Origin of the sequence: Ruegeria sp. PrR005, assembly GCF_010500245.1 — a bacterium.
GTDB lineage: Bacteria > Pseudomonadota > Alphaproteobacteria > Rhodobacterales > Rhodobacteraceae > Ruegeria_B > Ruegeria_B marisflavi.
The window spans coordinates 57,672-115,342 of record NZ_JAAGOX010000006.1 but is presented as its reverse complement, the minus strand read 5'-3'; the positions used below and the strand labels follow the sequence as shown (position 1 = coordinate 115,342).

Genomic DNA, 57,671 nt, shown 5'->3' with positions numbered 1-57,671 from the left:
TTGGCGACCCCAGAGGCCCCTTGCACCAACATCACATATGCCACTGACACGCCCAGCGCCCAATCCGGATCCAGTCCGGCCAGCGCCACGAGGGCGACCACTTGTAACCCAAGCCCTGCATAAAGGGTCGACGTCAGCCCGAAACGGGCCGCGATCCAGCCCGCTGCCAGGTTCGTGACCATGCCCGCGATCTCGTAGATCACAAAGAGATAGGCCAGTTGCACAGGCGAGAAACCAAGCGTGTGAAAATGCAGCAGCACCAGCATGCGCAACGCGCCATCTGTCAGCATGAAGGCCCAATAGGCCGCCGTGACGGCACCATAGGCGGCGAGGCCGCTCGGGCGCTGCTCTTCCGGCGTCAAAGAGAAGCCCCTACCATAAACGCCACATCGACCAGCCGGTGCGCATAGCCCATCTCGTTGTCGTACCAGGCGAACACCTTCAGCTGGGTTCCGTTGATAACCATCGTCGATGGCCCATCTATGATCGTCGACCGTGTATCATTTGTGTAATCGGCAGAGACAAGCGGTCTGGTCTCGAAACCCAGAATGCCCTTCAGCGGCCCCTCGGCGGCGGCGGCAAAGTAACCATTGACCTCCTCCACGGTTGTCGCGCGCTCCAGCTCAAAGACGCAATCCGTGAGAGAGGCGTTCAGCAGCGGAACCCGCACCGCCTGGCCGTTCAGACGACCTTTGAGCTCGGGATAGATCAAGGTGATCGCCGTGGCCGACCCCGTGGTGGTCGGAATGAGAGAATTCAAAGCCGAACGGGCTCGGCGAAGGTCTTTGGCAGGCCGGTCCACGATGGTCTGAGTATTGGTGACATCGTGGATGGTGGTGATCGAACCATGGCGAATGCCGATTGCCTCGTGGATCACCTTGACCACCGGCGCCAGACAGTTGGTTGTACAGGAAGCCGCCGTAACGATGCGGTGCTCGGCCGATTTGTACACATCCTGGTTGACGCCATAGACGATGTTTGCGGTCGGCCCATCCTTGACCGGCGCGGAAACGACAACCTTTTTGACCCCGGCATCGAAATAGGGCTGAAGCTTGGCTTCGGTCTTGAACACGCCTGTGCAGTCGATCACCACATCCACCCCGTCCAGCGGCAGTCTCGACAAGTCTCGCGTTCCGACAAAGGGTAATTTCGTGTCGTCAATCGTGACGCTGCTTTGGTCAAAGGCAAAGCGAGCGTCCCAGCGGCCATGCACGGTATCGAATTCGAGCAAATGCGCCTGCATTGCTGTGTCGCCAACGGCATCGTTGATCCAGGCAATCTCGGCGCCGCGCTCTAGAAGTGGTTTCAGAGCGAGTTTGCCCATGCGACCGAGGCCATTGAGCGCAAAAACAGTCATGAGTTTTCTCCGGTTTCCGTTCGCGCGAGGTCATCCAAAGCGCGTTGAAGCGATATCTTGTCGAGCGAAGCAATCGGCAGCGCGGCGAAGGCCAGGATCCTGTTGCGAAGCGCGCCATATGTCTGATGAAACGCGAGGTTCCTCTCCGCGACCTTGCCCTCGATTTTCACTGGATCGGGTACCCCCCAATGGGCATTGACCGGTTGACCGACCCAGGCCGGGCAATCTTCGTTCGCTGCCTGATCACAAACCGTGAAGACAAAATCGAACGTCGGCCCATCCGGCCCTTGAAACTCTGTAATGCTTTTGGCCCGCAGGCGCGAGATATCATGCCCGTTCTGTTTCAGGACCTCTAGCGCGAAAGGGTTCAATTCGGACTTCGGCTTTGTACCGGCGGAAAAAACATCGAACCGGTCGCCCGCTTCTTTCCGAAGGATTGCTTCGGCAAAGATCGAACGGGCAGAGTTTCCGGTGCATAGGAACAGAACCCTGTATCTGGATCGCGTCCCCCGCCCAGCCGGTTCGGTGCCGGGCAACGCCGACAGGCCGCACAACTCGGCCCGGCCCCTGCAACAATCAAGAAACAGATAGTCGAAGGTGTGTCGCACTTCCTGCATATCGACCGAGTATCGTAGCGAAGTGCCGTGGCGCTCCTGGGTGACAAGCCGTGCCTGCATCAACGCAGACAGATAGGCCGACAAGGTCGACCCCTTGAGATCAAGGGCCTCGGCCAGCTCGCCAGCTGGCACCTGATCCGGATAACGCCGCACCAAGAGCCGAAAAATGGCCAGGCGTTTTGGGTGGCCCAGTGTGGTCAGTTGATGAGTGATATCTATTTCCATATTTCGTGAATATCAGAAATAAATAGAGCATCAAGACAGCCAGCACGCTGTCAAAAAAATTTCATGATAGCCGATCACGCTCCGCGATGACTCTAATGTGACCGGCAGTTGGTTCGAGAGCACCGCAAGGCCGATTGACAGCGGCGGATCGAAGATCCGCTGTCAGTCTGTTGCCGGGGACAAAAGTTGGCGAGCAGGCATCGCCCAGTCGCATTTAGCCCGACTGTCACTGGCAAAAACGCAATAAGCGTCACAATCACCGCCTACAGCGCTGGCCGAAGGTTCTGGGCCTCGGCCATCTCGTCAAATGTCAGTTGCAACCGGCCCGCTGACTTAAGCGGGTTTCGATTGTCGCGCCTGCTTCAGATAGAAAAATGGCAGCGTGGCCAGATACAGGCAGTTGGCGACAACCAGTGTGGGCCAGGGATTAGTGATCAAGCCGTAAACACCGATGATCCCGACCAAGGCGACCGGAATAAGCATCGATGATCTGAGACTGACATACTTTATCGAGATCGTGGGAATCGTGCTGATCGCCAGCAGGCCAACCCCGACAATATACACTGTCCGAACAAATGGGTGCGTCGGGGTTCCTAGGGCGCTCAACTGCATGAAGATCGGCATCAGCGCCAGACAGGCCAGTGCAGGGGCCGGAATCCCGACAAAGAAATCGTCGCTCTCGCCGGTCTTTCTTGCCACGTTGAACCTTGCGAGCCGCAAGGCGCAACAGACCACGATGATCAGCGACGCGATCCACCCAATGCTGGCATACTCCGTGTCGGCGTAGAGGTTGTTATAGATGAGTATGCCCGGAACAACGCCAAAGTTGAAGAAATCAGACAGCGTATCGAGTTCCGCCCCGAAGTCACTCACCGCGTCCAGCAAACGGGCCATCTTCCCGTCCAACGCATCCAGTACCATCGCAAGCAAAAGGAACGAAAGTGCACGTTCCAGTTCGCCTTCGATATCCAATCGCAGCGCATTCATGCCAGCGCCCAAAGCGCCCATTGTCACCAGGCTGGGGATGACGCGTCGAAGCGCAAGGGGTAAGTTCAGTTTCATATGCCTATCAAATTGGTGTCCCGGGCATCATCTGCGATGGATTTGAAAGATCGGCCAGAATCGTCTCTCCTGCAATTGCTATTTGACCAACGGACACCCGGGGTTTGACGCCAGCGGGAAGAAAAACGTCCAAACGGCTGCCAAAACGGATCAGGCCAAAGCGTTCGCCCACCCCGCACCGGTCGCCTTCGCGCACGAAACATACGATCCGACGCGCAACCAGACCAGCGATCTGAACAACACCGATGCGCGTTCCATCTGCCGCTTCGATCGTCAAACCGTTGCGTTCATTGTGAATACTGGCCTTGTCCAGCGACGCGTTCAGGAATTTGCCATGATGATAAGCAATGTGACGGACCACACCTGTGATCGGCGCTCGGTTTACGTGGCAATTGAAGACATTCATAAACACCGATACCCGGATCAGAGGCGCATCGCCAAGGCCCAATTCGCTTGGGGGCACAACTTCCTCGATCAGAGAAACGATCCCGTCTGCCGGAGACATGACCAAAGACGGTTGTTTTGGAACGATTCGGACAGGATCGCGGAAAAAGTAGTAGCACCAGATCGTCACAGCCAGCCCGGGCCAGAAGAGCGGCGCCCATAGGGCCGTTAGCAGAACCGTCACAACGGCAAAGGTGGCCACGAACTTGCGGCCTTCCCTGTGCATCGGCACTGCAACGATCTTGAACATGTTCATAGGTTGTCTTTCATTATCAGGGCAAGCAACCGGGCTAAGACCGCTACGATGAACACCGCGTTTGCAGCAAGCAAACACATTGTCGCAAGCGAACCCAGGTCCTTGGCGTCGCGCGCGAATACCTGCCAGTCAGGCGCAAGGTGGTCAACGATAGATTCAATGGCCGTATTCAAAGCCTCTGTTGCAACGAGGCAGAAGAAGAGAACAAACAGCAACGCGATTTCCTGCCCGCTGGCGCCCAGAAAGGTAAACAGCATCAGACAGGCCAGAAACGCTGCGACGATATGCCGAAACGCCGTCTCCCGCCAAAGACGCCTTGCCCCGGCGACAGAGTAACCGGCGGCCTCAAAAAGATGCGGCAGTCCGGTGACCTTTGGCGGTCGTGGATGTGTGCGTCCCTGTTTCTCGGTCATCGACTGGCAACCTTGTCGTCTTTCATGCAGCGCGCGAAGATATCCAGGCCTGCATCCCGCACGTCTGTAGAAACGTCAAGCATCCCGAGAAGGCTGTGAAACAGGTTGTCATGAGACAGTTCGGTGTCCCTTTGATCAGCAAGACAGGACTTGTCTATTGAAAACCGTTGGCTGAACCTGTCAGACAGCCACACGATCATCGGTACCTTGGTTTGGTATTCCGGCGCCATGAAATAGGGCGCGCCGTGCAGGAAGAGCCCCCCTTCCCCCAGTGACTCGCCATGGTCTGATACATACATCAAGACCGTGTCGGCGCGGCTCTGGCGGTTCAGAACGCCAATGGCTTCGGCCAGAAACTCGTCGGTGTATGCAATTGTGTTGTCATAACTGTTGACGATTTCCTCGGGCGTGCAGTTCATGAATTCTGCCGTTCGGCACGATGGGGTAAACCGTTCAAAGGCTGCCGGGTAACGCAAGTAGTAAGCTGGCCCGTGGCTTCCTATCTGATGCAGCACAAGTACCGTGTCCTGAACGATCGTCTCGGCATAGTTCTGCAATGCGCCCAGAAAAACGCCGTCCGCGCACTCGCCTTGCCCGCAGAACTCGGGCACCGACATGCTGACGAAAGACTTTGATTCAATCCGGTCGGCGACCCCCTTGTGCCCGGTGTTGTTGTCCCACCATTCCAGGTGGAAACCCGCATGTTTGAAGACATCCAGAACGTTTTCGGTCGAAACGCCGCGTTCGTATGTGTACCTGCCCCGACCGAAGCTGGAAAACATGCAAGGCAGGGAAACGGCGGTTGCGGTACCGCAAGAGTGCACATTCGAGAATGACACGACCGGCAGGTCCGCAAGGCGCGGGTTGGTCTTTACATTGTATCCGTTGAGACTGAAATTCTGCGACCGCGCGGTTTCCCCGACGACCACGACGGCGAGCACCGGATTCGCGCCAGCGCCATAGGACGAACCTTTTACGGCGTCTTCACCGATTGGCGCGATTACGTCTTTTCTGACCTTGGACACCATTCGCGCATAGCGGACGATCCCCAAAAGAGGCGCGCCGGGTTGAAAGCTGCTCAGCAGGTCTTTTCGCTCGCGGACAACGGCGGCGTAGGACTTCATGTCGAGCGCAAGCACGCCCACGGCAAGGCTCATTCCCACAACAAAACCGACTAAGGGCGTCGCCAGCGTGCGAAGCATTCCTTGGGGCTTGGGCCGGATCGTCAGGATGATGGCTGCGGGAACCAGCCCAAAAACCACCAAATGCAATACGAAACCCAGGGTGATCAGGTGTTTCGACTCGGCGAATGTCGTGACCGCGACGTTCTGGATCATGTCCCGGTCGACAACAATGCCAAGTGTGTCCACGTAGTAGGATGAGACCGCACTGAGTACGACAATCACCACCAGAAAAGGCTTTAAGACCCAGGAAAAGCCGAACAGGCTGAAAATGCTCAGCATCAGCAGGAAGAGCGCGAGAACAAATCCTGAAAACGCGAGGCCGTGGCCGAAAAAAACCTCTGCCCCGATCATCCAGAATGTGTGGTTGGCTGTTGCGAAAAGGAAAACGAGTATCCACGCCGACAGAGCGATTGGAGAAAGTGTGAAACTGTCACGCAGCTTGACTGGGTAGGCCAGCAAAGTTTGGAAGGGTTGCATCGCACGCGCCGGGTTGTTTCTTCGCTGCACCTTCCATCACCACAACCTTACAATAACCTTTCGGCAGTCTTGTCAGACTGCCCGGGCGAGCATGTTATATACGACATTTCGGCACTGGCGTACCGGCAGGTCTTCAACAGTCCAACCGCGCAATCATGATTGCAGATACCCGGTCAGCCGTGACCGGGTGTGCAAATCAGCGTCTTGGCAGCAACCGGTCCACCAGCCCAAGCCAGTAGCCCACGCCAACGGGAATTGCGGCATCGTTGAAGTCGTAGTCGGGATAGTGAACCATGGCATTGTTGCGTCCTGGCTCGTCGGTTCCCATCCAGATGTAGTTGCCCGGGCGCTCGTTCAGCATGAAGGAGAAATCCTCTCCTGCCATGCATGGCTCGCTCTCTCGCAGCACCCGGTTTGCGCCCACCAGCCCCTTGGCGACTTCGGCGGCCAGATCCGTTTCGGCAGCATGGTTGACCGTCGGCGGGTAATTCTTGCGATAGTCGATGACCGCTTCGGCGCCGAAACCGCTGGCAATTCCTTCGGCCAGCGCCCTGATCCGTGCCTCGGCCATGTCACGCGTCTTGCTATCGAAATAGCGGACCGAGCCACCAATGACCGCTTCGTCCGGCATGACCACATAGGCGTCGGACCCCTTGAACATCGACACGCCAATTGTCGCCGTTTCATGCGGCGACACGTTTCGCCCAGGCACACTCTGGATCGCGGTGACAAGATGCGCGGCCGCAAGGACCGTATCCACTCCAAGATGCGGCAGCCCCGCATGGGTCCCCTGCCCTTTGATCGTGATATCGAAATAGTCGATGCCCGCCATGATCGGCCCGGAAAGCGCGCAGAATTGGCCAAGCGGCATCCCGGGCCAGTTGTGCAGTCCCCAGACGGATGTGCAGTCTGCCACATCGAACAATCCTTCGCGCACCATCACTCCGCCACCGCCGCCGCCCTCCTCGGCCGGTTGAAAGATCACCGCCACAGAGCCTGCGAAATCCCTTGTCTCGGCAAGGATTCTGGCCGTGCCAAGCAGCATCGCGGTATGCCCGTCATGGCCACAGGCGTGCATCTTCCCAGGATTGACCGATTTCCACGGAACATCGCCATGTTCCTGCATCGGCAGCGCATCCATATCGGCGCGCAATCCGATCATCGGGCCGTCCTGCTCTCCATGAATGATCCCGATGACGCCTGTGGTCGCGATGCCGGTGACGACCTGATCGGCACCAAAGGCCCGAAGCTTTTCCGCGACGATTGCCGCTGTCCGCGTTTCCTGGAAACCAATCTCCGGGTGCTGATGCAGATCGCGCCGCCAGGCCGTTATCTCTTCGTGCAGGTCGGCGATACGGTTGTGGTGGCGAGAGGAAATCAGGGGTTCGGTCACGGCAAGCCTCCTGTAAAGCATGGGAAAACTCTTAGCGAAAGAGACGCCGGCCCGCGACAAAAATGATCGCCCCGGCCCGATTACGCCCTCCAATAGGTCGCCTACGCGTGAAACTAACCAAGGGCGTCAACGGCCGGAAGAAGCACAATGAAACTTGTTCAGCCCACCCTGATACCCCTTACCAATGCTCGTGTCCGAGGCAGCGACGCGGTGCTGGGGGTTAAATGCGCGGACACCCTTTTGCCAGTGATTGTTTAACCTAATATCGCTTTCACTGCATCTGCAGTGGCTGCCACGACGGTGTCCACTTCGTCCTGCGTGATGCAGAACGGAGGGGCGTAACCGATGATGTCGCCCTGCGGCATGGCCCGGGCTATGACGCCAAGTTCGGACATCCTGGCTGCAATTGCCGGGCCTACCTTTCGCTGGGGGTCGAACATGCGCCGCGCAGCGCGATTTTCGACAAACTCGACCGCACACATCAGTCCCTCGCCGCGGATATCGCCCACGTTGGGGTGTTCGGCCAAAGCCTGCGTGAGGCCCTTCTTCAGGGCCTGCCCCATCCGGCCTGCCTTTTCGACCAATCCCAGGTCGTCGATCAGTTTCAGATTCGCCACACCGGCAGCCGCACCGATAGGATGCGCCGAATAGGTCCAGCCATGACCGATGGGGCCGTTTTCATCGGTACCCTGCTCCAGCACCTTCCAAACACGATCCGACACGATCGACCCGGACAATGGCGCGTAGGCCGAGGTGAGGCCCTTGGCGATCGTGATGAAATCTGGAGAGATGCCATAGTGCGCGGACCCGAACATGGACCCGAGACGCCCGAACCCGGTTACCACCTCGTCAGCGATCAGGAGGATATCATACTTCTCCAGCACCGCTTGAATCGCGGGCCAATAACCGGCAGGCGGTGGCACGATCCCTCCTGTTCCCAGAACGGGCTCTCCGATGAAAGCCGCGATCGTGTCTGGCCCTTCGGCAATGATCAACTCTTCGAGCCGGGCGGCGCATTGGGCGCTGAACCCCTCTTCGGACAGTTCCGCCGACGCGCGTCGGAAGAAATAGGGGGCGTCCGTGTGGATCACCTGTGCAAGCGGCAAGTCGAACTTCTTGTGAAAGAGTTCCAACCCGGTCAACGAACCCGTCATTAGGCCCGAGCCGTGATAACCCCGCCAGCGGCTGATGATCTTTTTCTTTTCAGGCCGCCCCAGAATATTGTTGTAATACCAGACCAGCTTGATGTTGGTCTCGTTGGCGTCCGACCCGGACAACCCGAAATAGACCTTGGACATTCCAGCCGGCGCACGGTCCATGACCATTTTGGCCAGCGTGATCGAGGCTTCGGTGCCATGACCGACATAGGCGTGGTAATAGGCCAGTTCGCGCGCCTGATCGGCAATCGCCTCGGTGATCTCCGGCCGCCCATATCCGACGTTCACACAGTATAGACCCGCAAACGCATCGAGCATCCTTTTGCCATCGCGATCCTCGATATTCACGCCCGAACCGGTACGGATGACGCGCGACGGGGTCTCTCCGCGCGCGTGCATGGCGAGATGCGTCGATGGATGGAAAAAACTCTCCCGATCCCAGAGTGCGATCTGGTCATTCTGCAACATGATCTTTCCTTCTTTTCAGTCTTCGACGGCCAGAACGGCCAGGCAATCGCCTGCCTGACACAGGCCGGGATGGTGGCGCGCCATCAGGATACCGTCGCGTTGCGCGGTCACAGACCGTGGGGCACTGCCGGTTTGGCCGGTCTGCCAAATTCGAGCAATGGGGTCGCCGGGTCTTACGACTTCGCCCAGCGCAACAAGGTACTCGACAAGACCACCCTCTGTAGAGAAATGAAAACAGGCATCGTCAGGCTGGCTGAGATGGCGCGTGGGTGTATGCTCTGGCTCGCCCTGCATGATCCCGGCGTGGATCAAAAGGTTCCGCACCCCCTTGCGGGCGATCCTTGTGGTATATGGGGTTGCCGATCCCTGCCCGCCCAACTCGGTTGTGACAAAGGTCTTGCCCAAGCCTTCGGCGGCATCGTCATACATTCCCAAGGCATCGATCTCGCGCATTTCGACGCTGAAGGGCGCGTTGAACGCATCCCGGGCGGCGCGACAGCGCGCCTGCTGCGCCTTGTCTTCAAGGATATGCGAGGCCGCAAAAGGCAGGAAATCCAGCGTTTTGCCGCCGGAATGGAAATCCAGAACCACATCGGCCATGGGCAGCAACGTGCGCTGGAAATAGTCGGCGATCTTCTGCGTCGGCGTCCCATCCGGGGCGCCGGGAAAGGCGCGGTTCATGTTGACCTGATCCAGCGGCGAAACCCGCGTGCCCGCCAGAAACGCCGGGAAGTTCATCGCCGGAACAATGATCACGGTCCCCGTGACCTGGTCCGGCACTAGGTTATGCGCCAAATCAAAGAGCGCAAGCGGCCCTTCATACTCGTCCCCGTGGTTCGCCCCGGTCAGAAGCGCCACCGGGCCGGTTCCGCGCCGGATCACCGAAACGGGTATCAACACAGAGCCCCACGCGCTGTCGTTCCGGCTGTAGGGCAAGCGCAGATGCCCGTGCTGTTTGCCGTCTTGTTCGAAATCCACGGTCGGGGTGATCGGATTGGCGCGCATGGCTCACCCTTTCACAAAGAGTTCGCGGGGGGTGCGGCAGAGGCACTCCACCCCGGTTTCCGTGATAACAATCGGTTCCGTGATCTCCAGCCCCCCATCATCAAGCCACAAAGCGGGCATGAAGTGGAAGGTCATACCGGGTTTCAGCACACTCTTGTCGCCCCTGCGAAACGACATGGTGCGTTCGCCCCAATCCGGCGGATAGGAGATCCCAATGGCGTAGCCGCATCGGCTGTCCTTCTGGAAGCCCAGCCGATTGAGTGTCGCGTTGAAGGCATTGGCGATGTCCTCGCACAGATTTCCGGGTCGGGCCTGTTCCAGCCCCGCCTCGACGGCCTCAAGAACAGCCTTTTCCGCGTCCAGGTATTTCTGCGGCGGCTTGCCCAGGAACAAGGTGCGCGACTGCGGGCACTGATAGCGCCGATAGGATCCGGCAATCTCGAAAAACGTGCTTTCGCCAGCTTTCAGAGGTGCATCGTCCCATGTCAGGTGCGGGGCAGTCGCATCGACACCCGACGGCGCCATCGGAACGATGGCCGGATAGTCCCCCCAATACCCATCAGCTCCCGAGACCGAGGCATGGTAGATATCGGCGATCAGTTCGTTCTTCTTCAGCCCTGGTTCGGCCTTTTCCAACACCACCTGGTGCATCCGCTCGACGATCCGGGCGCCACGACGCATGTACTCGATCTCGGTGGCGGATTTCACGGCGCGCTGCCAGTTGACCAGGCCAGTGGCATCCTGGAACCGGGCCGTGGGCAGATTTTGTTGCAGGCTCAGGAACGCGGACGCGGTGAAATAGTAGTTGTCCATCTCCAGACCGATGCGCGCAACACTCAGACCCCGTTGGGCGATCAGCGCAGAGAGGTCCTCCATCGGATGTTTGGCCGGGTTTTGGACGTAAGTGTCGTCGTAACCGTGAATGTTGTCCCTTGCGAGCCACGTGGTTAGCCCGGCCCCCACCGCATCCATCGCGCGCCCCCACCAAATCGGTTCGCCTTCGAGTGCAAGAAGCACGCCTTGATGCACGTAAAACGACCAACCATCGTAGCCTGTCAGCCAGGCCATATTGGACGGGTCAGTGACAAAAATCGCCTCCAGCCCGCGCACGGCCATTTCAGCGCGCGTCTTTGACAGGCGGTCTGTGTATTCGGCTGGTGAGAAAGGCAGATCTGGCATGAATCCTCCGGCGTTCGCGATCATCTTACGGGGAAGAGCCGCATGTTTTTCGCAATTTTTAGCAAGATCCGCTTTTTTTTCCGCGCCAGTATCCAGAAGATCGGATAATTCCCCCATCCATGGACCAGATAGATCGAAAAATCCTGCACTACGTGCAACAGAACAACCAACTTACCCATGCCGAATTGTCGGACCTGGTCGGGTTATCCGCGACCTCTGTTCAACGCCGCCTGGCGCGACTCAGGGCCGACAAAATCATCACGGCCGATATCTCGGTCGTGGATCCCGAAGCAGCAGGCCGCCCGCTCTTGATGCTGGTTTCTGTCGAACTTGCGCGCGAACGCGCTGACATCATCGACCGTTTCAAACGCTCGGTCCGTAATTGTGCCGAGGTGATGAGCGCCTATTACGTAACCGGGGAAACCGATTTCGTCCTGATCGTCAGCGCGACAAACATGGCCGACTACGAAGCCTTCACTCGAGAGTTCTTTTACGATAATCCCGACATCAAGGGGTTCAAGACTTCTGTGGTCATGGATCGGATCAAGGCGAGTTTCCACCTTCCCCTATTGGAATGACGCACAGGTCACCCGTGGTCGCCTGTCACTTCTAAGCCTTTTGGCACTGGACAAGTTTCCCACCGGCGGAAACCATGATCTTGAGGAGGACAGGTCTATGCGAAAGAAGGTCATCTCGGGCAAGGATGCTGCCGCTTTGATCAAGGACGGCGACGTTCTCACCACCTCGGGCTTTGTCGGCATCGGGGTTCCGGATGCGCTTCTGGCGGCAGTAGAACAACGGTTTCTGGAGACGGGACACCCAAGAGACTTGTCCCTGGTTTTCGCGGCGGGACAAGGGGATGGTGGCGAACGAGGTCTCAACCGCCTCGGCCACGAAGGGTTGCTCAAGCGCGTTGTCGGAGGACATTGGGGCCTTATTCCCAAGGTGGCCGCCTTGGCGATTGAGGGAAAGATTGAAGGTTGGAACCTCCCCCAGGGATGCATCAGCCAGCTCTTTCGCGACATCGCGGCCGGGAAACCGGGAATGATAAGCAAAGTCGGGCTGGAGACATTCGTCGATCCCCGAAACGGCGGCGGAGCAATCAACGCGATCTCGATCGAACCGCAGGTCGAACTTATGACGCGCGGTGGCGAAGAGTATCTGTTCTATCCCGCACCAAAACTCACCGTTGCGCTGCTGCGTGGAACCACCGCGGACGAGTTCGGCAACATCACGATGGAGCGTGAAGCGCTCGTCATAGACAATCTTGCGCAGGCCATGGCGGTAAAGAATGCAGGCGGAGTGGTGATGGTACAAGTCGAGCGTCTGGCCCGGGGGCGCAGCCTTCCAGCTCGCGAAGTTCAAATCCCCGGCATCCTGGTCGATGCAGTGGTGGTGGCTCCGCAGGAACTGCATATGCAAACCTACCGAACGAGGTTTTCGCACGCCTTCACCAATCGCATCCGGCCGCCGGCGGGAGAGATTCCCCAGATGCGTCTGGACGCACGAAAAGTCATCGCGCGGAGATGTGCCTTTGAACTCCCGGTGAACGGGGTGATCAATCTTGGCATCGGCATGCCCGAAGGCGTGGCCTCTGTCGCGGCCGAAGAAGGTCTTCTGGATCACGTGACGCTAACGGCGGAACCCGGGGTCATTGGTGGCCAGCCAGCATCGGGGCTGGATTTTGGGGCGGCTGTCGATGTTGATGCCGTGATCCCCCAGAATGCGCAATTTGATTTCTATGACGGCGGCGGGCTGGATATGGCCTGCCTTGGTCTTGCCCAGGCTGACAGAACAGGAAACGTGAACGTTTCGCGCTTTGGCCCCCGGCTAGCGGGGGCCGGAGGGTTCATCAACATAAGTCAAAACGCGAAATCGCTGGTGTTCGCAGGAACCTTTACGGCGCAGGGGCTGGATATCGACATCGCAGACGGACGGTTGGAAATCCGGGCCGAAGGGGCATCCCAAAAGTTTCTAAAAGAGGTCGAGCAGGTGACGTTCTCGGGGAGACGCGCGGCCCGATTGGGGCGGTCTGTACTCTATGTGACCGAGCGTTGCGTGTTTCGGTTGTGCCCTGCCGGGCTGCAACTGATAGAGACAGCCCCAGGCGTCGATATTGAGCGCGATATCGTGAGCCAAATGGGGTTCCGGCCTATCATCGAGGACGTTCGCGATATGGACGCACGGATTTTCGGAACCGAACCGATGGACCTGAAACGCGAGCTTCTCCACCTTGATTTGCCGGAACGGATTGCGCTGGACGCCGCAAAAGGTCGCCTGTTCATCAATTTCGAAAAGCTGCGAGTTCGCTCGCTTGAAGAAGTGGAACAGATACGAAGGCAGGTAGAGACGGTCTGCGGTCCGCTGGACGAAAAGGTCGACGTTATCGTGAATTATGACGGCTTCCAGCTTGAAGACGAGGTTGCCAAGGATTACGCCAATATGGTCGCCAGGCTGGAGGCCCGTTTCTATCGAACCGTGACGCGGTACTCCGGCTCTGCATTCATTCGGATAAAACTTGGTGAAACGCTTGGTGCCGCCGCTCCGCATCTTTTCGAGTCACGGGAGGCCGCACAAGCGTTTCTTGACCGTTCGGGATGATCCGCAGGCGCTGCCGGACCGAGCCAGAATTGCAGACCAATGGCCGAGTTGCGTGAAGGAAACCGAGATGGGCTGCCGCGCAAAGAACACAGCGACCTCTTCACCGACGAAATCAGGGGCGGGCAGACGAACCTCCCCCCAGAAGGAAGACAATTCCCGTAAGCCCCCCACTAGTCCTCGGGCAGTCTTAAGCCAGAGCAACTTGAAATGAAATTGAGACTGGAAACCAAGGCCGCATGAGGCCACAAATCCACTAACGGATTCTCCAGAAAAGCTGGAAGGAGGTCGGGCCTCAGGTCACGATCCGAAGCAAATCGGCAACCGAGTACGCATGAACAGCATCAACAAGATTTTTGATCGTTACGAAGCCGTTAGGTTTCGCTTCCCGGACGTCAACACCCGAACCTGGACGCAGGACATCGGTTCTCTTCTTGATATCGTGACCGAGGCAGATGCTTTTGTCTTCGATGCATTCGGCGTTCTCAACATCGGAGAGACACCGATCCCAGGCGCGTCGGAGCGGCTCGACCAGCTCAGGAGCGCAGGGTGCAAGATTCGCATCCTTTCCAACGCGGCGAGTTACAACCATGAAATGGCCGTCAAAAAATTTCAACGGCTTGGCATGCGGGTCGAAGCCGATGAGATCATTACCAGCCGCGACGCCACCCTGAGGGAATTGGGGCCTGGCCTGTGGGGATGTATTGCGGCGCCATCAGATGACCTTTCGGACATTCCGACCACAGCCTGCCGGTTGGAGGACGACCAGAAAGCGTATGACAGGGTCGAAGGTTTTCTTTTTCTGTCCAGCGAATCCTGGACCAATGACCGCCAGTCCATCCTGGCAGAGTCGCTCCGGCGCAATCCAAGACCCGTTCTGATTGCCAACGCAGATCTGGTGGCACCACGCGAAGGCCGCTTTACCCTGGAACCAGGGTATTTCGGGCACCTGCTTGCGGATGGCGGAGTGACGGACATCCGCTTCTTCGGCAAACCCTTTCCCGAAGTTTACGAGATGATCGAAGGTTCTTTGCCGGGTATGGATCGCACGCGTATCGCGATGTGCGGCGATACATTGCATACCGACATCCTGGGGGCCGAGGCGCGTGGATGGCGTACGGTACTTGTGTCACGCGATGGTCTATTTGCCGGAGAAGACACAAGAGAATATTGCCAACAGGCCGATCTCTTCCCGACGTGGCGGCTGGAGGCAATCTGAGCGGTTGCCCGAGTAGGGAGCAGGACGAACTATGATGGCTGTGCCAAGCGGTTCCGTTTCCAACAAAGCTTCGAGAGACGTCCGCAGATTCAGGAACACCTTCGCGTTCCTTGGGTCTGGGTCGATCTCCTATTCTTCGCCATCCGACAAGGTGTCTGAGCCCAAGTGCACTGCCTTGGCCGCCAAACGAAGAAACTGCCTTTGTTCCTCTGCGCAAAGGCCAGTCAGGATCTCGGATTGCAGTTTCCTGATGATCGGCAATACCTCCTTGTAAACCCGTTGGCCTTTGCCTGTAATCATCACCAGACGCGCGCGCCGATCCCGCTCATTTATTGTCCGCGTGACAAGACCCTTTTGCTCCAGCCGGTCGATGACCCCACCAATTGTTGCACGGTCGTAGGCGATCATTGCGGCGATGCGCGCCTGGTCCAGGCCCGGACTGGAACACACTGCGTCAAGCGCGGCGAACTGGACCGGCGTAAGATCGTATCCTGTCTCCTGCATGCGCTGAGAGAAGACTTGAGTGGACATTTGGTTCAACCGACGGATCAGATGGCCCGCCATGCCAGTAACAGTCATTTGGAAATTTTCCTCGCTGAAGGCTCCAAAAGGGATCCTCGCGACTTTGGCAAAAGGAAAAAGGTATGTACACATATCTTTTTCCTGAATATAATAAGTGCAGATACTAAATTTCGAGTCCGATGCATCGGTGTGGAGGAAGACCATGCAATACTATGTCGACGGATTCAGACCAGGGGATCCTGACATCAAGGCCCCTGCCCCGAGCCGCGATCAGCCGCACAACGATACCGTTCCAAAGACTGTCGACGTCCTGATTGCGGGCTGTGGTCCAGCCGGATTGTGTCTTGCCGCGCAACTGGCGGGTTTTCCAGAAATCACTACGATGATCGTGGAACCCAAACCCGGCCCCATGGAAAAGGGCCAGGCCGACGGCGTGAACGTCCGCTCGATGGAGATGTTCCAGGCGTTCGGCTTTGCCGAAAAGATCAAGCGTGAAGCATATTGGGTCAACCAGACCACGTTCTGGAAACCGGATCCGGCCAACACCGACCACATTACCCGCGTCGGGATCACCCAGGACGTGGCAGACGACCAGTCTGAGATGCCACACACCATCGTCAATCAGGCGCGCATCCATCAGCTCTTCCTCGATGTCATGGAAAACTCGCCCACCCGGCTTGAACCGCACTACGGGCTGCGCGTGATCGACCTCAAGATCGAGACCGACGCCCAGGACCATCCGGTGTCCGTGATCCTGGAACGTGTTGATGAAGATGGCAGCGCGGGCGAGAGGGTGACGTTACGCGCAAACTATGTCGTCGGATGCGACGGGGCGCGCAGCAATGTCCGTAAGGCGATTGGCGGTAAGCTGCATGGAGACGCCGCACATCAGGCTTGGGGCGTGATGGATATTCTCGCCAATTCCGACTTTCCCGACCTGCGCCGGAAATGCCTGATCCAGTCGACGAAGGAAGGCAATGTGCTGATCATCCCGCGCGAGGGCGGCTACATGTTCCGGATGTATGTCGAACTCGACAAGCTGAACCCGGACGAGCGGGTGTCGAACCGCAACCTGACATCGGACCACATCATCGCCGCCGCCAACCGGATCATGCGCCCCTATACCATCGATGTGAAGGAAGTCGTCTGGTGGTCGATCTACGAGATCGGCCATCGCCTGACGGACAAGTTCGATGACGTCCCGGAGGAGGAGGCGGCAACCCGCACTCCGCGGGTGTTTACTGCTGGCGACGCCTGCCACACCCATAGCCCGAAGGCCGGTCAGGGCATGAACGTATCCATGGGCGATACGTTCAACCTTGGCTGGAAACTTGCACACGTGCTGACGGGGCGGTCTGACGCGCGCCTTCTGCACAGCTACTCGGCGGAACGCCGCGAAGAAGCAAGGCGCCTGGTCGAAACCGACCACAAATGGGCGCGGATCATGAGCGCCCCTCCCGGCGCGTCCGAGATCGACGGCACAGACATGCCGCGCTTTCAAAAGCAGTTCATCGAGAACCTGGAGTTTACCGGTGGGCTCGCCGTACGATATGATCCGTCGGAACTCACGGCCGAACCCACGCATCAGCATCTGGCCACGGGCCAGACCGTAGGGAAACGGTTCCATTCCGCGCCGGTCCTTCGACTGTCGGATGCCAAGCGGCTGCAACTCGGTCACGTGGCCGAAGCGGACGGGCGGTGGCGCATTTACGCCTTTGCCGGACGGCAGGATACCGGAGCCGAAGGTGGCGCGATCCACGGGCTTTGCACTTGGCTTGAAAACGATCCCGCCTCTCCGGTCCGGCGCTTTACACGCGGGAACGAGGACATCGACGGGCTGATAGATCTACGCGCCATATTCCAGCAGGAATTTGAATCCCTGAAATATGAGGACATGCCGACCCTGCTCAGACCTGCAAAAGGCCGCTATGGGCTGCACGACTTCGAGAAGGTGTTCTGTGTCGATCACAAACTGGGCGCCGACATTTATGAGATGCGCGGGATCGAACGGTTGGATGGGTGCATGATCATCGTTCGGCCCGACCAATATGTTGCGCATGTTCTGCCCTTGGGTGGATACGAAGCGTTGTCCGGGTTCTTCGGTGCGTTTCTCATACCGCAAGACCAGAGGTAAGCGTCCATCGCAAAGGGTGCTACCGGAATGATAGGAACAGATCTTATCGGGAGCAGCGCGCAACCTGTGGGCCAGAAAGAACGAGCGATGCCCGAAAGAGAGGTGACCGGCGTGCAGCCGAGTGAGCCCGGCACCCATTGCGACCCAACCCGGTTCGCTTGGAAGAGTTATCGGCAAGCGCTCGCCTTGGGGTGGTCTCGCTGGATTGGCAATCCTTGAAACCGGTCCAGGGCCGTTCACTTGCCGACGCAACGACGCTAGTACAGATGGATTAGTCCAACCGGTCAAACCCGGTGCGTTGAGGCAGAGGAAACCAAAAGTATCCCGAAACTGCTCGGCAGATACAGAGGGAGCCATCTAGGCCACCAGAAACGAACTGCTTCGTGGTTCACTTCCATGCCGCACGGATGCAGAACTTCTTCGACGTTTCGTCACAACCGCCGAAATCTGACGAACAACATCACGGCCAGCTGAATGGCTTCACGCCTCGATCGGAAGCAGCGAGAGGGGGGCGGATATGTATGACCAAAGAACAACGACCCGCCCTGCCCTGCCCTGCTCATGCCAATTCCTTTACACTCCGGCTCAGCCGAAACAGTCTGTCCTCGAAATCGATCCAATAGCATCAAAAGTGGGCTTTTTTACTATTCTACTCAACTCTCCCAATCACCAATGGTCGCAAATTTCGCCCTAAAGAGGGTGTTCCCGTCGTTTTCTTCCAAAGTCGCTGCGAAACCTTGGAAATTATTAGAAAACCTGTGGTAAACCAAACCACTGCGCTAGGTACTCTCCTGATCGCGCCAGCGATGGCCGGACAGTGTCGAGCGGGAAAATCCCGGGGGGGGGATCGCTATGGGAAGTACATCGTCGTCGGCCGTTTTTGCGGCCGCTCTGGATCCATTGTCAGGCATTTTGAGAATTTTCTACGACGGGTTGCTGAATCCCTTGACACTCATTGTCGAGATGGCCGCACCACAACCGGGTCAGCCGCAGGCTTTGAGTGTTATCCTGGAAGGCGCGAACATTCGATCATTCGACCTAAACGATGTAACCAGCATCGAAATCAGCCTTGCGCACACGGGTCTCAAACCAAACGGACGCACTCTGAACGACCGCATCTCGATCGCTCAGCACATCACCCTCCCGGTGACGATGAATTACATTGACGACAGCGGTAACGTAACTTCGGAATTTCGCGGCGGTGGAGGCGACGATTCCTTTGTTGGGAGCGATGGACGCAGCAGTCTTTTCGGCTATGGCGGAAACGACAGCCTGTACGGAGGCATTGGGAAGGACAAGCTGTTTGGTGGAGCCGGCAATGATCATTTGGCCGGTAACGGCGACAATGACGTTCTCGGCGGCGGCGGCGGTGACGACATTCTCTTCGGCGGCACCGGGCATGACAGGTTGTTTGGAGGATATGGAAACGATCAGCTGTCTGGCGACGATGGCAACGACCTGCTCAGTGGCGGCGTCGGCAACGATACCCTGTCGGGCGGCGCGGGCAATGACAAGCTGTTTGGCAGACAGGGCGACGACCTCCTGTCAGGTGACGATGGCAACGACCGAGTCCACGGCCAGAATGGTAACGACACACTATCAGGTGGAGATGGCAAGGACTGGCTTCACGGCGGCAGAGGCGACGACTTCGTCTCTGGTGGGGACGACAGGGATACCCTGGTTGGCGGCGATGGAAAAGACACGCTAGTTGGTGGCGCGGGCAACGATGTCCTCCACGGCGGACTGCGCTTTGACGTCGCGATCTTTGGCGGCTCTGTATACGACTATGACTTCACCGGTGTTCGACCGCACAGATTGTCAAACCTTGTTTACGTGGCTGGTGCAGACGGACGCGACAAGGTTCTTCATGTCGAAGCGCTGGAATTCGAGGATTACACCTATTTCATTGACGGTCGGAACAATGCCCCCTTCACCCGACCTGATGTCGACAGAACCGACGAAGACACGCCGATCAATCTTGCACATATTCTGGCAAACGATTTTGACATAGACCGTGACCCCTTCCGGATCACGCGAGTCGAAGCCAGCGGATCCGGCGCGACGGTTTCCATCGCGGCGGACGGAACGGTCGACTACAGCCCTGTGGGTGCGTTTGACTATCTCGCACTGAACGAGAGAGGCTACGATACTTTCATCTACACGGTCACGGATTCCTATGGCGGCGAAAGATCCGATACAGTGACCATCGAGATCGAAGGCCGGAACGACGCCCCGGCGTTCGTCTCGTCGCAGTCCGATACCGGCGGACGCCTAGTGGAAGGCAACAGCACATCGATCTTGTCTGAAGGTGGAAGCCTGACCTTCGGCGACAAGGACACCAGCGACACCCACTATGCAACCAGCGCCTTTGTGCCGGAAAGTTCCGGAAGCAACCCGCCGATAGGGGCATTCACCGTCAATACGATCTATCAGCCCGATGGCAGTTCCACGCGGATTGACTGGACCTATGATGTTGCCGATGCCGCGATCCAGTTCCTGGCCCAAGGTCAGACCCTGGTGGAAACCTTCAGCACTACGGTTCACGATCCACATGGCGGCACCGACACGATTGACACCCGCATAACTCTTGTCGGCACCAATGACGCTCCCGTCGGGTATCTTGATACTTCGGCGGTGGTTGCCGAAGGTCACGCGGTCTCTATCGACGTATTGGCCAATGACACCGATGTGGACACCGGCGCGGAATTGGCACTGGTCAGTGCCAGGATCGTCTCAGGCGGTGGCACTGTCGAAATTGTTGGAAACCAACTCCGGTTCGACACCGGTACCGCCTACGAGGCACTCGGGTTGGGGCAATCCGGGGAGGCGGTGATAGAATATGTCTTGCAAGACGAATTCGGCGCACAGGCGACGTCGGCAGCCTTTGTCCGAGTAAATGGTTTGGCAGATGCGGCTACTGTTCAGGCCTTGACCCCCTTCACCCCCAGCATGAGCGTCGACTATGCAACGCGGTGGCATTTCCAACGTCTCGCGGAACAAGGGTATTCAAGTAGCTGGAACAACGGTGCGACTCAGTCGGTCAACGGCTATCATGCCGGCTTTCAGACCCAGACCGGGAACCAGTCCATGTTTGGATTGGGAGTGGGCGGAGTAAACTTCGCTACTACGGGAACGGTATCGCGCGACCCGGTCCTGAAGAGTTTCAGCTTCAATCCCGGTTTCGACTTCGAACTTGTCAGCGCAAGCTTGGGAATTTCGGCTACGGCCGATGCCATCCTCGACCTTAGTTTCTCGCCCTCGACCGGCTTTTCGGCGGGAACGGTTTCGGGAGCGATTGGCGTGAATACCGGGATATCCGGGGTCTCGGAGGTGGGAGGCTTCACGCAACTGCAAACAAGTTCGTCAGTTGTCGGCGCAGCAGTCACGCAGACTCTGCCGCAAACGATGACCTATGGAGTTGATGGCGCAATCGACGCAGGTTTCCAGGCTGGAATGAGCTATTCTGCGGCTGTGCGCGGGCCTTGGATTCCGACCGACCTGGAAGGTGGAGGTTTCTATCTGCCGGATTATGCATCGGCCGGATCGATCTTCAGCGAGAGCGTTATAGGAACCGGCAGCTACAACCTGATCAACGGTTCGGTCGATCTCGGCACCAATACCGGAGCGGTCAACTTCGCCGACAACCTGCTTTCTCATACGGTATCGGAACCGATAAACGCAGACTTGGGCAGCGTGTCCTTTGGCGGTGCGGGCGTCGTCACGACCACCAATCTTGCCGATGGCATAAGGGTGACAACTGTAAAGGACCTTGTGGATATCGGCGTGGACGTGGACGACATGCTGTCGTTCATACCGCAACTGAAAGCGCTGCAAGCCTTGGATGGAACAATCGTAAGTGGTCCGGCCACCGGAACTTATGTCATGGCCGATATTGATTACATAACCGGGTTCGATCTATCGGTCGACTCGAGTTTGTCGGCACGCTACTCGGTTGATCTTCTGTTCAATCGCCCGGTTTACATCGAAGGCTTCGCGGATCCGGTGATCGCTTTGCGCAATGCCGACTGGAACAACCTGCCCGGAATCCGCGCCGCCGTACCAGGACCTGTCACGGTTACCCCGGTTTTCAATTCGCAGCTCGATTACACGTCATTGATCGATGTGATGCATACCGGAACCCTAACTTTGAATCTTGGAGGTCTGAGAGGTAGCTTCGACTTGGACATTGCGGATATCGAAATTCACGAAAGCGCCAGCTTTGGCCCGCTTCTCAGCGAAACCATTCCGCTGTTCAACTCGGACATGGCCGACATCGCCGATCCCAACTTCTCCGTAGTGAGTGTCGACCAGTTCCAGGGGGACAGCTTTGGGCTATTTGCCTGACGGCGCCCTTGTTAGGAACCGATCTTTGGCGGCACCTTTCGACCGGGTTTCCGGTGCGAAGCCGCAAAACAGTTTCTGACTGGCCCCGGCTACCCATGAACAGCAGGACCTATGCGCAATAGAGCCGACGCCACTCGAACAGAGAGGCGTCGGCTCTGTTACAAAAGTGGATCCGGGATAGATAGGGAGCTTTCCGACGAATAGGAACCTGTCTTAGGATTGACAAATCGCCTCTCGGCAATTCAGCGCGACAATACGCTCCTCACCACCCAAGCCCGCCTGGGCGATCCTGATCTCATCCTCGGCAGAGCGGCGTTTGTGCTTCTTGCACTTGAAACCCGTGATCGACCTGTCCGCGGCGCCGTTCGATGCTCCGGATCTCTTCTTGATCTGCACCCCATGGCGGCTTCGATGATCCAAAAATCCTCCGTCGTTCAAACACCTGGATCAGCCCGGTAGGCGCTGACGTCGGACAATGTCCATATCCTACTCGCCAAAAGCCGCGCGTGCGTCGGAGAGGCCCTTGTAGACGGCTTCGACAAGGACCGGAGGCATGTTGTGCCCCTCGAGCCAAGCCTTCGGGTCGTCAGCAAGCGGTGGATCGAGTTCCGCCATTCTCAAATATGCCTCGCGAGCGGCCTGCTCATTGGAGAGTTTTCTGTGGGCGATCACGAGGAGTGCCTGTCCGAATGACCAACCATCGCCAGAGCCGCGTTCTGCGGCCCACAGCAATTCCGACCACTCGTTCTTGATGAGGTGATCCGCTGCCAGCAGATGAAAGTAAAAGGGCGGCGGCGCCACTGAGCGTTCTATCGCGCGACGCATGATGGGCACGCCGTCGTCGAACCGCCCGGCAACCCCGTAACGAATGGCGAGGTTGGCAAGGGCAGCCGGATCGTTCGGGTTCACTTCCACAGCCCGACGGGCAAACTCGATGGAACGTTCAATGTCGCCTGCATACTGCTCGACATGCGACATCGCCTGGAGCGCGTCGGTATCCTGAGGGTCTAGATCGAGGGCGCGGCTTGCGGCCTGACGCGCTAGGTCGAATGCCGCCTCCCTCGACAGGTTCTGCTCGTGGCCAAAGCGCGCGGCATCGTTTCGCAAATAGGCAAGCATCGCCCAGGCGCGGACATAATCGGGGTCTTCGCGCACCGTCGCTTCCAGACAGTCCCGCGCAGCTTGATACTCATCACGGTGATATGTACGCCGGTAGATCTGTGCGCTTGCGACACAGGCGAAACCTCGAAGGCTTGGATCATTTTGATCTGGTAGCCTTGTGGCGCGGACATCGCGGAGCGCGTAGCCATACTGCTGGCCAATTGCAGCGGCAATATCGGATGAGATTGTATCCAGAATACCCGTGATGCTCAGGTTCTCTGCATCACCAATGTAGCGTTCGCTCCACAAAACCTTGGCGTCGTGCCGGCGAAGGAGCTCGGCGCGAATAAAAAGCCTTCCCTCTTCTCGCCAGACATCGCCGGTCACCGTGAATTCCGTCTTGATAGCTTGGCCCTTCGGTGTGACACCTCCAGCGGCATTCGTGCTCTTGTCATGCGACAGATGCACGGCAAGGTCGGGAAACCTGATCAAGGCCGCCGCAACTTCGTTGGTCAGCCCGGATGTAACGAGCGCTTCGATCTCGCCGCTTGTTCTGACACCGAATTCTTCGACAAGAATCGCGACGCTTTGATCTGAGACGACGTTGCTCTTCGATACGCCGCTTTCGGGTCGCATGGTCCAGAGAAACAAAGCCGCCACAAAGGCCGCGCCAGCAGCGATGATTATCCCTGGGCCAAGCGTGAAACGTTTGTTCAGGCCGGGTTCACGATCACCAGTGCGATCAGACTTTACCGCAGCAGGCTCCGCCCAGGGCACAACACCTTGTTGTACATCGAACTTGGGACAATAGCGACCCTTGGGGATGCTGATGCGGATGGGGTCATCCCTGCCGCTCTCCGCATAGTAGTTGTCGAGATCCCGACGAAGCTTGCGCGCTTCCAGACGCACGACAGGGTCCGACTGCTGGTCGAAATCGGACCCGCGCCCAAAGACGGCCATGGCGATAGTCGTCGCCTTAAGCTCTCCTTCGCGGCCGGCCAGGCTTTCCTCGACGACATAACGCAGCATTTCGCGCCGACGATCACTCGACTGCAACTCTGGAAAGCCGAGGATTCGGTCAAGCTGCCGACGGATATCCTCGGCAGAGATTGGCGTTGGATCAATGGGTTCGGGCATGCAAGAAAATGGGAGGTTACTCGGAGGTTCGGCCTCAAGATAACACGAAAATTCCAATGGTTAACAGCGTGACCGAGCAGCACATCCCTATGTTGCTACATGTTTGAACGTGCCCCACGACGGGCAGTACCAGCTATAGTGGCCCGGGAGAGAGCCACATGACAAACAAATACGTTCAGGCGTTGATCTTGCGATTCCCCGCACTGGGACCTGTGATCACGCAGCTGCATCGCGACGATCCAGACTTCCAATCGATTTGCGAGGAGATGGAAATTGCAGATCTGGCACGCGAGCGGTGGAGAGATCTGCCGAGCCGCGCCGAAGAGTATCAACTCATCATGGAGCGTCTGGAGAAGGAATTGCTCGACGTTACCAATCGCAGCATCGGTTGACGGCGATATCGAACAATAAGCTGGATAGTCCGGCTTGTTGTGAATAACCAGAAATGTGCAAAGGACTCAGACATAACGATGGCAAATTTAAATTATTGGACGCCCCTTGCGCGTTGCGGTGCGCCCAATGCAGCGGGTCTGTTTCAACGTTCGCTTTTTGGGTGCATTGTCTTGACGCTCGCCTGTCTGGCTTTGCCGTCGAACGCCCAGGACGGGTCCAACCTCGATCAGGTTCAGAGAGAGGTCGAGGAGATCAACAATGGGACGAACCCAACCCTGCTGACGACCCAGATGGGCATCCAGTACCAGTTCAACCAGGTCAACTCCAACCTGAACACAGGTCTGCTTGAGCTGTTCTATACTAGGCCAATCGGGGATGGCAGCAAGGCCTTGCGGTTCACAGTCCCGTTTTCCGACAGCCCCTTTAATGCCAGCCCGTTCCTGGGCGACGCGGCTGCTTCGGCGGCGCTGAACCCAAATGTTGGCGAAGAGTTGCGGCTGGGGGATATCAGCATCACGTATATTGACGTGTTCTATCTCACCAAGAGAAACGGCGCCGCTTTTACATTCGAGGTGTTTCTGGATACGGCTGAGACAGACTTTGCCGGATACGGCCAGTTGGCGGCAGAAGCGTCAGCCTTTTATGCATGGTTCCTCGACAGCGGCTCGATCTTCGCTCCTGCCGTTGTTCACACCTTCGGCCTTGAGGGAGGGAACAGACAGGGCGCAAACGTCAACACTACCACGGTCGACTTCTACTATGTTCCAAAGCTGAAGAATCGTCGCTTTTATTTGACATTCGACCCGGCGATTATCCACGATTGGGAAGCCGGCAAGACATTTGGCAGCTTTCAAGTCACTGCCGGGATGCTGACGGGCAAGGCCTTCGGGGGAGACGGTCAAGTCTATGTCAAACCGGGCATTCTCATTGGCGGCGACAGGCCAGCCGAATGGTCGATCCAGGTGGGATACAAGGTTCTCAACTTCTGAAGACCCGAAACCCATTGCAAACACCGCTTCAAAGAGAACGAAGCGACCCTATCAAAAGTTCACAACATATCGAGGACACATACAGTGAAAAATCATACTCTGACTGTTCTTCTAAGCACTACGCTCGCCGTTTCGCCAGTTGGCCTCGCCGCGCATGAGGCCAATCACGCCGTCGTACCCGCCGGTGTTGTCGGAGACATCGAAACCACCACGGTCAAGATGAGGTTCGACAACGTGGTGATCCGCGGCGCGCAGGTGTTCAACGGCTGCGATGAAGAGCTTGCGGATGTCGATGTTCTGGTCAGCGGGAAACTGATTTCGACCATCGGCGCCGATGTCAAGGCGCCGGAAGGGGCCTTCGAGATCAACGGTGAAGGCTACACTCTCATTCCCGGCCTGATCGACGCGCATTGGCATGGCATCTTTGCAGAGGCGACGATCGGTCAATTGGCGCTGACCGGCGAGGGATACTGGAACCTGCTTGCGGCCAAGGCGCAGAACAATGCCCTGTCCCGCGGCTTTACCACCGTGCGCGACACCGCCGGGCCGATGTTCGACATCGCCAAGGCCACGAACGAGGGCCTGATCGACGGGCCGCGGGTGTTCCCCTCGGGACCGGCGCTGTCGATCACCGCGGGTCACCAGGATTTCCGCCTGACGCGCGAGGTGCCACAGGCTGCTGGCGAGTTGCACACTTTCGAGCGCGGCAACATGTTCTACATCACCGACGGTGTGCCGGATGTTCTCAAGCGTACGCGCGAAAACCTCATGCAAGGGGCGACGCAGATCAAGTTGATGGCGGGCGGCGGCGTCACCTCGGCCTATGACCCGATCCACACGATCCAGTTCACCGACGAGGAGTTCAAGGCCGCCGTAGAGGCGACCGAAGCCTGGGGCACCTACGTCACAACCCACGCGATCAACAACGAGGCCGTAGTACACTCCATCAAGAACGGGGCGAAAAGCGTTGAACATGCGCACATGTCCACTCGCGAGACCCTGGAGATGTTCAAAGAACACGACGTGTGGCTCAGCATGCAGCCCTTCCTTGACGACGAAGACGCACCGGCCCTGAACGAATTCCAGAAGGCCAAGTACAAGTTCGTGACCGATGGCACCGATTTCGTCTATCGCACCGCCAAGGAACTGGGCCTGAAGATCGCGTTTGGGACCGATACGCTCTTCAGCGCGGACCTCGCCAAACGGCAGGGCGCTGTGCTTGCCAAGATGCAGCGCTGGTTCACACCCTATGAGACGCTGAAGATGGCCACCTGCGACAACGCAGAATTGCTCAAGATGTCGGGGCTGCTGACGCCCTACCCGCTCGGCCCGCTGGGTGTCATCGAGGAAGGCGCCTATGCCGACATGATCCTGGTCAATGGCAACCCGCTGGAAAACCTCGACCTGATCAGCGACGCAAAAGCAAACTTCGGCATGATCATGAAGGATGGCATCATCTACAAGTACGACATGGAGTGACCTGACGTGCTTCGCAGAGCCCTGATCACCTCTGCCCTTGTCCTCGCGGCTGCGGCCGCGGGGGCGCAGGACGATCCCGTCCGGCCAATCGTCATCCCCAGCGTCAACGTCGTCGACAGGCTGAACAAGGCGCTCATCCAGAACGCCAGTGTCGTCACTAATGGAAACCTGATTGCCCAGAACACGACAGAGGAAGTGGCAGTTGCCGGCGGGCGGGTCATCGACGGTGGCGGGCGCACCATGATTCCGGGTCTGACGGATTCGCACTGGCATATGAGCCTTGCAGAGCTTCCGCAGACCGCAGCCTTGTTCGGCGATTCATTCGAAGTCGGTGCGCGGACTGTGATTGCAGCCGAGCGAACGCTGATGCGCGGTTTCACCACTGTACGCGATCTTGGCGGCAATTCCTTTGCCGTCCACAAGATGATCGACCGCGGCGAAACGCACGGTCCACGGATGCTGGTCTCTGGCCCGCCGCTCAGCCAGACAGGTGGGCATTACGACTATCGCCTTCCCTTTGAGGTACCTGCGCCCGCAGGCGACACGCTTGACTACTGGGGGCGCAATGGCCTCGTTGTGATCGCTGACGGTGTCCCTCTCGTACAGCAGCGCGCGCGGGAAGTGTTCCGCATGGGGGCCGCGCAGTTGAAGATAGCCGTGGGTGGCGGTGTCGCCTCTGTCTTCGATCCGCTTGATGTGCGGCAGTATTCGATCGAAGAGATCAAGGCCGCCGTGGATGTCGTCGAAAGCTACAACATCGGCGTCGCCGCGCACGTCTATTCCGATGAAGCCGTGCAGATGGCGGTCAAACCGGGGGGCAAAAGCATTGACCACGGGTTCCTTCTGGGGTGCGAAACGCTGGGACTGATGAAGGAAAATTGCGTGAATATCGCGTTATTCTCCAACGCGCTTTTCGACAAGGAAACGACGGATCGTCAGGGCAAGTTGTTGACCAAGCTTGAGCACTTGGGTTTCACGCCATTCGAGTCGCTGAAGATGGCGACATCAGACAACGCCGAACTCTTTGCGTTGGCTGGACCGCGGCATCCCTACCAGGAAGGCCCGCTAGGTCAGCTGACCGTGGGCGCCTACGCGGACCTGATCCTGGTGGACGGCAATCCGCTGGAAGACCTGAGCCTGATCGCCAATCCATGGGACAAATTTGACCTGATCATGAAAGACGGCGTGATCTACAAGTCCGAGATGGATTGACATGATCGGCCAGCCTAGAGACTTCGCGCTTTTGCATTCATTTCTTGGACGCCATTCAAGCCGGTGGAGAGAAATAGGGTTAACCCTGTTCCAGGACATCCCCAGCCGCTTCGTGGCTGGGCGCACCTCTCGTTCCGACCCCTCAGGTTTCTGGATTTATGCGCAAGTTTCCATCTCGTTTGACCGACCGCCGGCCAGAAGAGACGGTTAATCGTATGTTGTCATTTGCATTGACCGTAGTTCGGCTGCTCAAGGCACTGGTTCGTTCGTGGAGAGACGAGACGTTTCGGGCGACCTTTGCGGTTGCGATGATCATGCTCCTGAGCGGCTCGGTTTTCTATCGCCAGGTTGAAGGGTGGTCGTGGATCGACAGCCTGTATTTTTCGGTCACAACGATGTCGACGGTCGGTTTTGGCGATCTCAGCCCGACTACTTCCGCCGCGAAGCTGTTCACCGTATTCTATATCTTCGCTGGCGTCGGCATTTTCGTCGCACTATTCGCCCAATTGGCACGGGCGCTCATCCGATATGACCCGGGCAAAAAGGATGGACCATGACCAGAGATAATGGACCAGTTCCAAAGAAATCCGTTTTGCACAGTTTTTTCACCACCTGCCCCCCCGTACGTTTCGCCCTCTTTGCCAAGAGTACGACAATGGCCTGGTGGATCGCTCTATCGTGTGTCTGGGCGTCCCTTGTCCTGCCTGACAGCGCTTTTGCCGAGCCTGTTGAATTAGCCCGATGGGGGGCACTGGCCCCTGCTACAGAACCGTATGACGACCCCTTTCTGGAAATGTCATACCAGCAAAAAGATGATCTTCGGACGGTACTCGAAGCCGCTGGCCAGGCCGGCAATGCCGAACTCGAACGACGCTCGCAAGAAGCCCGGGGGCGGTTGCGCGACGATGGCTACGACGCTGACCAGCTGTTGGCCCAGCGGCTTGTCGTTATGGAGAAGCGCCGCGAAGAGGCGACCGGCGTAACAGGGCGGTTTCTGGGGCGCGAGGTGCTTGTCGATGGCTACGTCCTGCCCCTACAGGCCGCAGACGGCCGCGTTCACAGCTTTCTGCTCGTTCCGTGGGTGGGGGCGTGCATCCATACGCCACCTCCACCACCCAACCAGATGATCCGAGTCGACGTTCCTGACGGCCTCGAAATCGACAAGACATTTCATGCAATTCGCCTGCGGGGCGTTCTTGAACACAAACCGACTGTCAGCAATCTCTTCCTTGTCGACGGGCAAAGGGTGGTCGAAGCCTCCTACACGCTCACCAATGCGCAGGCATGGGGCGAACCGGGCGAGATTTCGGTCGCCGCCGAGGCACCGGTCGACGGCAACCTTTTCGCGCGGGCGCAAATCTGGATAAACAATCTTTTCACCTCGGCCATGCGCTCTATCGAGGATGGGCGGTCATTCGGGGCCGCCGGATTCGCCTTGATGGTCGCATTCCTCTACGGCACCCTGCACACCTTGGGGCCAGGACATGGAAAGGCCGTTGTGGTTTCTTACTTCATCGGAGAAGGCGGTAGCCTTCGCCGCGGCATCCTGATGGGAAGCCGCATCGCGGTTTTCCACGTCGTCTCGGCCGTTGCCGTGGTCTTCCTCCTTGATCTGGCCGTGCGGCAGACAACCGGGGCGGCCCCGTCCGACTATCGGCTCATCCGGCTTGGCAGCTACGGATTAATCGTTTTTATCGGGGCAACAATGTATGGCAGGCGGCAAAGGCCTTCGTTCATCAACGGCGGCATCATGCCCACGGGCACGACACCCACAAGGGATGCGCCGCCTGCTCTGCCGCCAGCGCGTCCTCAAACCGGTCTGGCGCCTGGATCGCACTTGCTGTGGGCGCGGTTCCCTGCACAGGGGCGCTGATCGTGATGCTGTTCGGTCTTGCGAATGATCTGCTGGTTCCGGCAATCCTGATGGTGATCGCGATATCGGCCGGGATGGCCGTTGCCATGTCCATGATCGGGATGGCGGCAATCTGGGGTCGGGCCGCGCTCGAACGCAGGGCTGGCACCAACCCGGGCCGAAAATCGCGGTTCGAAGCAGGGATACGCCTCGCAGGGGCAGGTTTTGTTCTGCTACTCGGCTTGGCACTGTTTTTGACCTCGTGGTCCCGACCTACCGGGACGGGCCCCGTGGAGACCGGGGTCACGCTCGCGGAAACACGCATATCAAGCGATATGTGAAGACCCCGAGCCGGCTAGCCGAAGCGTCTCCCCGTCGCGCTCTCAATAGGCTGGTCGCGCCGCGGTTTTGCTTAGGCAACTGCGATTTACACCTTGATTGCCGGATTGCGGTTCCCGCGCAGACATCTGGTCTCGATATGCGGCTTGCTCATAGCGACATGCCGCTGTTTGCCGGAAAGGCCGATTGTCCCAGTTGATCAGGTTTCCTCGGCCAGTTTTTTTCTTACAAGGCGTTTGGTATTGCCGGAGTTTACTCAGCCACCATCATAGGTGAAATCAAAACCGTTGCCCAAGAGAGAGGTATAGAAACGCTTCACCTTGATCGTTGACCGCGTAATCAACAGCGTAGTCCAACCCGAATTTCTTGGCGATACGATACCTCAAGCCTACGCCAGCCGCGGCTCCGCCGTTTTTCGTCGAAATGGCGCTGATGCTTTCACCGCCGCCGCCAAGACCGGCAAACGCGACATAACCGAAACGTTCAGAGACGCGGCCTCGATACTCCACTTGGGCAGAGGCAGACCAGTTTTGTAAGTTGTCCAAAGTGCCAAATCCACGCAAGCCGTCAGAGAAACCAACACCGCAAGAGTCAAAGAATGGCGCATCACTGCCAGCACCGCAGACAGAGGCAATGACGGCAAGAACACCGCGTTCCCCAATCGCGTTGTAGGTAGATGCGGAAGCCACGCCTTTGTAGTAACTTCTGTCCGATATCGTAAGCAGGTTTCCGAATGCCTGATCCGTGATGCCCGCGCGCGAGATCTTTCCCGAGATCAGTACGCCGGTCGTCGGATAGAAAGTGTTATCTCGCGTATCCCAAGTTGCATGTGCGCTGAATTTGACCAACTCGACGTCCAAATCAGGCCGCAGATCAACTGGAAAATCACTCACACGCAGAGTGCCCAATCCAATCGACGTGTCGAGGTATCCCAGGTTGAACCCGATATTCAGTTGATCCGTAACGTTATAGCCCAAGATGGCGTCAACCGCTTTGCCGGATTGCGTGAGTGGCAACTTGAGCCTGCCAACGGGCAACGTGTAATTGACATCTGCGGTGCCGCCAAAAAGCCCGAGCGTCCAGCGCCCGTTGCCGAAGTTAACAAGCCCACCGCCACCGTAGCCGGTGCTTCCATTATCGGTCTTCAGCGTCGCAACACCGACCCCTGATGGCTTTGATCCAGGGAGGGTAAAAAGATAACCCGCGCCCAAAGAAATTCCGTTGCCGATCACATCGTTGCTGAAAGGGATCGGTGCGATGACCAGCGAGCCGCTTCTAAGGCCGACATCCGTTTGAGTTGCCGCGTCAACAGCGGTATTGCGTTGTTCGAAGAACGGGTTCTGCGCAAGGGCAGCGCCCGGTAGGCAACCCGTGATAAGGATCACCCGTAGCAAGGTGTTCGCTGCACCGGCAAGGCTAGCTCTGTCGCAAAAAGGAACACCGGAACGGAATCCCGATCCGTGCTTACGTGCAAGAACGATCAAACGATCAATCAACAAGACAAGTGCCCCTTTCAGTCGCAAGTAAAGTGTCAGCGAAACTGAATGGAAACAAGCCGAACCCCCAAGAAAACCACGGTTTTCGGTGGTTTCCTTGAACGGCATGCTACTTCGTCGCCTGAATCTGTCAGACAGCTTCTGTCTGGTCTCGGTTTCCCCTTTTCTCCGCGTTGTAAGGGGAACAAAGTCCAGGCCATTCGGGCAGAGCAGTGTTGCGGATCAGATTGCTGCTGGTTCAATCGTAGAGGCAGCCTGCCTGTTATGCGACGACCTCTTCGGCGTACCACTGCCATTGATACCTGGTCACAGTCATTCACCCACTGACGCCAGCTTAACGATGCAACCGTCGGCCCAAATCCGTTCCATCAGAACCCGGTATTTCATAGCTGATACCGATGACGCACTCGTGCAGCAGGCCGTCGACGTTTCATAGCGAAAACCGGAGTCCGACAGCCATCGCAACCGCCCGCCGGGTCCCCTCGGACCGATAGGCAGCGTACCTGAACAGATCTCGGTGGCCATTCCGAGAAGCAGCGAAATCGCCTTTTCCAAGCGCATCCACGCCTATCCCACCCATCCTTGACGATATAAAATATATTATATATACCTCCTGTCATTGTCGCCGCCTGCATGCCCGAAAAAGGTTCGGGAGGTTCCCTCGAAGGCCCAGAAAGCAAACCATGCCCGAACACCCGCCCACCAACGCTGTCACGTTCGTCGCGAAGCCTGACGAGGACGCCCTGTGCCAATGGATCGCCGCCCGCGCGCTCGAAGACCTCAACGAACAAGGCCTGTTCGCCTGGGAACATTCCGGCCAGCCAATCGCCATCCGCAGCACCGGGACCAGCTATTCCCGATCGACGGGCACTGGCTTCCGAAACGGACCGGCCAGGATCAAGGGCAGCCGGCTAATCGTCCTGATCGAGCGACGACTCAAACCATCCCAACCGACGTGAAACACAAGGACCTGCCATGCCAACCAAACTGACAATTCCCGATCTTGCCGAGAAAAAGCGAAACGGCGAACGACTCGCCTTGCTTGCGGTCGGCGAGGTTCTGACCGCCGCTTGGGCGGAACGAGCGGGCATCGACATCGTCGGCGTCGGCGACAGTATCGGCATGACGCTCTATGGGCACGAAAATACGCTGTCGATGAGCATGGACCAAATGATCAACCACACCCGTGCTGTACGCACGGGTGCGCCCAATACGATGTGTATCGTTTCGATGCCATATGGCTCTTATGCCACGCAGGAGATGGCAATCCTCAACGCGTTGCGCCTGATGAAGGAAAGCGGCTGCGATGCGGTCAAGCTTCAGGGCGGGCGCGAGAAATTCGACATAATCAAGGCTGTGGCAGATGCCGGTGTGCCGGTGATGAGCCAGGTCGGCCTGGTTCCGCATCAGGTGCACAAGTTCGGCGGATTCAAGTTGCAAGGCCGTACAGCCGAAGCGGCCATGAAGATCATCGACGACGCCCGCGCCATCGAAGAAGCCGGAGCCATGGGGATAGAAGTTGAGGCCCTGCCCTATGAGGTCGGCAAAGCGGTCGACGAAGCCGTGAGCATCTTCACCGCAGCGATCGGTGCCGGGTCAGCCTGCACCGCGCAGATTTTGAACGGATACGACGTTCTGGGTGCCTTCGACACCTTCAAACCGAAATTCGCCAAACGCTACGCCAACATGGCCGAGATCGCGATCAAGGCTTTCTCGGATTTCCGCGAAGACGTTGTCTCCGGTGCGTTCCCGGACGAGGCACACAGCTATCAGATGAAAACCGAAGAAGCCGAGAGGCTTACCGAAATGCTGAGGGAGACACAGCGATGAACAAGCAATCTGACACTCTGACCAAGGGGCAGCAGCTTATCCCGAACGGGATGCTGGATGACAACGCGCCGCGAAACATGTGGTGGTGTGCGGCGCATGTAGATGAGATCAACGAAAAACCGCTGGCGCGCTGGTTGCTCGAGAAACCAGTTGTGCTTTACCGCCTGTCCGATGGCACACCCGTCGCGCTGGACGATCGCTGCCCGCACCGCTGGGCCCCGCTCTCCGAAGGTGAAGTGAAAAACGATCAGATCGTCTGCCCATATCACGGCATGGAATTCGGTGCCGACGGTATGTGCAGCAAGGTGCCAACGCAGAAGAGCATCCCCAAATCGGCCAAGGTGCAGAGTTACCCGCTCCGTACATCCGGCGCTTTTGTATGGATATGGATGGGCGATCCGGAGGCGATCGATCATGAACCGGTGGAAATGGGGTTCACCACCGATCCGGGATGGTCGGTCATCACCGGATACATGGAAGTCGCCGCCAACTGGGTCCTGATCCGCGAAAACGTGCTGGACCTCACCCATATCGCCTTCCTGCACTCCAACACGTTCCAGCAGGACGATTGGGAAAACCCGCCCGAGGTCTCGATGCAGGGCGATACCATTGTCTACGAGCAGGATTTCCCGCCGTCCCCGTTGTCGCCCCTCTTCTGTGCCGCCTTCGGGTTCGAGGACAAGAAGATCGTGAAACGTGAACAGCGCGGCTGGATGCCCTCGTTGGCCGTGTCGTTTTCGGACTGGAACATCCACGACCTCGACGCAGGCCCGGACAAGCGCCGCGATTTTATCGGACGCGGTGCCCATATCGTGACACCGGGCGAGCGGGGCAAGACGCATTATTTCTTCGTGGCGTCCTTCGACAGTCCGAACGCACCGGTGGAGATCCTTGAGAAGACCAAGGCCGGCGTGATCTCGGCCTTCAACGAGGACAAGGATCTGCTCCAGAAAATCCAGGCACGGATCATGAAGGATCCGCGCGGCCTCGACTTCCCCGAGATCAACCTGGGCGCTGACGGCGCAGGTGTCGCGGTTCGTCGTGTGCTCAAACGCAAACTGGACGCGGAACGCGGAAACTGATGGCAGAGTCGGCATGGGTATCTTTCATCACCGATCTACAGCGCCTATGCTCGGCTCCAACCATGGAAACAAGGGAATGAAAGGTGTCAGCGCCTACTCCTAAGCTCGGCGAGACGGGCAGTTTGGTCGACCGTCTCGTCGTTTTGATCCGCGATGCCATCATCGCAGGAGAGTTTGCCCCCGGCGAGCATATCAGAATCAAACCTCTGGCTGACTCCCACGGCGTCAGCCTCATCCCTGTGCGCGAGGCGTTGTCGCGCCTGCTGTCCACACGCATCGTCATCGCGGAACCGAACCGGGGTTACTTCGTGGCCCCTGCCCCGACAGATGAAACCTTCTGCCAATTTCGCCTGTTCAGAGAGTTGTTCGAGGTTTCGGCGGTCGAACTCGGGTTCGACAACGTGACCGAGGCGGACATCACCCGTCTGACCAACCTGAACGGAAAAATGCGCAGTATTGCCGAAGGACGTCCAGGCAAGAAGCAATTGGTCAACTGGGGCCACCTCAACGGCGCATTTCACGAAGTCCTGGTCGGGCTTGCGCGCAACCCGTTCATCATGCAGCAACAAGTGGAGCTATCCTTCGTCCACATGTATTTTCAGATCGCCAGATCAGAAACGGTCGATTTTGGTATTCTCAAGACGCTTGCCACGGAACATGACGGTCTGATCGAAGCGTTGAAGTCGCGGGATAAGGATACGCTGCTTCAACGCCTTTCGTCACATATCAACAGGACTGTGTAACCATACCTTCTGCTGCGCTCCCGTTGTCAGTCCAAGACATGGAATACCTGCCTGCGCGAAACCAGATCCCGGGTCACCTCCGTCAGACAGGTGACCCCGCACAGTGCCAGAGCAACCTCGAGCTCGCGTTTGAAAGCCGCGAGCAGGCCGGTTATCCCCGCCTCTCCGCGCGCGGCGACGGCATAGGCCCACGGGCGCCCGATCATCGCGCCGTCCGCGCCAAGCGCGCGAGCGCGGAACAGGTCCAGTCCACTCCGCACTCCGCCATCGACCAGGATTTCCGCCGAGCCAGACAGTGCCTCGGCCACATCGGGCAGAACCGAGATGCTCGATGCGACGCCGTCCAGCTGTCGGCCTCCGTGATTGGAAACGACGATCGAATCCGCCCCTGCCGACACGGCCGAACGGGCATCCTCGGAGGAAAGCACGCCCTTGATCATCAGCTTGCCCTTCCAGATGCCGCGCAGCCATTCGATGTCTTTCCACGTCACCGAAGGGTCGAACTGGTGACCGACCCATTCGCGATACTGAGTCGGGTCGGTTGCCGCAGGAACGTAGGTGGCGAGATTGCCAAAGGTGTGCGGCTTGCCCTTGATCCCCACATCCAGCACCCAGCCCGGATGCGCGGCATAAGACAGAGGACCGGCACGCAGCTTGCTCCAGCCGGCAACGCCGCCGGCGATGCCGTTGCGCACGTCGCGGTAGCGTTCGCCCACCACAGCCAGATCGACTGTAAAGACAAGCGTCCTGACACCTAGTCCCCAGGCGCGGTCGAGCAATTCGGCGACGATGGCCCGATCGCGCAACATGTAAAGCTGGAACCAGAACGGCTTGTCCGAGACTGCCGCCACCTCTTCCATCGAACAGATGGAGACGGTGGACAGCGTGAACGGAACCCCAGCGGTATCCGCCGCATGTTTGGCCTGGACCTCGGCCCGGCGGGCCAGCATGCCGCCCATGCCAACCGGGGCCAGAGCCACTGGCATGGTGGCGGGAGTGTCCGCGAGCGTGCCTGACGTATCCACACCCGAGACGTCCCGCATCACCCGCTGCCGCGGCAGGATTGCTTCGAAGTCTGCCCTGTTGCGATCCAGCGTGACCTCCTGAAAGGCGCCACCATCGACATAATCGAACAGGAAGCGCGGCAATTTGCGTTCGGCGATACGCCGATAATCGTCAGCGGTGACAGGGACCAGGTTCATCGTGGGCATGGCTGTTTGGTTCTCCGTCGAAATCAAGCCGTCTCGACCGGGTCGCTGGGGCGACCGGTTTCGAAAAACGACACCAGGTTGGCTAGCAGGCGGCGCACCATGTCCGCCCGGCATTCACCCGTTGCGCTGCCGATATGCGGGGTCAGGACGACGTTCTCGCGCTCCAGCAAGCGAGGGTAGATGTTCGGCTCACCTTCGAAGACGTCCAGGCCAGCTGCCGCAAGGGGGCCGTTTTCTAATGCGTCGCACAGCGCCGCCTCATCGACGATGCCGCCACGGGACGTATTGACCAGCACCGCGTTCGGGCGTGCCGCTGCAAGCTCGGCCGCGCCGATCAGGTTCTTTGTCTGAGGCGTGAGCGCGGTATGCACCGAGACGATATCGCAGGTCGCGAATAGTTCGGCCAGCGTCTCGACCTGTGTTGCCCCCACGGCCCGCCCGACCTCGGGTCGGCTGGTGCGGTTCCAATAGCGCACCGGCATGCCGAACCCTTTCGCACGCCGCGCTACAGCCTGGGCGATAGCACCAAAGCCCACAAGGCCAAGCGTCTTGCCATGCACCCGCATGCCAAGCGGTGGCGAGGTACTGGTCGCAGCCCAGGAGCCGCTCCGCAGGAACCGCTCGCCCTCTCCCACACGGCGACTGCCAGCGAGGATCAGGGCAAAGGCCAGATCAGCGGTATCTTCTGTCACCACGGGTGTATTCGACACAAGGATCCCACGCTCCGACGCGGCGCAAAGGTCGATATTGTCGACACCGACGCCGATGTTGGCGATCAGGCCGACACTGTCGGGAAGGCTCGCGATATCCTTTGCCGACAACCGGTCGAGCGAGGTGGTGCAATGCACCTGTGTACCTGCGGGGATTTCGGCCACGTCTGAGACCGGCTTGAATTCGATAACCTGCCCATTCACCTCGATCCGGGGTAGCGGCAGGGCGCGTGCGAGGGTGACAATACGGGTCATGCGGTCACCCCTCGGCCGAGAGACGTTCGAGGCGGGCTAACCGGGCCGTATCGCGCGCGCCGCCCTTGTCGGCCGAGGCAGCCATCAGGCCATAGACCCTCAGCGCCGTCGAGACTTCGCGCTGCCGGGTTGCAGGTTTCCAAGCCTTTTCGCCGCGCGCGTTCATCTCAGTACGACGGCGGTCCAGTTCGTCATCGCTCACCTCCAGCTGTACGCTCCGGTTCGGGATATCGAAGGAGATCTCGTCGCCATCCTGAACCAGGGCGATGACTCCGCCCGAGGCCGCCTCGGGCGACACATGGCCCACCGACAGACCCGAGGTTGCCCCAGAAAACCGCCCGTCGGTGATCAACGCCGCCTTGTCGCCAAGGCCCATGGCTTTCATCATGCCTGTCGGCGTCAGCATCTCGCGCATACCAGGCCCGCCGCGCGGCCCTTCGTAGCGGATGACCACCACATGGCCTGCCTGCACCGTACCGTTGCGGATTTTCTCCAGCGCCTCTTCCATGCTTTCGCTGACGATCGCGACGCCGCGGAAAGTCAAGAGGTTGTCCGGCACGCCTGCGGATTTGACGACGCAACTGTCAGGGGCGAGGTTGCCACGCAGCACCGCCAGCCCGCCATCCTCGGTAAAGGCATGGTCCGCACTGCGGATCACGCCGTTTTCGCGATCGGTATCCAACTCCTTGAAGCGGCTGGACTGAGAGAAAGCCCGGATTGAACGGATACCGCCCGGCCCGGCCGAGAACAGCCTGCGCGCCTCGGTATTGGCCGGGTTGGTGATATCCCAGCCGGCACAATACTCTGCTACCGGCTGGCCCAGGATGGTAGGAACGTCGCCATTGTACTTACCCGCCTTGAGCAATTCATGAGCCACCGCCATAACGCCACCGGCGCGATGCATGTCCTCGATAAAGACCTCGTGGGCCGAAGGCGACACCTTGCACAGGCATGGCGTGCCGCGGCTGATCCGGTCGAAATCGTCGATACCGAAGGCAACGCCGGATTCCTGGGCAACGGCCAGCAAATGCAGGATGGTATTGGTTGAACCACCAATCGCCATCGTCATGCGCACCGCGTTCTCCAACCCCTCGCGCGAGCAAATCGAACGCGGCAGCACGCTGTCGTCGCCATCGCGGTAATGGCCAATCGCCATCTCGACAATCCGGTGCGAGGCCTTGCGGAACAAATCCTGACGGTCGGTGTGGGTGGCGACGATGGTACCGTTGCCTGGAAGCGCCATGCCCAGCGCCTCGGTCAGGCAGTTCATCGAATTGGCCGTCCCCATCAGTGCGCAGGATCCGCAGGTCGGACAGGCGTTCTCCTCTACAGCCTCGATCTCTTCGGGCGTGGCATCAGGCGCGCCCGCCACATAGATGGTGTCGATGGCGTCGATACGGCGGGTCTGTCCACGATAGTCGAATTTGCCCGACTCCATGGGGCCGCCCGAAACGAATATGGTGGGGATGTTGAGCCGGTTCGCCGCCATCAGCATCGCCGGCGTGATCTTGTCGCAATTGCTCAGGCAGATCATCGCGTCGATGGCATGGGCGTTGGCCATGTATTCGCAGGCATCGGCGATCAACTCGCGCGAGGGCAGTGAATACATCATGCCTTCGTGCCCCATGGCGATGCCGTCATCGACCGCGATGGTGTTGAACTCCTTGGGCACGCCACCGGCGGCGCGGATTTCCTTGGCGACGAGCCGCCCCAACGCTTGCAGGTGAACATGGCCGGGCACCATCTCGGTAAAGGAATTGGCAATGCCGATGATCGGACGGCCGAATTCCTCGGGCGCGGTACCGGTGGCGCGCCACAACGCTCGGGCGCCGGTGTTCATCGCGCCGACGGTCACCTTGTCCGAGCGCAGCTTCATCTTGTTTGGCCGATTCATGCGGCTTTCTCCTTGGATGAGAGGATTTGATTGCGCAGCGCTTCACGGCGCTTCGCGACGTCAGCAGCATGGCGTTCGCGTACATGGCCGTAACCGCGGATATGTTCGGGCAGGTCGAGCAGTCGGGTCATGGCCTGCGTGTCCGCCGTGCCCTGGTTGGCAATCGCAAAGTCGAGATCGGACTGATAATCCGCCAGAAGTCTTTGCGCGAGCCTTGCTTCGGCGTTGAGGCGGAACGGGTCGAAACGCGTCCCGCGCAGGAAGCGCAGGCGATTGAGCATTCGGAACATTCGCATGGCAGTCTTTCCCTTGACTGCCCCCTTGACCGGTTGCCCGGTCCGGGGGTCGGTGCCGCCAAACGGCCAAGCCCCGAAATGGAAGGTCAGCTCCAGATCGCCCTCGAAGGTTTCTTCAAGCTGCTTGGTGAACTCAGGTTTGCAGTAGAGCCGTGCCGCCTCCCATTCGTCCTTGACCGCCATCAGCTTGTAGAGCCCGCGCGCAGCCGCCATGACGGCAGCCTCCGGCAGATCGGCCGCGCGCAATTGCGCAATCCGGTCCACATAGACCTTGGCAAAACAAGCATTCTTGTACTCGGCCAGGTTCCGGGTACGGGGCGCCATCACGTCGTCGAGTGTCTGGGGACGGTGGGCGCTAAGGTCAATCGGCGCCGGTTCGCCGACCAGACGTTGCGCGGCCTCTGGGTCCGCAAAGGCCAACCTTCCAAGGGCAAAGGCCTGCTTGTTCTTCTCGACCGCCACGCCATTCAGTTCGATCGCCCTGTAGAGCGCCTCTTGCGACAGAGGGATACCACCCTGCTGCCAAGAGGCGCCCATCAGCACCATGTTGGCAAAAAGGCGGTCTCCCATTACCTTTTCCGCCAGATCCTGCGCATCGAATGCCAGGACAGCGGGGCCCAGAACGCGGCTCAGGCGCTCGGCCTGTTCCGCGCCGCTCAATTGCCAATCGGGGTTCTTCGAAAACTCCGAGGTTGGTACAACCGTGGTATCGGTTACAGCCAGGGAAACCCCCGGTGTCAGTTTCGACAGCGCCTCGTCACCCGCGGCCACCACGAGATCGCAGCCGATCAGCGCATCGGCCTCGCCGCTGGCAATCCGCGTGGCGCGCATGTCGTCAGGGCTTTGCGCGATCTTAATATGGCTGTGCACGGCTCCGTATTTCTGCGCCAGCCCGGTGATGTCGAGGTTCGACGAGAAAAAACCGTCGGCATGCGCGGCCACGGCAAGGGTCTGCCCCACCGTAACCACCCCCGCACCGCCGATGCCCGATACAAGAATGGACCACGATCCGTCAAAGGCGCGTGGCTTGGGATCGGGCAAGTGGCTGATGTCGAAGTCCATATCGCCACGCCGGACCTTGCGTGGCGTGGCACCGGTCACGGTGACGAAGGACGGGCAAAAGCCTTCGACGCAGGAGAAGTCCTTGTTGCAGGAAGATTGGTTGATCTTGCGCTTGCGTCCAAAGGTGGTTTCAAGGGGTTCGATCGCCATACAGGCCGAGACGGTCGAACAGTCGCCGCAGCCTTCGCAGACTTCGGGGTTGATGAAGGCACGCTTGTCCGGATCCACCCACTTGCCACGCTTGCGCAGGCGGCGGCGTTCGGTGGCGCAGGGCTGGTCGTAGATGATGACCGTCACGCCGGGTTTATCGCGCAGCTCCTTCTGAACCAGCTCCAGCTCGGTGCGCGGATGCAGTGTCACGCCACCCGAGATCAGATGCCTGCCCTCGTATTTCGCCACCTCGTCTGTGACCAGCGCGATCCGCTCCACCCCTTCGGCACGAAGTTGCTGGACCATCTGTTCCGGGCTTATCTCGCCATCATGGGGCTGACCGCCCGTCATCGAGACAAATCCGTTGTGGAGCAACTTGTAAGTGATGTTCGCGCCCGAGGCGATAGAGGCCCGGATTGCCAGAAGACCCGAATGGAAATAAGTCCCGTCGCCCATGTTGGCAAAGACATGGGAATCGTCCGTGAACGGATACTGGCCCAGCCACATCACCCCTTCGCCGCCCATATGGCTGACCGAGTTGGTCTTCATCGGGTCGCGTAACATCGCCATCGTGTGGCATCCGATCCCGGCGAGCGCGCGGCTGCCGTCGATCACCTGGGTAGAGCGCCCATGCGGGCATCCCGCGCAGAAGGACGGCAAACGCACGGCCCCCGCACCAAGCACAGGCGGCGCCTCGGGCCGGTTGGGCATAGACAGGCCGCAGTCCGGATCGGTTTCGCGCGCCACGCGGACCAGGACCTGTGTGATCATGTTCGGATCGATCTCGCCAAAATTTGGAAAGGCGCAATCGTCCGCGCCCGCGGTATAGACTTGGCCCGCAAAGCTTTTACCGATGATGCGCGGCGCGCTGGCTGCTCCATAAAGGATCGCGCGGATCTGATCCTCCAGCAGTGGCCGCTTTTCCTCGACCACCAGGATCGTTTCCAGCCCTTCGGCAAACTCGGCAATCACCTGCGGATCGAGCGGCCAGACCATTCCGACCTTGAGACGGCGCACAGCAAGATTCCCGATCCGGCCGTCCCGATAGCCCAGCCCAGCCAGAGCCTGGCTGAGATCCTGCCAGGCCTTTCCCGCCGCCACGATACCGATACGCGCCTCTGCCGGTCCGTCTTGCCGGTTCAGCCCGTTCACACGGGCATAGGCCAGAACCTTGCGCAGCTTCACGTCCCAGAGCAACTGTTCCTGGACCGGGATCGGTGTGAACGCTTTGATCGCTGTGTCGGGGCCGGCATCTTCGGGCAGCACGATAGCAGGGCTGTCCGGGGCAACAAAGACGGAACCGCCACCCTCGACCACGTCCGTCACCAGTTTCAGTCCGGTCAGCGTCCCCGAAAAGCGGCTCATCGCGATACCGTGCAGCCCCATATCCAGCACGTCTTGTGCATTTGCAGGCGCCAGCAGGGGCGCGCCAAGCGACGCGAAGTTCAGGTCCGAATAGCAGGCGAGCGTCGAGGACTTGGCGCCGTGATCGTCCCCCACCAGCAGCAGCGTTCCCCCCTTTGCACTGGTTCCCGCCAAGTTTGCGTGACGCAGAGGGTCCATCGACCGGTCCATGCCTGGCGCCTTGCCATACCAGATCGAGAAGACCCCATCGACGTTCGCGCCCGGAAACAGGCCTACAGTCTGAGCGCCCCAAGTCGCTGTTGCAGCCAGATCCTCGTTCAGCCCCGGCTGAAAATGGACGTTATGGGCCTTAAGCGCTGTTTCGGCCTGCCACAACGCCATGTCATAAGTACCAACCGGTGAACCGCGATAGCCGGAGATGTAGCCGCCGGTGTTCAGCCCTGCTATCATATCGCGCTTGCGCTGCTGGATCGGCAGACGCACCAGCGCCTGCATGCCGGTCATGTAGACCCAGCCCTCCTCTTGGGTCAGGCGGTCTTCAAGACTTATCTCAAGGCGTTTCTCGGGCGTGTAGAGGGTCATTGGTGAACTCCGTTGGTCGGGGTCAGTCACGGGCGGGCGGCGCACAAAGGTCTTCCACCCAGGGCCAGAAGTTGCGGTCCCGTCTGGTCAGCGGCAGCGCGGCGATTTCAGGCTTGTGCTTGTCCGGATCGGACATGAACTCTTCATGGTAGGTCGCGTAAGCGGAGCGAAAGGAAGGGCCAGCGGGATGTGCCAACACGCAAAGGCTTTCGGCGACGTCCCTGCCGCGCACTGCGGCGGTCGCGTGCCATTCAGCAAGCCGTCCGGAAAACAGGTTGGCGGATAACCTTGTGATTGCCCGCACAACCATGAACACCTTGCAGGGCGGAGTCCCCGCAGGAGTCTGCGAAAACGCGTCCGCTTTCATGTCGATGGCAGCGTTCATCGCTTTCATGCTCAGATTTCCCTGCCTGCCTTCCGCACGGTCATGCCAAAAGGCCCGACGTTGCGATCGGACGCAGATACCGGGTCAGCTGCATGTGAGGCGTTGTCGAGAAATAGGCGATCACCAGGTCGCGGGACGGGCAAACGTAAAGCCCCTGATCCATAAGCCCACCCTTGTAGAGATCGCCGTCCGGCCAGATGCAATCCCACTGGCGCGCATTGCCCTGCATCGTGTCGTCGCCCAGCCGGTCGACGAAAACCGGCCCGTCAAACCCCTTCATGAAGAACGGCTTTTCCCGCACGGCCGTCCGGATGCGCCGGATCACCCCGTCGCCCACGACCTGCGTGACCGCAGCGCGCCGCCAACTTGGGGTATAGAGCATTCCGAACCGGGCCATGTCGCGAAGGGTCGAGGACACGATGCCATGCGCGCAGGCAACACCGTCCGGCGTCAGGTGCACCTGCATAGGACCGTCGGCGGTCACATGCGACCACACCCTGTCGCGGAACAGATCAGGCCACCTTTTGCCCGATACGGCCTCTGCAAGAAAGACGAGAACCTGGGTGCAGGGAGAGCTGTACTCGAACTTTTCGCCCGGCGGGCATTGGCGCGGCACATCCTGAAGCACTTCGAGCAATGTCTCTAGCTTGTCCCCAAACGGCACATTGAACTCGGCGCAATAGGCGCGGATCGCATTCGATTTCGGGTTCTCGCGGGTTATCTCGGTATCTTCGCAGTCCATGCCGGGCGCCATGTCCATGATATCGCGAACGGTAACCATGCCCCAGTCGGTGTCGCGCAGGGCGGGCACATATTCTCCCAGCGTGCGCGCGTCGTCGATCAGGCCCTCGTCGATGAGATGTTCGATCATCAGCCCTGCCGTGGGTTTCGCGCAGGAGGCCCAAAGATGCGGCTGCTCGGGGCGCAGGTCGGGATAACTTTCGGCCACGATCCTGCCGTTCTTCACCACCAGAAAGGCCCGCGCGCGCGATTGCGGATGGGCCAGAAACTCACGCAAAGACCCCTTGCCCAGATCGGTTTCAGCATGGATGTCAAAGACCTCGTCCATCGGCGCCTGTTCCAGAGGAACCGTCGCCTGGCGGCTGTGCAGCATGGCCGTCGGCATGCACTCCGAGATATGCGTGCACCACCAATGCGCCACATCCCCCGCCTCGATCAGCTTTGGGATCGAGACCTGCGAACGAAGCCGATAGCTGGTATCGGCGGCCAGATCAGTCATGTGCTTCTCCATGGACCACGGGTGCAATGAGGTTCTCGCAGATGACCGCTGCCTTCGTGATCAGAGGCAGGGTGTCGGTTGGGTGATTACCGTTCTCGATATCTTGCAGGGTGTTGTCATCTGTCAGCGGCCACTGCCGCCAACACCCGGTGTCAACGGCCACCTTACGCGAAACAGCGTCTCCTCCCGTAGCGTGAAGCGTGGAAACCCTGTTCATCTTGTTGGTCTCGAAATTGCCGGAAGATATCGGCGCAGTGCGTATCAGAACCGGCGCGGATTGCGGCCCCGGACACAGCGGACGATGATTGCTCTGGTAAATCACAGGCTCTGCCTTCTGCTGCCCGCGAACACGTGGCGCATCTGAGAAATCCGGACCAAGTTGTCGAAGCAATCGAACACGGCGGCATCTACGACCCACCCCAATTCCAAGGCCCTTGCCCCCATCACAGCAACCCCAACGAAAGCCAAGGGAAGACCGTGATCAGGACTAATCCGATCACCATAACCGCGATATAGGGCAGCACCGACATCACCAGTTCCGAGAACTTTTGCCGGAAGGTGACGAGAGCGACCATCAGGTTCATGCCAACCGGTGGCGTGAGATACCCGATTTCGAGGTTCACGATCATGATGATACCGAAATGTACCGGGTGAAAACCATAGACCTGCGCCACCGGCATAAGGATAGGCCCAAGAATGAGGATCGCTTCATTGGTGGTCATGAAGGCACCCACCACCAACAACAGCAGATTGACTATCAGGATGAAGGCCAGCGGACTGTCGATCCAGGCTCCCACCAGTTCGACCATCTGTGCCGGAACGCGGTACTCCGTAAGAACGAGGTTCAGCGACAGGGCCACGGCGATCAGCGGAAAGAGCGCACCACCCAGTTTCGCGGTTTCGGTGACGACGTTGAAATACTTGGCGGGCGTCATTTCGCGGTGCACGAAGAACTCGATGACCAGCGCATAAACCAGAGCCACTGCCGCGCTCTCGGTCGGTGAATAAAACCCCGAGTAGATGCCGCCCAGCAGGATGACCGGAAACAGAGCCGCCCAGACACCTTCACGAAGCGCCACGCGCAACTCGGCCCAGTCCATCTTCTCGGCGGGTTTGTGGCGATTGGCCCAGATCGCGTATGCGGTCATCAGGGCAATCAGGACAAAGCCCGGCATGATCCCGGCCAGGAACAGATCGACAATCGACGTCTCGGTGACCAGCCCATAAAGGATGAGGGGAATGGACGGCGGAATGATGATCCCCAGCGTACCGCCGGAAACCACGGTGCCAAGCGCAAAGCGGTTGGTGTAACCGGCCTCCTTCATCGCAGGGTACAACACCGATCCCACCGCTATCATAGTGACGATGGACGAGCCTGAGATGGCCGCAAACACCGCACAGCTGATGATGGCCGCAACACCAAGACCACCGCGGGTGGTGATGGTCAGGGCACGAACAATGCGGACCAATCGGCGCGCAGCGGTCCCTTCGGTCATGACCGCACCGCAAAGCAGGAACAACGGAACCGAAAGGATCAGTTCCTTGTTGAGCGAGGTCCACATGTCCTCGACGATGTAGTCGAGATAGCCATGCCCCCAGACCAAGTGCAAATAGCCGATTGCAACAATCAAGATGACGGTCAGCGGCTGGCGGAGGACCAAAAGCGCCAGGATCAGGACGAGGAAGAAAATCGCGCTCATTCGGGCAGTTCCTCGCGTACTGGCGCCAAGCCGGGCCAGATGGCAAAAATGGAATAGCGGATGGCGGCGGAGAGGAAGCCGATGGGAATCGCGATCTGAATGATCCAGACAGGCCAATCGAGGCCAGGCATCACGGTTCCGATGTCACGCGAGGCACTGACGAAGATCCAGCCATAATAGGCAACCGCCAGGAAACAGATGCCGCTGAGAAGGTTGGCGAACCGGTCGATGGCGGGCGACAAGAATGCGGGCGTCCAGCCAAAGGCGATACGGGGCACGATCTGCGCGCCGCTGGCGACGCTGATACCAAGGCCTGCGAAAGCACCAATAACCAGCATGAAAAGTGACATCTTTCCCGCTCCGTAGATGCCGGAAAACCCAACGTCGAACCCCAAGGCACGTCCGACCGGGCCGATGAACTCGCGCCCTGCGACGTCACCGAAGATCAGCAAGCCGATCAGGCTGAAGGCGATCACGGCAATCCAGCGTTCAAGCAGGTGCCATGTGGACAGAAGCCGCTCGACCGATGCCGGTGCGGTATGATTTGTCATGGGGTTACCTTCTCGGGTCAGAGACAGCCGACCCGGCTTGTGCCGGGGCGGCGTCTGAGTTCAGAGGGACAGGCTCAGCTGCCGCACTCTGCTTTTGCTTTTTCGATCAGAGCCATGATCTCGGCACCGACTTCACCGTGGTCGGCGGCCATCGCAGCCCAGAACGGAGGCAGCAACGCGGCCATCTCTTCTCTGAATTCCTCGCCGACCTGAACGATCTGCCCACCTTGCGAGAGATGCACTTCACGCATCTTGTCCTCGAAAGCGAAAATTTCGCCCATGATCTCCTTGGAGGTGAAGCGATCGAAGGCGCGATTAATCGCGGCCTGATCTTCTTCGCTCATTTGCTCCAGCGCGCGCTGGCTCAGGGCGAACATGCCGGGGCCGTTCGCGTAATTGTATTCTGACACGACCGGGATGATCTTGTTCAGCCCGGACGGGATGTAGAACGAATAGACGGTGGGATACATCTCGATCAGCCCCGTGGACGCGCCCGAAGCTGCTTCGCCAGGGCTGACCGGAACCGGATTGGCGCCGACCGTTTTCCAGTACTCGCTGTTGATCTTGTTGACCGAAATTCCGACCTTCATGCCTTTGAGCTGTTCAACGCTGGTAATCGGCTCATTGGACATCAGATAGCCGTTCCCGACCTCGGCCCAGGTGCCGAAATAGACCCCTTTCGGGCTGAGCCGTTCGCGGATCTTGTCGGTCAGATAGTTGTCCTGCACGCAGGCGCGCTGTTCATTGCTGTCGTAGATGCCATAGAGCTGCATCAGACCGACTTCGGGTGCCTGCTGCGCACCGGCACTGACCGTGAACAGGCCCATTTCGATCCGTCCCCGCGCCAGTTGCGCAAGCGTATCGTTCTCGGTGCCAAGCTGCGAGTTGAAATAGGGCTCGACCTTAAGGCGGCCTTCGCTTTCTTCGGCAATCGCCTCTGCCAACCTGTTGACCTGAGCACCCCAGGGCGTTTTCTCGGGCGCCGCTGTCGCGAGCTTCAGGACGGTTTCGGCCGAAGCACCGGTCGCGCCTCCCATTGCGATCACGCCAAGTGCAGCGCAGGTTTTCAAGAATTTCATATGTTTTCCTCCTTGCCACCGGCTTGCGTGGCTTGAGGCAGTATTTCTCCACACGAACATTCACACTAGTTTACTTTTTAAATGTTTAGATATGTTTCTTGAATGATGTACTTTAATGAATTAAAATTAGGCACTTAGATAACTCAGGTTGATCGCAGGACGTGGCGTCACCGCTGATGCACCGGCGTCGGAAAGGACACGAGATGCAGAATCTGACTCAATTGCAGCATTTCAAACTGGTGGCGCGGGAGGGCAGCTTTGCACGGGCTGCCGACCTAGCCCACATAACGCAACCAGCGCTCAGCAACTCGATCCGCAGCCTGGAACGGCGACTAGGGTTCCAGTTGTTCGAGCGCTCGGAGCGTCCGGTCAGGCTCACCCCGGTAGGAAAATCCATTCTTGATCGCGTGGATGCCCTTCTGTTCGAAGCGCGCAATCTTGATCAGATGCTGGAGAACCTGTCGATCGGTAAGGGCGGGCAACTGCGCGTTGGCATGACTGCCGTTTTCTCGACCTCGCTTGGCGGCCCGATACTTGCGGAATGGCATGCGCGTCATCCAGACGTAAAGCTCAACCTCATTATCGACGAAACAACCCGCCTTGTGCACGGACTTAGAGAGGAGGTTTACGATTTCATCGTGGGCGATGCGCGCGACCTGCGCGAAGATATCGACGATCTGAACCTCATCGAAATGCCGCCCCAGGCAGGAGGTGCCTTCTGCCGATCGGGGCACCCGATCCTCACTATTCGGCGACCGCAGCCGTCGGACTTGGCGCGCTACCGTTTCGCTGGGACACATTTTCCGAAATCTGTTGCCAGGGCCTTTGCAAGTTTTGTGGGACGGCAGGATCGCGCAGGTCCGCCGATCGTGGCGATTGACAGCCATAACATTGCCGCGCTGCGTGATGCGGTGGCGGAAAGCGACCTGATCTTGCTGACCACGTCGGGGTGCGTGCGCAACGAGCTTGCCTTAGGAATACTACACCAGATCCCGGTCGAACTCGGCATCAACGGGGTCTGGTCGGTAGTAACGCGTCGCGGACGCGTCCTGCAACCCGCCGCTCAGAAGCTGATCGAAAAGATCATCGAAATCGCCGCGCGCGAGCATGACCACCGCTTGCACTCCTACGCGCACCAGTTCGCAATTCGGCGATAGGTAAAGGAAAACTCTCTTCGGGCGACTTCAGTGCCTCACCGCTGCGGCCATGTGCCCGATCGCATCATCGTCGCGGCACTCGTTGCCAATGGGTCAAAGCTGGCTTTCGACCGGCAACCAACCAGCAAACCACGCCAGCATCCTCGCGATCACCCCTGCGCCCGGCTCATTGTGGAAGGTCTCTGACCCAGGCGCGCTGTTATAGACCCATTGGATGTGCCCATCCGGGCGTTCTACAACAGTAAATGTATAGGGATCGATTGCCGCTCCGATCCGGCCCAGAATATTCTCGGCCAAGTTTTTGCTGTGAATTACCACCCCGATTTCCGAATTCTGAAGAAAGGAACGCGGGTCTATGTTGGTCGATCCGGTGAAAACGGTTCTCCGGTCGATCAGGGCAAGCTTGGTGTGCATCGTCAGAGGTTTGTCGAGCCCAAGCACGAGGTGCGGGGCATCGGCACGCACCTCGTGAAACGCCACGCCCGCCGCCAGGAGTTGCCTTCGGTATGTCGCGTATCCACCATGTACATAAGCATGGTTGGTCGAACCCAGAGAGTTGGTCACGATCTTGACTCTCACGCCGCGCCTGCTGAGTGCTGCGATGAAATCGGCACCTTCCTGGCCCGGCACGAAATAGGGCGTCAGGATCAAGACCTCTTCCTCGGCCTTTGCCAGGGCTCCATAGAAGGTATCTTTCACAGCACCCGGCCCTTGTCCCGGTGAAAGGCGAAGTTTATCGGGGTCGTCCACGACAACCGTCGCACGCCCGCTTTGCAGAGCGATCTGACCGGCTAGCAGCGATTTCAGAAAGGTCGAGTTCACCGCCTCCTGATAAGTCCCGAACGCTTCGGTATTCGCATTCGCACGAAAAGCCGCAATTGCCTTACGCAAGGGAGTGGCGTCACCGGCCGCGATCTGGTTCAACGGAACGGCCCAGTCGTCGTTCCAGTAAAGATCGAAGGCCCCGGAAACAGCGTCGACTCCGTCACCCAGCATCAACAGATCGAAATCGGCGAATTCGTGATCGGTACCGATCTGAAAATACTCATCTGCAATGTTCCGCCCGCCAAGGATTGCAAAGGCACCGTCCACGATCATCGCCTTGTTGTGCATACGGCGATTGACCCTGGAGAAATCCAGCATGAAGTTCACCGCATAGGGAAGCCTGCGCGACAACGGGTTAAAGGCGCGGATCTCGACATTCGGATGGGCATCAAGCGCGGCAATCTGGTCGTCGCGCGCCGTAGTGAACACATCATCGAAAAGCAGCCGTACCCGCACGCCGCGTTCCGCCGCCTCGAACAATTCCAGCCAGATCAGCCCACCTGCGCGGTCAGGTTTGATGAGAAAGGTCTTGAGGTCGATGGAGCGTTCTGCGGCCTCGATCAGCCGCAGCCGGGCGCCGAGCGCATCGTTGCCTTTGACAAGGGGCAGAAACGTGGATGGAGCAGCCTGATCGTCGGTGAGCCGGACGGCCAGCGATGCAAGAGACGTCCCTTCACCGGCCAGACTCAAGCTGTGGTGTTTCACGACCCTCGACGGATCGAAGGTCAATCGGGACGCGGTGAATATGGTAAGCGCCGTACCCAAGATGCCCGCGACCGCAATGTGGCGCCACCGAATCAACACTCTGCCAGATGCCCTGTCGGCAAAATTACTGGAAACGGGAGGCTTAAGGATGTTGCGGGCATCAGTGGTCACGCTCCGACTGCTCGACGCTGCCATCGCCTGACAGCAGAATTGCTAGCCAGCGCATCCCCGGTATCTCGGCGCAGATGACCATGATCACGACCATCATGGGAACCGCGAGAAACACCCCGACACCGCCCCATACAATACCGAAAAAGGTCAACGATACCATGACCATGAAGGTACTCACGTTCAGCGACCTGCTTTGCATCGCTGGTTGCACGATGTTGGCCACGAACTGATCAAACAGACCATATCCCAAAAGCACGATCAGGAACGGTGTCAGCGTATCGAACTGAATGAGGGCGATCAGACACGGCAAGGCAAGGCCGATGAAGGCGCCAATATTCGGAATAAAGCCAACGATAAACACGATAACCGCCAGAAGAGCGGCAAAATCCAGGCCGATGGAGCGGAAAATCAGATAGGCAGCCCCCGAGCTCAGGGCACTGGTGAGAGCGTTGACCAGCATGTATTGCTGCACGCCGGTCGCAATACGCGCAAGAACTAACCTTGCCTTGACGGGGTCTGAAGCAAGCAGAGGCAGCTTGCCGATCCACGCTCTGCGTTCCGATATCAAGAAGACCAAGTAAAGCGACACCAGGGCAAGCGCCGAAACGCTGCCCGCAAGTTGCGCGATCGCAGCCGCAAGCCAGCCTCCAATATCCAGATCGGCAGCACTGTTTCGGAACGTATCCACCAGTTTGGGTCCCAGGAAACTCTCCAGATGATCTGCCATTTCAGCCACGCGCAAGCGCAACTGCGGACCGGAGGCGACAATCTCGTGGCCCGCCTGGGAAAACACGACCCCGAGAAGAAACAACGCAAAGATGATCAGCGACGCGGCAATCATATTGGCGAGCCATCTCGGCGGTGAATGCCCTGCAATCGATCTGGCCGAGATCCAGTCGACCATCGCTACGGTGAGGATGAAGACCAGCGCCGTGATGGCCAACGGGATAAGGAAGTCGCGGCCCACCCATAAGCCGTAGACGATAATCGCCCCGGAAACGAGGATCAGAAACCAGTCCGGGATCGCCCAACGCGGGGCATCCCCCCTATCCATTCAGTTGCGCCCGCGCAGGTATCGGGCCCGCGCGATTTACTGCAACACCTCTTGCCCGGGTACCGACCGGATGGTCTTGCTGGGCCACACGTTCCAAAATTGTCCCTCCGGTGCGCGTGTGCCGGTTCGCGGACTGCCAATAGACATCACCGAACACGCCCTATCGCTCTTATCAAACACTCGGACCCGGGGCTACCAGAACCGAACGGCATAGTGGTTTACGTCGAGGGCGCGTTGGTGCGGCAAGCCTTCGATGTTCCGCAAGAACAGCGTACGTTTGGCGTATTGCAAAATGGTCAAGCGGGCGATTTCGCCGCTGGTACAGAAGTTGCGCAACTGGTTCGGGTTCGTCATGATCAGAGACGACGCGCCTGCCCAGACCGCCTCCGCCGGGCTCCATCCGACAAGTCCCTTTGAAACGACCCCCTAGACGTCAGGATTGACGCTTGGCTCACGGCCAGCGCGCATGTAACTGCGAACGACCTCCTTGAGACCCTTTCTCAGCGATTGGTCTTTGGTCGAAAAGACGTGGTAGTCATTGACCAAGTCGTTCTGAAGCGCACCGACGACCAGCTGAAAACAGAAACTCAACCTCGTCTGGGTTTCTGCCGGGTCAAATGCGGGGAACTGCGTGCCGCAGGCCCGGCGGTAGTTTCGCATGATCTCGCGCGCGGAATCGCGCATTGGCGCCCAAGGGTCGTCGGGCTCAAGGATACGGAGCAGAGACTCCCGCAAGACACCACGCACAGGACCGGTGAAAAGATCGGCCATCAGATCAACGAGCTCGTCCAGAGCCTCCTCGGGTTCCATCTCGTACAGCTTGTCGCCACCGATGCGACCATGAATCTCGAGGTTGCAGAGGCCTATCGCTGCCGCACGCAGCGCGCGGAAATAAGCTTCCTTGTCCTCGAACCGGGTGTAGAAACTGCCGACCGATTGCCCGCACTCCTGCGCCAGATCCGAAACCTTCAGATCATTGAACCGCATTGAGTTCAGAAGTTTGATGCCAGCTTCGATATATGCGTCCCTGATGCGGCGGCTGCGCGCCTGTCGGGCCGGCAGGACGCCGGGGATGTCTTCGTTTACCGATATTGCATCGATATTCATCCCATGCCTTTCCGCACTTTCCGTTCCATGCCCGATTTAGGTTCTTGGCGCGGCCTTGTCAAAGCGTCGCCTTGTCCTCCCGCGCTCATCGGACAAAGAAGAGCGCGGTTTGAGGCACGAAGGTGACGACCAATAGAACCGCCATGATAAGCGCGATAAACGGCAGGACGGCCATGCAGATTTCAAGGAAATTCTCTCGAAACGCCGTCATCGCGACGATCAGGTTCAGGCCCATCGGCGGGGTCAGAAAACCGATTTCCAGGTTGATCACCATGATCACGCCGAAGTGGATCGGATCGATGCCATAGGCCATCGCGGGCACCATCAGCAGCGGGCCGAGGATCAGGATGGCCGAAATCACATCGAAAAGGCATCCCACGACAAGCAGTAGCAGGTTCACGGCCAGAAGGAAGGCGATCTTGTTGTTGGTGACCGAAGTGATCCACATGGCCAACTGGTCGGGCACCTCTTCGATCGTGAGAATGGTCTTGAGGCTCAATGCGACGGCAACGATCGGAAAGAGCATTCCCAACAGTTTCGCCGTTTCAACACAGGTGTGATAGAAATCTATCGGCTTCAATTCGCGGTGAATGAATATCTCGACAAAGATCGCGTAGACCAGCGCAACTGCGGCGGCCTCGGTCGCGGAAAAGTAGCCGGAGTAAATTCCGCCCAGCAGGATCAACGGCAGTAACGCCGACCAACCGCCCCGTTTCAACGCGGTGGTGAACTCCGCCAGGTTGAACGGCTGGGACGGCATCTTCCGATTGACCCAGTAGGAGTACCCGGCCAGAACCGCGGCGATCATCAGGCCCGGAATGATGCCCGCAAGGAAAAGGTCGGCGATGTTCTTTTCGTTCACGATCCCATAGAGGATAAGCGGGATGGACGGCGGGATGATGATGCCCAGTGTCCCACCCGAGGTCAGGGCTCCGAGTGCAAAGCGCTTTGAGTAGCCGTTTTGCAAAAGAGCCGGATACAGAATTGTGCCGACGGCCAGCAGCGTGACCGGAGACGATCCGGAAATGGCCGCAAAGATGGCGCAACTCAGGATCGTCGCGACTGCAAGACCGCCCGGAATGGGTCGGGTGACGCTGACCGCAAGGTCGATCAGGCGGCGCGCGATCGAGCCTCGGGTCATGATCGAACCGGCCAGCAGGAACATCGGGATGGCCAGAAGCAACGCATTGTCGAGGCTTATCCAGATATCCTCGGCTAGATACTCCAGATGCCCGTCGCCCCAAACCAGATGTACATAGGCCGCAGAAGCAAGAAGAATGACGATGATGTTCTGTCTGAACGCCAGCAGCGTCAGCACCATCACGAGAAGGAGTACAGCATACATGGAGTCACCCTGCCGGCTTGTCTGAATAAATCTTGAGATCGGGACGGATCGCGAAGATCAGATGTTTCACCCCAGCTGACCCGAAGGCATAGGGTATGATCAGTTGCAGCGGCCATAACGCAAAATAGAGCACGGGCGCCTTGTCACCGCTGTCCATAGAGGTTTGCACAAAGGTCCAGGCAACATAGGACCCGGCGAAAAAGAACACCGCTGACAGGACATCGCCGACCCGCGCAACTTCGTGACCATGTCGACCAGCAAGAAAATCAAGGAACTCGGGCCGTAGGTGAGAATTGTCGGTTGTCGCCAGCGTCAACCCCAAGAACCCGGCAATGATCGCGCCATAGACTGCGATTTGCTGGAGTCCCAACACCGCTGAGGAAAAGACTTCACGTCCGATGACATCCACCATGAGAAGGGCGGCAACGAGGGCGTATGCCGCCGTTGCCACGATGGATTCGGTCAGCGTCAGTCCTTTGAGAATGGACCGCAACATGTTCCGCTCACGAACAGGCTTGCTTGGCGGCAAGGATCTCGTCCCACTTCGCCTTTGCGGTGTCGTCCAATTCGTTCAGGATCGCTTCCTGCGCCGCCGGAACCAGGGCTTTCCACTGATCCAGTTCCTCGGGGGCCAATTCGATAACCGTGGCGCCTTCGGATGCGGCCTTTTTCAGCAGCGCGCCCTCTGCACCGCGGATCGCTGCGCGCAATTCAAGGAAAATCGGCGCGGCCTCTTCGATCCATGCCTTTTCCTGATCGGTCAGCCCCTCCCAAGTACGGGACGACATGATGATCGCGCCAACCTGATGCTGGTGGCGGGTCAAAGTGATCTGCGGAGCGACCTTGTCATAACCGGTGGCAATACCGAAAACCGACAGTTGGGTCGCCGCATCGACCTGCCCGGTCTTGAGCGCCGGAACCGCCTCGCTGGGCGCCAGGGGCACTGGTGTACCACCCGCCGCCTGGATGAACAAAGTGTCGGTCGCGGCAGGAGCTGTGCGGATCTTTACCCCCTTGAGGTCGCCCGGCACACGAAGCGGATCCTTTGAGAAGATCGATTGATATCCGACCTCCATCCAGCTTAGCGTCTTTACCTTGGCGGCGTCGAATTCAGCACCGAAGGTCTTGAGCAGGTGATTGTCGGCCACGCAATCAAACTGTGCGGCGTCGTCAAAGGCGTATGGGGAAGCCAAAAGACCGAATTCCGGCACCAAAAGTGACACCGCCGTGTTCGACATCACTCCCATGTCGATCCGACCGCGGGCGATCTGTTTTACGACGTCCTGCTCCCCTCCCAGTTTCGAACCAAGGTAAGGCTCGATGACCAGTTCGCCGCCCGACAGTTCGGCGACCTTGTCCACGAATTTCATGGTTACCGCGCCCCAAGGCGAATTTGGCGGCGGCGCTGCGCTGAGCCGTAGTTCCTTGGCCTCGGCGGCTATGCTTCCGGCGGCCACCAAAGCGGCTGCAATGGCTGATAGTTTCATGACGGCGTCCTCCCTGTATCGCGTCAATATCGAGCTGAGAAAATGCTAGTATCGCGACCTAGATTCTGTCAACTAAAATGAATTCATATTCATAAGATTTATTTTTCGCTTGTAATTATAGTGATTTAGAATGTTTCTTGGTTGGAAATTTTTGTGAATCTAAAATCATTTTCTTGACAAGCAAGCTGAAGAATCAGTAATTTCATCTTGGTCGGCACGGAGGCGGACAAAAGGGCGACCACGCACCGGGGCCTGAAGAAAAAGATCGGAAAACAGATGTCCAAAGTCGGCAACAAAGCAACAACTGGACGACGCGACAGAGAAAACGCCTCGAACGGTCACGTGCGCGCGTCTCCGACCCGGTCGGAGCCGACGAGCCTGAACATAGTGGACAATGCCGCCGCGATGACCGCCACTGAAATCGAGCGGATTGAATCACCCGAGCCGGAACGCGTCACCCAGACCCGTTCGGCAGTCATCGGCAACCCCGCAGAACAGCAGGTCGAGGAGATCCGTCCGTCAACACCGGCAAGCAACGCGCCGCGCATCGCAAATGGCTTCAAGATCATCGACAACCGGGCGTATCAAAGTAAGGAACGGATCAGATCAGCCCCCCTGACGGTGCCGGCAGGCGACGAGATCGAGTACAAAAAGCTTTTCACGAAATTCGAAGAGGCGTTTACCGCCCGCGACATGGCGGCTTTACGCAAGTGCCTCTCCCCCGCGTTTACTTGGAAACTGCCGAATGGGCAGGTGGTCTATGGCCGGGACAACGCACTAGAGGAAATGGAACGCCGCTTTGCAATGCCCAATGGACCAAGGTTTTCGGCTTCGGTTTGGCGGTTCAGCGGCCAGACCGTCCTTCAAACCTATGATGTCGAATACATGGGGCCCGACGGTCGTTGGCGGCAATCCAAAGGTTTCGATTACTACGAGATCGGCCAAGGGCTGATCACCCTCAAGGATGCTTACTGGAAAATGATCCCCTGAAAGGTGGGATGGGAGGAAGACATGAAAATTGACTCGGCGGCAGGCGAATTTTCGTTCGACCTGGAAAAACTGGATTTGCGCAATGATGGAATCGTGCTGACCGGCAAGATGGGGGTCTGGGAAGCCGAGACAACCATGACCGACGCCGATCTGCGGCGCATCCTCGGCATGGTGCTGCGCAAGCCCGGAGCCTGGGGCTATCTGATCAGGCTCTTGTTCAGCGTGCGTCGGGATGTGGCCCGGGAGGCGCGGCAATGAGCGCGCGAAAGCCCGATGGCCTGCCCCCGCAGGCGCAAGCCGCCTGGGATTTTCCCCTGTTCGACGCAATCATGGGTCGCCGGTCGCGCCGGTTTGGCCTGGGCATGGAGATGTCCTCTGGCCCGTTCCAGCATAAATCCGAGTACGATCCCTATCCGCTGAGTGATCTGGAAACGGCGATGCTGGTCGCTGCGGCCACGGCAACAACGGGCCCGATCCTGGCCGAGACCAACTTGCCGGGGGCCATGGTGAAGACCATCGGCAAACCCTATCCCTCTGCCATGGGTTCGCACCGGTCGCGGCTCTTCTTCACCAATGACGACGGCGTATTTGTGGTCAACGCCGACAAGGCGAAGATGACCAAGATGCGTGAGTACGAGAGCGC

49 protein-coding genes (2 of these 49 cut by a window edge) are annotated in these 57,671 nt (G+C 58.6%); 20 read left to right on the top strand and 29 right to left on the bottom strand.

Features of this window, described 5'->3' with window-relative positions; translation table 11 throughout:
- From arsJ to doeA, 11 genes are all read right to left on the bottom strand, one after another.
- Positions 1 to 362, bottom strand: partial view of an organoarsenical effux MFS transporter ArsJ gene (arsJ, locus tag G0P99_RS04610; RefSeq protein ID WP_164128168.1) — the 5' portion only. Its footprint begins 916 nt before the window's first position; the window shows 362 of its 1,278 coding nt (coding positions 1-362); the start codon lies at positions 360 to 362; its stop codon lies beyond the left edge, outside the window.
- On the bottom strand, positions 359 to 1,357 hold the full coding sequence (locus G0P99_RS04605) for an ArsJ-associated glyceraldehyde-3-phosphate dehydrogenase (RefSeq protein ID WP_164128166.1): 999 nt from the start codon (positions 1,355 to 1,357) through the stop codon (positions 359 to 361). The genes arsJ and G0P99_RS04605 overlap by 4 nt, the downstream gene beginning before the upstream one ends.
- Positions 1,354 to 2,199: a helix-turn-helix domain-containing protein gene (locus G0P99_RS04600; protein WP_164128164.1), complete on the bottom strand. Its 846-nt coding sequence runs from the start codon at positions 2,197 to 2,199 to the stop codon at positions 1,354 to 1,356. The genes G0P99_RS04605 and G0P99_RS04600 overlap by 4 nt, the downstream gene beginning before the upstream one ends.
- Before the next feature lie 333 nt (positions 2,200 to 2,532).
- Positions 2,533 to 3,261, bottom strand: coding sequence for a CDP-diacylglycerol--serine O-phosphatidyltransferase (gene pssA / locus G0P99_RS04595; RefSeq protein ID WP_164128162.1), 729 nt, complete (start codon positions 3,259 to 3,261; stop codon positions 2,533 to 2,535).
- A gap of 7 nt (positions 3,262 to 3,268) precedes the next feature.
- Positions 3,269 to 3,961, bottom strand: coding sequence for a phosphatidylserine decarboxylase (locus tag G0P99_RS04590; RefSeq protein ID WP_164128160.1), 693 nt, complete (start codon positions 3,959 to 3,961; stop codon positions 3,269 to 3,271).
- Complete coding sequence (locus G0P99_RS04585) at positions 3,958 to 4,374, bottom strand: diacylglycerol kinase (RefSeq protein WP_164128157.1); 417 nt, start codon at positions 4,372 to 4,374, stop codon at positions 3,958 to 3,960. The genes G0P99_RS04590 and G0P99_RS04585 overlap by 4 nt, the downstream gene beginning before the upstream one ends.
- Positions 4,371 to 6,065, bottom strand: a complete 1,695-nt coding sequence (locus G0P99_RS04580; protein WP_370462704.1) for a phosphoethanolamine transferase — start codon at positions 6,063 to 6,065, stop codon at positions 4,371 to 4,373. The genes G0P99_RS04585 and G0P99_RS04580 overlap by 4 nt, the downstream gene beginning before the upstream one ends.
- Positions 6,066 to 6,231: 166 nt before the next feature.
- Positions 6,232 to 7,428 carry a M20 aminoacylase family protein gene (locus G0P99_RS04575; RefSeq protein WP_370462703.1) on the bottom strand — a complete coding sequence of 399 codons (1,197 nt, stop codon included), beginning with the start codon at positions 7,426 to 7,428 and terminating at the stop codon, positions 6,232 to 6,234.
- A 254-nt stretch (positions 7,429 to 7,682) separates the two neighbouring features.
- Positions 7,683 to 9,053, bottom strand: a complete 1,371-nt coding sequence (locus tag G0P99_RS04570; protein ID WP_164128153.1) for an aspartate aminotransferase family protein — start codon at positions 9,051 to 9,053, stop codon at positions 7,683 to 7,685.
- 15 nt (positions 9,054 to 9,068) lie between these two features.
- Entirely contained in the window at positions 9,069 to 10,058 is a 990-nt protein-coding gene (gene doeB, locus G0P99_RS04565; protein WP_164128151.1) for a N(2)-acetyl-L-2,4-diaminobutanoate deacetylase DoeB, read from the bottom strand.
- 3 nt (positions 10,059 to 10,061) lie between these two features.
- The gene (gene doeA, locus G0P99_RS04560) at positions 10,062 to 11,237 is read right to left on the bottom strand and encodes an ectoine hydrolase DoeA (protein ID WP_164128149.1); all 1,176 of its coding nucleotides are present in this window, start codon (positions 11,235 to 11,237) and stop codon (positions 10,062 to 10,064) included.
- A 119-nt stretch (positions 11,238 to 11,356) separates the two neighbouring features.
- On the opposite strand from doeA, the gene G0P99_RS04555 reads away from it, so the two are divergent.
- From G0P99_RS04555 to G0P99_RS04545, 3 genes are all read left to right on the top strand, one after another.
- Complete coding sequence (locus tag G0P99_RS04555; protein ID WP_164128147.1) at positions 11,357 to 11,815, top strand: Lrp/AsnC family transcriptional regulator; 459 nt, start codon at positions 11,357 to 11,359, stop codon at positions 11,813 to 11,815.
- Positions 11,816 to 11,912: 97 nt separating this feature from the next.
- Positions 11,913 to 13,838: an acyl CoA:acetate/3-ketoacid CoA transferase gene (locus G0P99_RS04550; RefSeq protein ID WP_164128145.1), complete on the top strand. Its 1,926-nt coding sequence runs from the start codon at positions 11,913 to 11,915 to the stop codon at positions 13,836 to 13,838.
- Positions 13,839 to 14,169: 331 nt separating this feature from the next.
- The gene (locus tag G0P99_RS04545; RefSeq protein ID WP_164128143.1) at positions 14,170 to 15,054 is read left to right on the top strand and encodes an HAD-IIA family hydrolase; all 885 of its coding nucleotides are present in this window, start codon (positions 14,170 to 14,172) and stop codon (positions 15,052 to 15,054) included.
- 129 nt (positions 15,055 to 15,183) lie between these two features.
- Here G0P99_RS04545 and G0P99_RS04540 read toward each other — a convergent pair whose 3' ends face one another.
- Complete coding sequence (locus tag G0P99_RS04540) at positions 15,184 to 15,780, bottom strand: MarR family winged helix-turn-helix transcriptional regulator (protein WP_370462701.1); 597 nt, start codon at positions 15,778 to 15,780, stop codon at positions 15,184 to 15,186.
- Between G0P99_RS04540 and G0P99_RS04535 the strand changes: the two genes are divergently transcribed.
- Together G0P99_RS04535 and G0P99_RS04530 are read left to right on the top strand one after the other, a co-directional pair.
- Positions 15,779 to 17,710 (top strand): FAD-binding monooxygenase, encoded by a 1,932-nt coding sequence (locus tag G0P99_RS04535; protein ID WP_164128141.1) that lies wholly within the window; start codon positions 15,779 to 15,781, stop codon positions 17,708 to 17,710. The genes G0P99_RS04540 and G0P99_RS04535 overlap by 2 nt on opposite strands.
- An 852-nt stretch (positions 17,711 to 18,562) precedes the next feature.
- Positions 18,563 to 22,054 carry an Ig-like domain-containing protein gene (locus G0P99_RS04530; protein ID WP_164128139.1) on the top strand — a complete coding sequence of 1,164 codons (3,492 nt, stop codon included), beginning with the start codon at positions 18,563 to 18,565 and terminating at the stop codon, positions 22,052 to 22,054.
- 486 nt (positions 22,055 to 22,540) lie between these two features.
- Here G0P99_RS04530 and G0P99_RS04525 read toward each other — a convergent pair whose 3' ends face one another.
- Positions 22,541 to 24,292, bottom strand: coding sequence for a hypothetical protein (locus G0P99_RS04525; protein WP_164128137.1), 1,752 nt, complete (start codon positions 24,290 to 24,292; stop codon positions 22,541 to 22,543).
- Positions 24,293 to 24,450: 158 nt separating this feature from the next.
- On the opposite strand from G0P99_RS04525, the gene G0P99_RS04520 reads away from it, so the two are divergent.
- The 7 genes from G0P99_RS04520 (at position 24,451) to G0P99_RS24420 (ending at position 30,558) form a co-directional block, all read left to right on the top strand.
- The gene (locus tag G0P99_RS04520; RefSeq protein WP_164128135.1) at positions 24,451 to 24,684 is read left to right on the top strand and encodes a hypothetical protein; all 234 of its coding nucleotides are present in this window, start codon (positions 24,451 to 24,453) and stop codon (positions 24,682 to 24,684) included.
- A 78-nt stretch (positions 24,685 to 24,762) separates the two neighbouring features.
- Entirely contained in the window at positions 24,763 to 25,674 is a 912-nt protein-coding gene (locus G0P99_RS04515; protein ID WP_164128133.1) for a hypothetical protein, read from the top strand.
- An 84-nt stretch (positions 25,675 to 25,758) separates the two neighbouring features.
- Positions 25,759 to 27,153, top strand: a complete 1,395-nt coding sequence (locus G0P99_RS04510) for an amidohydrolase family protein (protein ID WP_164128131.1) — start codon at positions 25,759 to 25,761, stop codon at positions 27,151 to 27,153.
- A gap of 6 nt (positions 27,154 to 27,159) precedes the next feature.
- Complete coding sequence (locus G0P99_RS04505; protein ID WP_164128129.1) at positions 27,160 to 28,365, top strand: amidohydrolase family protein; 1,206 nt, start codon at positions 27,160 to 27,162, stop codon at positions 28,363 to 28,365.
- A 158-nt stretch (positions 28,366 to 28,523) separates the two neighbouring features.
- Positions 28,524 to 28,922: a potassium channel family protein gene (locus G0P99_RS04500; RefSeq protein ID WP_239059671.1), complete on the top strand. Its 399-nt coding sequence runs from the start codon at positions 28,524 to 28,526 to the stop codon at positions 28,920 to 28,922.
- 98 nt (positions 28,923 to 29,020) lie between these two features.
- On the top strand, positions 29,021 to 30,238 hold the full coding sequence (locus tag G0P99_RS04495) for a DUF3299 domain-containing protein (RefSeq protein ID WP_164128127.1): 1,218 nt from the start codon (positions 29,021 to 29,023) through the stop codon (positions 30,236 to 30,238).
- Positions 30,239 to 30,243: 5 nt separating this feature from the next.
- A complete protein-coding gene (locus G0P99_RS24420) occupies positions 30,244 to 30,558 on the top strand; it encodes a hypothetical protein (RefSeq protein ID WP_203582970.1) in 315 nt (104 codons plus the stop codon).
- A gap of 276 nt (positions 30,559 to 30,834) precedes the next feature.
- On the opposite strand, the gene G0P99_RS04485 is transcribed toward G0P99_RS24420, so the two are convergent.
- Positions 30,835 to 32,160: a BamA/TamA family outer membrane protein gene (locus tag G0P99_RS04485; protein ID WP_164128125.1), complete on the bottom strand. Its 1,326-nt coding sequence runs from the start codon at positions 32,158 to 32,160 to the stop codon at positions 30,835 to 30,837.
- A 575-nt stretch (positions 32,161 to 32,735) separates the two neighbouring features.
- Here G0P99_RS04485 and G0P99_RS04480 point away from each other — a divergent pair.
- The 4 genes from G0P99_RS04480 to G0P99_RS04465 all read left to right on the top strand — a co-directional run bounded on the left by G0P99_RS04480 (position 32,736) and on the right by G0P99_RS04465 (position 35,707).
- Positions 32,736 to 33,011 (top strand): hypothetical protein, encoded by a 276-nt coding sequence (locus G0P99_RS04480; protein WP_164128123.1) that lies wholly within the window; start codon positions 32,736 to 32,738, stop codon positions 33,009 to 33,011.
- A gap of 16 nt (positions 33,012 to 33,027) precedes the next feature.
- Positions 33,028 to 33,882 carry a 3-methyl-2-oxobutanoate hydroxymethyltransferase gene (gene panB / locus G0P99_RS04475; RefSeq protein ID WP_164128120.1) on the top strand — a complete coding sequence of 285 codons (855 nt, stop codon included), beginning with the start codon at positions 33,028 to 33,030 and terminating at the stop codon, positions 33,880 to 33,882.
- Entirely contained in the window at positions 33,879 to 34,964 is a 1,086-nt protein-coding gene (locus G0P99_RS04470; RefSeq protein WP_164128118.1) for an aromatic ring-hydroxylating dioxygenase subunit alpha, read from the top strand. Before panB ends, G0P99_RS04470 begins: the two co-directional genes overlap by 4 nt.
- Positions 34,965 to 35,086: 122 nt before the next feature.
- The gene (locus G0P99_RS04465) at positions 35,087 to 35,707 is read left to right on the top strand and encodes a GntR family transcriptional regulator (protein WP_164128116.1); all 621 of its coding nucleotides are present in this window, start codon (positions 35,087 to 35,089) and stop codon (positions 35,705 to 35,707) included.
- A 26-nt stretch (positions 35,708 to 35,733) separates the two neighbouring features.
- Here the strand turns inward: G0P99_RS04465 and G0P99_RS04460 are convergent, their stop codons facing one another.
- The 9 genes from G0P99_RS04460 to G0P99_RS04420 form a co-directional block, all read right to left on the bottom strand.
- Positions 35,734 to 36,918, bottom strand: coding sequence for an L-lactate dehydrogenase (locus tag G0P99_RS04460; RefSeq protein ID WP_239059670.1), 1,185 nt, complete (start codon positions 36,916 to 36,918; stop codon positions 35,734 to 35,736).
- Between the two features lie 23 nt (positions 36,919 to 36,941).
- Positions 36,942 to 37,883, bottom strand: coding sequence for a D-glycerate dehydrogenase (locus G0P99_RS04455; protein WP_164128114.1), 942 nt, complete (start codon positions 37,881 to 37,883; stop codon positions 36,942 to 36,944).
- A 4-nt stretch (positions 37,884 to 37,887) separates the two neighbouring features.
- Positions 37,888 to 39,777, bottom strand: coding sequence for a dihydroxy-acid dehydratase (ilvD, locus tag G0P99_RS04450; RefSeq protein WP_370462699.1), 1,890 nt, complete (start codon positions 39,775 to 39,777; stop codon positions 37,888 to 37,890).
- Positions 39,774 to 43,232 (bottom strand): indolepyruvate ferredoxin oxidoreductase family protein, encoded by a 3,459-nt coding sequence (locus tag G0P99_RS04445; RefSeq protein ID WP_164128112.1) that lies wholly within the window; start codon positions 43,230 to 43,232, stop codon positions 39,774 to 39,776. The genes ilvD and G0P99_RS04445 overlap by 4 nt, the downstream gene beginning before the upstream one ends.
- Before the next feature lie 22 nt (positions 43,233 to 43,254).
- Positions 43,255 to 43,626, bottom strand: coding sequence for a hypothetical protein (locus G0P99_RS04440; RefSeq protein ID WP_164128110.1), 372 nt, complete (start codon positions 43,624 to 43,626; stop codon positions 43,255 to 43,257).
- A gap of 31 nt (positions 43,627 to 43,657) precedes the next feature.
- Positions 43,658 to 44,857 carry a serine hydrolase gene (locus tag G0P99_RS04435; RefSeq protein WP_164128108.1) on the bottom strand — a complete coding sequence of 400 codons (1,200 nt, stop codon included), beginning with the start codon at positions 44,855 to 44,857 and terminating at the stop codon, positions 43,658 to 43,660.
- Positions 44,858 to 45,300: 443 nt separating this feature from the next.
- A complete protein-coding gene (locus G0P99_RS04430; RefSeq protein WP_164128106.1) occupies positions 45,301 to 46,557 on the bottom strand; it encodes a TRAP transporter large permease in 1,257 nt (418 codons plus the stop codon).
- Positions 46,554 to 47,108, bottom strand: a complete 555-nt coding sequence (locus tag G0P99_RS04425; protein ID WP_164128104.1) for a TRAP transporter small permease — start codon at positions 47,106 to 47,108, stop codon at positions 46,554 to 46,556. The genes G0P99_RS04430 and G0P99_RS04425 overlap by 4 nt, the downstream gene beginning before the upstream one ends.
- A gap of 74 nt (positions 47,109 to 47,182) precedes the next feature.
- Positions 47,183 to 48,187: a TRAP transporter substrate-binding protein gene (locus G0P99_RS04420; protein ID WP_164128102.1), complete on the bottom strand. Its 1,005-nt coding sequence runs from the start codon at positions 48,185 to 48,187 to the stop codon at positions 47,183 to 47,185.
- Positions 48,188 to 48,363: 176 nt separating this feature from the next.
- Between G0P99_RS04420 and G0P99_RS04415 the strand changes: the two genes are divergently transcribed.
- Positions 48,364 to 49,344 (top strand): LysR family transcriptional regulator, encoded by a 981-nt coding sequence (locus G0P99_RS04415; RefSeq protein WP_370462707.1) that lies wholly within the window; start codon positions 48,364 to 48,366, stop codon positions 49,342 to 49,344.
- A gap of 93 nt (positions 49,345 to 49,437) precedes the next feature.
- Here G0P99_RS04415 and G0P99_RS04410 read toward each other — a convergent pair whose 3' ends face one another.
- The 6 genes from G0P99_RS04410 to G0P99_RS04385 all read right to left on the bottom strand — a co-directional run bounded on the left by G0P99_RS04410 (position 49,438) and on the right by G0P99_RS04385 (position 56,038).
- On the bottom strand, positions 49,438 to 51,045 hold the full coding sequence (locus tag G0P99_RS04410; protein WP_164128099.1) for a phospholipase D family protein: 1,608 nt from the start codon (positions 51,043 to 51,045) through the stop codon (positions 49,438 to 49,440).
- Positions 51,035 to 52,099 (bottom strand): AI-2E family transporter, encoded by a 1,065-nt coding sequence (locus tag G0P99_RS04405; RefSeq protein ID WP_164128097.1) that lies wholly within the window; start codon positions 52,097 to 52,099, stop codon positions 51,035 to 51,037. Before G0P99_RS04405 ends, G0P99_RS04410 begins: the two co-directional genes overlap by 11 nt.
- A gap of 426 nt (positions 52,100 to 52,525) precedes the next feature.
- Complete coding sequence (locus G0P99_RS04400) at positions 52,526 to 53,206, bottom strand: TetR/AcrR family transcriptional regulator (protein WP_164128095.1); 681 nt, start codon at positions 53,204 to 53,206, stop codon at positions 52,526 to 52,528.
- An 85-nt stretch (positions 53,207 to 53,291) separates the two neighbouring features.
- A complete protein-coding gene (locus G0P99_RS04395) occupies positions 53,292 to 54,551 on the bottom strand; it encodes a TRAP transporter large permease (protein ID WP_164128093.1) in 1,260 nt (419 codons plus the stop codon).
- A gap of 4 nt (positions 54,552 to 54,555) precedes the next feature.
- A complete protein-coding gene (locus tag G0P99_RS04390; protein ID WP_164128090.1) occupies positions 54,556 to 55,047 on the bottom strand; it encodes a TRAP transporter small permease in 492 nt (163 codons plus the stop codon).
- Positions 55,048 to 55,054: 7 nt separating this feature from the next.
- The gene (locus G0P99_RS04385; protein ID WP_164128088.1) at positions 55,055 to 56,038 is read right to left on the bottom strand and encodes a TRAP transporter substrate-binding protein; all 984 of its coding nucleotides are present in this window, start codon (positions 56,036 to 56,038) and stop codon (positions 55,055 to 55,057) included.
- Positions 56,039 to 56,314: 276 nt separating this feature from the next.
- On the opposite strand from G0P99_RS04385, the gene G0P99_RS04380 reads away from it, so the two are divergent.
- The 3 genes in view from G0P99_RS04380 to G0P99_RS04370 are tightly spaced (at most 21 nt apart) and all read left to right on the top strand, a layout consistent with a single transcriptional unit that may run on beyond the window.
- The gene (locus G0P99_RS04380) at positions 56,315 to 57,028 is read left to right on the top strand and encodes a nuclear transport factor 2 family protein (RefSeq protein WP_164128086.1); all 714 of its coding nucleotides are present in this window, start codon (positions 56,315 to 56,317) and stop codon (positions 57,026 to 57,028) included.
- Positions 57,029 to 57,049: 21 nt separating this feature from the next.
- The gene (locus G0P99_RS04375) at positions 57,050 to 57,286 is read left to right on the top strand and encodes a hypothetical protein (protein ID WP_164128085.1); all 237 of its coding nucleotides are present in this window, start codon (positions 57,050 to 57,052) and stop codon (positions 57,284 to 57,286) included.
- A protein-coding gene (locus tag G0P99_RS04370; RefSeq protein ID WP_164128083.1) for a hypothetical protein crosses the window boundary here: on the top strand, positions 57,283 to 57,671 show its 5' end (the start). It continues 952 nt past the right edge of the window; only the first 389 of its 1,341 coding nucleotides appear in the window; it begins with the start codon at positions 57,283 to 57,285; its stop codon lies off the right edge, out of view. Before G0P99_RS04375 ends, G0P99_RS04370 begins: the two co-directional genes overlap by 4 nt.

Bases quoted from the DNA above. Each gene is read 5' to 3' on its own strand.
- panB (WP_164128120.1), top strand. From the start codon at position 33,028: ATGCCAACCAAACTGACAATTCCCGATCTTGCCGAGAAAAAGCGAAAC.
- G0P99_RS04470 (WP_164128118.1), top strand. From the start codon at position 33,879: ATGAACAAGCAATCTGACACTCTGACCAAGGGGCAGCAGCTTATCCCG.
- G0P99_RS04420 (WP_164128102.1), bottom strand. From the start codon at position 48,187: ATGAAATTCTTGAAAACCTGCGCTGCACTTGGCGTGATCGCAATGGGA.
- G0P99_RS04455 (WP_164128114.1), bottom strand. From the start codon at position 37,883: ATGACCCGTATTGTCACCCTCGCACGCGCCCTGCCGCTACCCCGGATC.
- G0P99_RS04430 (WP_164128106.1), bottom strand. From the start codon at position 46,557: ATGAGCGCGATTTTCTTCCTCGTCCTGATCCTGGCGCTTTTGGTCCTC.
- G0P99_RS04545 (WP_164128143.1), top strand. From the start codon at position 14,170: ATGAACAGCATCAACAAGATTTTTGATCGTTACGAAGCCGTTAGGTTT.
- G0P99_RS04500 (WP_239059671.1), top strand. From the start codon at position 28,524: ATGCGCAAGTTTCCATCTCGTTTGACCGACCGCCGGCCAGAAGAGACG.
- ilvD (WP_370462699.1), bottom strand. From the start codon at position 39,777: ATGAATCGGCCAAACAAGATGAAGCTGCGCTCGGACAAGGTGACCGTC.
- G0P99_RS04540 (WP_370462701.1), bottom strand. From the start codon at position 15,780: ATGGTCTTCCTCCACACCGATGCATCGGACTCGAAATTTAGTATCTGC.
- doeB (WP_164128151.1), bottom strand. From the start codon at position 10,058: ATGCGCGCCAATCCGATCACCCCGACCGTGGATTTCGAACAAGACGGC.
- G0P99_RS04480 (WP_164128123.1), top strand. From the start codon at position 32,736: ATGCCCGAACACCCGCCCACCAACGCTGTCACGTTCGTCGCGAAGCCT.
- G0P99_RS04495 (WP_164128127.1), top strand. From the start codon at position 29,021: ATGGCCTGGTGGATCGCTCTATCGTGTGTCTGGGCGTCCCTTGTCCTG.
- pssA (WP_164128162.1), bottom strand. From the start codon at position 3,261: ATGAAACTGAACTTACCCCTTGCGCTTCGACGCGTCATCCCCAGCCTG.
- G0P99_RS04555 (WP_164128147.1), top strand. From the start codon at position 11,357: ATGGACCAGATAGATCGAAAAATCCTGCACTACGTGCAACAGAACAAC.
- G0P99_RS04550 (WP_164128145.1), top strand. From the start codon at position 11,913: ATGCGAAAGAAGGTCATCTCGGGCAAGGATGCTGCCGCTTTGATCAAG.
- G0P99_RS04570 (WP_164128153.1), bottom strand. From the start codon at position 9,053: ATGTTGCAGAATGACCAGATCGCACTCTGGGATCGGGAGAGTTTTTTC.
- G0P99_RS04390 (WP_164128090.1), bottom strand. From the start codon at position 55,047: ATGTTGCGGTCCATTCTCAAAGGACTGACGCTGACCGAATCCATCGTG.
- G0P99_RS04530 (WP_164128139.1), top strand. From the start codon at position 18,563: ATGGGAAGTACATCGTCGTCGGCCGTTTTTGCGGCCGCTCTGGATCCA.
- G0P99_RS04395 (WP_164128093.1), bottom strand. From the start codon at position 54,551: ATGTATGCTGTACTCCTTCTCGTGATGGTGCTGACGCTGCTGGCGTTC.
- G0P99_RS04520 (WP_164128135.1), top strand. From the start codon at position 24,451: ATGACAAACAAATACGTTCAGGCGTTGATCTTGCGATTCCCCGCACTG.
- G0P99_RS04415 (WP_370462707.1), top strand. From the start codon at position 48,364: ATGCACCGGCGTCGGAAAGGACACGAGATGCAGAATCTGACTCAATTG.
- G0P99_RS04375 (WP_164128085.1), top strand. From the start codon at position 57,050: ATGAAAATTGACTCGGCGGCAGGCGAATTTTCGTTCGACCTGGAAAAA.
- G0P99_RS04590 (WP_164128160.1), bottom strand. From the start codon at position 3,961: ATGAACATGTTCAAGATCGTTGCAGTGCCGATGCACAGGGAAGGCCGC.
- G0P99_RS04445 (WP_164128112.1), bottom strand. From the start codon at position 43,232: ATGACCCTCTACACGCCCGAGAAACGCCTTGAGATAAGTCTTGAAGAC.
- doeA (WP_164128149.1), bottom strand. From the start codon at position 11,237: ATGCCAGATCTGCCTTTCTCACCAGCCGAATACACAGACCGCCTGTCA.
- G0P99_RS04385 (WP_164128088.1), bottom strand. From the start codon at position 56,038: ATGAAACTATCAGCCATTGCAGCCGCTTTGGTGGCCGCCGGAAGCATA.
- G0P99_RS04600 (WP_164128164.1), bottom strand. From the start codon at position 2,199: ATGGAAATAGATATCACTCATCAACTGACCACACTGGGCCACCCAAAA.
- G0P99_RS04405 (WP_164128097.1), bottom strand. From the start codon at position 52,099: ATGGATAGGGGGGATGCCCCGCGTTGGGCGATCCCGGACTGGTTTCTG.
- G0P99_RS04525 (WP_164128137.1), bottom strand. From the start codon at position 24,292: ATGCCCGAACCCATTGATCCAACGCCAATCTCTGCCGAGGATATCCGT.
- G0P99_RS04400 (WP_164128095.1), bottom strand. From the start codon at position 53,206: ATGAATATCGATGCAATATCGGTAAACGAAGACATCCCCGGCGTCCTG.
- G0P99_RS04485 (WP_164128125.1), bottom strand. From the start codon at position 32,160: ATGCCGTTCAAGGAAACCACCGAAAACCGTGGTTTTCTTGGGGGTTCG.
- G0P99_RS04515 (WP_164128133.1), top strand. From the start codon at position 24,763: ATGGCAAATTTAAATTATTGGACGCCCCTTGCGCGTTGCGGTGCGCCC.
- G0P99_RS04440 (WP_164128110.1), bottom strand. From the start codon at position 43,626: ATGAAAGCGATGAACGCTGCCATCGACATGAAAGCGGACGCGTTTTCG.
- G0P99_RS04605 (WP_164128166.1), bottom strand. From the start codon at position 1,357: ATGACTGTTTTTGCGCTCAATGGCCTCGGTCGCATGGGCAAACTCGCT.
- G0P99_RS04435 (WP_164128108.1), bottom strand. From the start codon at position 44,857: ATGACTGATCTGGCCGCCGATACCAGCTATCGGCTTCGTTCGCAGGTC.
- G0P99_RS04380 (WP_164128086.1), top strand. From the start codon at position 56,315: ATGTCCAAAGTCGGCAACAAAGCAACAACTGGACGACGCGACAGAGAA.
- G0P99_RS04425 (WP_164128104.1), bottom strand. From the start codon at position 47,108: ATGACAAATCATACCGCACCGGCATCGGTCGAGCGGCTTCTGTCCACA.
- G0P99_RS24420 (WP_203582970.1), top strand. From the start codon at position 30,244: ATGCTGTTCGGTCTTGCGAATGATCTGCTGGTTCCGGCAATCCTGATG.
- G0P99_RS04585 (WP_164128157.1), bottom strand. From the start codon at position 4,374: ATGACCGAGAAACAGGGACGCACACATCCACGACCGCCAAAGGTCACC.
- G0P99_RS04535 (WP_164128141.1), top strand. From the start codon at position 15,779: ATGCAATACTATGTCGACGGATTCAGACCAGGGGATCCTGACATCAAG.
- G0P99_RS04460 (WP_239059670.1), bottom strand. From the start codon at position 36,918: ATGCCCACGATGAACCTGGTCCCTGTCACCGCTGACGATTATCGGCGT.